Source organism: Rhizobium sp. L51/94 (assembly GCF_019355555.1).
GTDB classification, from domain to species: domain Bacteria; phylum Pseudomonadota; class Alphaproteobacteria; order Rhizobiales; family Rhizobiaceae; genus Rhizobium; species Rhizobium rhododendri.
The window spans coordinates 173,015-230,685 of sequence record NZ_CP072145.1 but is presented as its reverse complement, the minus strand read 5'-3'; the positions used below and the strand labels follow the sequence as shown (position 1 = coordinate 230,685).

Below are 57,671 nucleotides of genomic sequence, written 5' to 3'. Positions count from 1 at the left end.
ACTACCAATGAAAGGACATCTAATGCTGACACATCCAACACTGGACCAGATGAGTGCGCTTGGTCTTGCCGGAATGGCAACCGCCTATCGCGAACTTATCGAGCAAGTTCATGGAAATGATCTTAGCTTTGACGAACGGCTTGGCCTGATGCTCGACCGCGAGATCGCACTACGAACCGACCGACGGCTGACCAATCGGCTCGCCACAGCAAAGCTTCGATTTGCCAATGCCTCGATCGAAGACATCGATTTTAGATCTCACCGCGGCCTTGATCGTCGCAATGTCTTGTCCTTGGCGCAGGGCGCATGGCTGAAGGCAAACGAGAACCTGATCCTGACAGGCCAAACGGGCACTGGAAAAACTTGGATCGCCTGCGTCTTTGCGAGACAGGCGGCCCGCCTCGACTACTCTGTCCTCTACGTTCGTATGCCGCGGCTCTTCGAGGATCTCGCACTTGCCAGGCTCGATGGACGCTTTCCGCGCCTCATCGACAAGCTGGCACGTGTTCAGTTGCTGGTGTTGGATGACTGGGGAACCCATACCCTGAATGACCGACAGCGCCTCGATTTGCTCGAAATCTTCGAGGAGCGATATCGAAGGAAATCGACCCTGATCACAGCTCAGCTTCCGGTGGCCGCCTGGCACGAAATGATTGGAGAAGCCACTTTGGCCGATGCGATTTTGGATCGCATTGTTCACAACGCCCACCGCATCACTCTCGAAGGCGACAGCATGCGCAAACGAAAAACGCCGACGCTCTTGACCGGCGACGAAATAACCGAACACAATCACGCGTAACAGCAACAAGGCAACCGGGATTCGATCGCATCCGTTGTCCGCGACTTAGCGAAACGCTTGTCCGCGACTTGCTGAAACCGCTGTCCCGATTTAGCGAAATCCGCAAGAACCGTTTTTTTGAAGTTCGTTCGCGGATAAAGTCCTCAATGTCCATGAGGTGAAGCGACCGGACCGGGACGGACGAATGCGAGACAGTTGGATGCGGATCGAAGACCGCGTTTAATACACTGCATCGGCACCCTGGATATGAAGCGAAAAGCCCCGGATAGTGGTGGCGGAAATGGATAGACCGCACACCGAAGAGAACCATGGGACGCTTGTTATACTTCAACCGGATTGGATAAAGACAAAGCGAACAAAAAAACTTGACGCAGCAGCCAAATGTAGAGAACCAACGAGCGCGATGTGTGACTCTGTTGGGGTTCCCAAAAGTCGACGAATCTGACTCGATGGCGCAAACAGGAGGTTTGCAATGGGTTCAGCGCTTTCGTTGCGGCGGGATTTCGATGGTACGGGTCTGCGTCTACTGGCGCGGCAGACGAAGGATGCCAATCAGGCACGACGCCTATTGTCGCTGGCCTCGATCTATGATGGCGGCTCGCGCGCGGATGCGGCCCGGCTTGGCAGCGTGACGGTCCAAATCGTGCGCGACTGGGTGGTGCGTTTCAATGCCCGCGGCCCCGATGGGCTGATCAACGGCAAGGCTCCAGGTGGGCGGGCGAAACTGAATGATACCCAGCGGCAGGCATTAGCAAAGATCGTGGAACGGGGACCGATTCCGGCCGTCGATGGCGTCGTGCGATGGCGGCGCAGAGATCTGGCGCAGTGGATCTTCGAAGAATTCCGTGTCTCCATGGACGATACGACGGTCGGACGAGAGTTGAAGGCTCTGGGCTTTGCCAAGATCTCTGCTCGTCCCCGCCATTATGCGCAGAATGAGCTGGAGGGCGACGCTTTTAAAAAGACTTTGCAGCCGCGCTTGCAGAGATCCGGGCCAAATGCCCGCCCGGCACGGATCTCGAAATCTGGTGGGCCGATGAAGCTCGCATAGGACAGAAAAACAAGATCACGCGCCGTTGGGCACGTCGGGGAACCCGACCTTCTGCACCGCACGATCAGCGCACCATGTGGGCGTATATCTTCGGCGCAATCTGCCTCAAGAAAGGCAAGGGGGCAGGTCTCGTTCTTCCCTATTGCGACACAGACGCCATGCAGCAGCATCTCGACGAAATCAGCCTTGCCGTCGATAATGGAGCACATGCAGTTCTGATTCTCGACCAGGCGGGTTGGCATACGACGCCGAAGCTAAAGATCCCTGATAACATCACCTTGATGTTTCTACCGCCGAGATCGCCTGAATTGAACCCGGTAGAGAACATCTGGCAGTACATGAAAGGCGGGCTTTGGTTCCGGCGCGGTCGTCTTGTCATGGTATCTCCTGTTCCTAGCACTACTTTGGCAGAATTGAATTTTTGCTTTGGAAGTGCTGTTGACAGTGCGGACATCGTATCTGTGCTGTCGGTGCAGCAAGCGCATTGATCACGGCTCGACGGACGGCTGGCAAGGTCGGTTCAGGCGGCCCACGGCGAACTCGTAGCTTCTTTTTTTTCCCGCTTTGCAGTTTGCAATCTCTGGTGCTGGAGAAAAGCATAAGCGATCATCGTCATCAGAGCGTGCCGATGTAGGCCTTGCCACGATCGGCCCTCGAAGTGATCGAGACCGAGCTCCTCTTTCATCTGCTGATGCGCCTGTTCGCAGACCCATCTCGCCTTGATCGCGGCCGCCAGTACTTTCAATGTCGCATCGACCGGCAAGTTGGACAGATAGTATTTGCGCTCGTCGTTTGATCGCCATTCGCCAACTAGCCAGGCCGCTTCGCCCGGCATGTGCTGCTGTCCCTTGTCATAGATGCGCTGCGGCATGCCATCGGCGATCCGGATGCGCAATGCTGCAAACCGTGCGGTCAGGCGACCTTTTGTGCCGCGGCGCCAACTGACCTTCTTCCAGCTTGCAGATGCCAACATCGTTTCGGCGGCAGCTGAAAGGGTGTCGGGGATCGAATGCTTGCGAGGGCGGCCATGACCGGAGACGGGAAAGATCAATTCGACATCGTCGGGATAGACCTTCTGATGCTTGGGGATACCGACCGCCCAGGTGAGGCCACGTTCACTTAAGCCCTTTCGGAACGCAGCCGACAGGCCGTAACCTGCGTCAGCCAGCACTGTTCCAAACCGGACACCGGTCACGATCAACCGATCGATCTCGGCAAGAGCAATCTCCGGCTTCGTGCGCGGGGTCCGCATGTCGTCTGGGACCCCAGCCTTCGCCATGCGCTCCTGATCACCGATCCAGCTATCCGGCAGGAACAGACGCAGGCCAACCGGGACCGGCACCTCATCTCGCGCAAGCGTCACCGACACCAGCGTCTGGCAATTTGCTCTCTTGCCCAGCATCGAGGCATATTGCGGCGCGACTCCGACCGAATGATCACCCTTCTTCGGCAGGCCGGTGTCATCAATCACCAGAAACGCATCGGATGCGCCAACGATCCTGTCCGCCTGCAGCGCGAGCTCGGCCTCAAGAGGAACAGCATCCCAAAGGCCGTCGGAAATGAAATGGTGGAGGCGGTCGTACTGGCCTGGAGCGAACCGTTCCGCCATCGGCTCAATACTCTTGCGGTCTCCGGGACCGATAAGTCCCGACACATAAAGTGGACACATCTGTCGCCGTTTCTTGTGTCCAAGCTTCTCCAGAAATGGCTGCAAAAATGCTGAAAGCTCCGTATCCCAATCCGCCATATCGCGCCCCAAAAGTGAGAGCGCAAATCATCTCAAACCAAGCTTACCCGAATCTGCCAAAGTAGTGCTAGCATTACAGTTGCAATTTTGATTTCAGGTGAGCGCGTTGGGCGGCAGCTTGATGCGCTCGTCTCCAACATGACCATGCGATGATGTGGGCGGGCTTTATACGCCGCTGGGCAAGCTTATTCGCAATGCGTCGGACCTCTTGGATGGACCAGCGGATCAGATCGTGATGGTCGGCATCCTCGGTCTTTTTTGGGGTGCCGCATTATTGGCGCGATATCGGATCACAGCCATCATTGCGAAGGCGAGCATGACGAGCGAGACATGGCGATGCCAGCCATGCCACGAGCGGGTCTCGTTATGATCGAGGCCGAGTTCGTTCTTGGCTGTCTCGAAGCTATCCTCGATTGCCCAACGGTGACCTTCTACGGATACGAGCGTCTGAATGCCTGTTCCGGCCGGGCACCAAGTCGTGAAGAATGCGAGGTCGCCATCGCTGATATTGCGCCGGATCAACAAGCCACGCGTCCAAAGCCCGGTTTGCGTATCACTGTATTCGTCGGCATCGATATCGGCCAGTTCGCAGTAGGCCCAGTCATGAAGCCGCGCGCCTTTTGTGCCATCGCCAGCGGAAAGGCGATGCCATGCAGCCGGATCGAGATCACGGGCAATCTCAAGAGCGGTTCCTGCGACGAAAGGCTTACCAGACCAAGCGCCAAAATGATGGTCGGATTTAACCCCAAGAACGTAACCTTTGCAGGCTCGGCGCAGCGCTCCTTCGACGTCTCCGACGCCATACACCGCATCTGCTGCCACCCATGAAAACGGCACTTTGGCTGTCAGCGCCCGCCGAATCATATCGACAGCGAGGGCAGGCTTGGTAGCGAAGGCTACAGCTTCAGGAACATGAGCGGCGGCAAGCCTTGCCGGATCGCTGGTCCAACTCTTTGGCAAGTACAAGGCTCGATCGATAAAGGCATGACCACGATCGGAAACATAGGCGGTGAACACACCGATTTGGCAGTTCGTTACCTTGCCCGCTGACCCTGTATATTGACGTGAAACACCGCAAGATGTCTTGCCCTGCTTGAGGAAGCCGGTCTCATCAATGACCAGGACCGCATCATCTGTGGCAAGGTGCTCCACAACATACTCGCGCACAATGTCGCGAAGTCCGTCTGCGTCCCAGCGTCCACGACCCAAGATGGCTTGCTGTCGCCACGGACCAGGATCGCCAGCCGCCTCAGCGCGCATCCAACCTGTCTTACGGCGCTCATCACCTAACAAGCCGTCCAGGAAAAGGTTTGCAGATGCTGCAACGCGCTCCTGCGTAAACAATCCGCGCATACGCGCCTTAACTTCACGCAGCGACGATGCCCAAAGTTCCAACGTTGTCTCGATCGATGCACCCATCATCCATGACCTCCGAATCATGGAGGCCTATAGATTCAGAACTTGTAAAAATACGCAACTGTAATGCTAGGCCACGGACTCATTAGTTGAGGCGATCCATATCCTCGTCGCGACGAGCTTGAGGGCGGCCATGTAATTATCAGCGCGCCGGTCGTATCGCGTCGCGAGGCCTCGCATCTGCTTGATACGGTTGAAGAACCGTTCCACGAGATTGCGTTGACGGTAGACCCAGCGGTTGAAGCTGAATGTCTGCTTTCGATTGGCCTTTGCAGGGATATTCGCCCAACACTTGCGTTGCTTGGCAAAGTTACGAATTGCATCGGTATCATATGCCTTGTCGGCGAGGATCGTCGCGCCGGGCCGCAGGTCGCTCAACAGCTTTTCAGCCATCGGTGCATCGCCGGCTTGGCCGGCGGTGAGTTCGAGCCGAACCGGTCTGCCATCTGCATCGACAAGAGCGTGGATCTTTGTCGTCAGGCCGCCGCGCGAACGTCCCATGCAAGGATCGGCAGATCCCCCTTTTTAGCGTTGGCACCATGCTGGTGAACGCGAACACAAGAACTGTCGATCATCACGATGTCTCCATCGTAACGCTTTGAAACGGCGTCCAGAAGACGATCCCAGACGCCCGCCTTGCGCCATCGGGAGAACCGATTGTAAAGCGTCGTGCGCGGGCCATAACGCTCCGGCACATCTCGCCAAGACGAACCAGTCCTGAAACGCCAGAGGATGCCGTTGATCACCCGGCGGTCATCGACACGTTCAATTCCACGGCTATTGTTCGGCAACAGAGGTGCAATGATAGCCCATTCTTCGTCGCTCAATTCGTGACGGCGCATAGCAATCTCCTTTCAAGGAGATTGAATCATACACCGTCAATAAGATGAACCCCGTTTATGGGGACACTGCCTAGCATTACAGTTGCGTATTTTTACAAGTTCTGAATCTATAGGCCTCCATGATTCGGAGGTCATGGATGATGGGTGCATCGATCGAGACAACGTTGGAACTTTGGGCATCGTCGCTGCGTGAAGTTAAGGCGCGTATGCGCGGATTGTTTACGCAGGAGCGCGTTGCAGCATCTGCAAACCTTTTCCTGGACGGCTTGTTAGGTGATGAGCGCCGTAAGACAGGTTGGATGCGCGCTGAGGCGGCTGGCGATCCTGGTCCGTGGCGACAGCAAGCCATCTTGGGTCGTGGACGCTGGGACGCAGACGGACTTCGCGACATTGTGCGCGAGTATGTTGTGGAGCACCTTGCCACAGATGATGCGGTCCTGGTCATTGATGAGACCGGCTTCCTCAAGCAGGGCAAGACATCTTGCGGTGTTTCACGTCAATATACAGGGTCAGCGGGCAAGGTAACGAACTGCCAAATCGGTGTGTTCACCGCCTATGTTTCCGATCGTGGTCATGCCTTTATCGATCGAGCCTTGTACTTGCCAAAGAGTTGGACCAGCGATCCGGCAAGGCTTGCCGCCGCTCATGTTCCTGAAGCTGTAGCCTTCGCTACCAAGCCTGCCCTCGCTGTCGATATGATTCGGCGGGCGCTGACAGCCAAAGTGCCGTTTTCATGGGTGGCAGCAGATGCGGTGTATGGCGTCGGAGACGTCGAAGGAGCGCTGCGCCGAGCCTGCAAAGGTTACGTTCTTGGGGTTAAATCCGACCATCATTTTGGCGCTTGGTCTGGTAAGCCTTTCGTCGCAGGAACCGCTCTTGAGATTGCCCGTGATCTCGATCCGGCTGCATGGCATCGCCTTTCCGCTGGCGATGGCACAAAAGGCGCGCGGCTTCATGACTGGGCCTACTGCGAACTGGCCGATATCGATGCCGACGAATACAGTGATACGCAAACCGGGCTTTGGACGCGTGGCTTGTTGATCCGGCGCAATATCAGCGATGGCGACCTCGCATTCTTCACGACTTGGTGCCCGGCCGGAACAGGCATTCAGACGCTCGTATCCGTAGAAGGTCACCGTTGGGCAATCGAGGATAGCTTCGAGACAGCCAAGAACGAACTCGGCCTCGATCATAACGAGACCCGCTCGTGGCATGGCTGGCATCGCCATGTCTCGCTCGTCATGCTCGCCTTCGCAATGATGGCTGTGATCCGATATCGCGCCAATAATGCGGCACCCCAAAAAAGACCGAGGATGCCGACCATCACGATCTGATCCGCTGGTCCATCCAAGAGGTCCGACGCATTGCGAATAAGCTTGCCCAGCGGCGTATAAAGCCCGCCCACATCATCGCATGGTCATGTTGGAGACGAGCGCATCAAGCTGCCGCCCAACGCGCTCACCTGAAATCAAAATTGCAACTGTAATGCTAGCATCGAATCCAAAGTTAGGCAGAAAATCCACTTCGTATCCCCGCTGTGCAGATTTCCCGAGCCACCTCTGATGCACGGATGCACGGATGCACGGATGCACGGATGCACGGATGCACGGATGCACGGATGCACGGATGCACGGATGCACGGATGCACGGATGCACGGATGCACGGATGCACGGATGCACGGATGCACGGATGCACGGATGCACGGATGCACGGATGCACGGATGCACGGATGCACGGATGCACGGATGCACGGATGCACGGATGCACGGATGCACGGATGCGACATTCCAATATATCCTGTCAACCAAACAATTCTCAACACCGCGATGTTGAAGAAAAAACAAACAGTCCGCGACATCGACGACATGTGTCGATTTGGAGTTGGATAAGAATTTACGACGCGCACGATATCTATGAAACGTGGGTCCGCACGTTTTAATGCTCGAGAGCCAACTTAGTGTTCGTCGGGAAAAAGTGGAATCCGGTTTTCGGATCAAACCAAAAGATGTTTTCGGATTTCAGATAGCACCTTTAAGGAGGAATACGAGAATTAATCTTTATTTAATAAAAAACTGAAATACATATTTCATCCTCATGGAATTACATTATTTTTTCCAGAGGATTTTCCCGTAATCCGGGATCCGTATTTTTGACAAGCAAGCCCTACGTACAAAAATCCCTCCCCCCAAAGTTTAGGGTAGAGGCTGAGATAAACCAGAACTGCGAATGTGATGGCGAATTTTATGTTCGAAAAGCCAACGAACAACGCCTCTCTGGTGATAATCCAATAAATCAAATTGACGACCATCAAGAGGGTGCTCGGAAATGTTGGCCCAGCAGTGATGGTGAACAGGCGCAAAAGATCTTCAAGGCTTTGGGATGGACCCCAAACATCAACCGCAGTTCTGATGGTCAAGGGACCAAAATAAGCAATCGCAACAAGGCCGGCGTAGGGATCGACTGGAAAGGCTGATGTGCAAATCATACTGCCAATGGCAATGACCGCAATTAAAATTGAAAACTTGCCGGCGAAATTCCTTTGGACGGCTTCTTTTGTCTCTGTATGAGCAATCCAATGCAGACCTTTTGCCACATCCTCATGATCCTGCTTATAATAACTCGTCTGCGCTCCGAATCGGTTTCCGAGTTGGTAAATCTCAAACTCGGCATAGATGAGAGCGTTGGAACGTGACAGACTAACTTGACATTCAACAATCTCTGACTTTTCGAGGCTCGACAGCCTCAACGCCCTTAAACGCTTGGAATAATATAAATCGTACAGATTTTTCCAGTTGTGCATCAGGACTTGCCAGAGGATGCAGATAACTGCTTTCCAGGATATATTGCTCACACCTTTGAAAGCTGTCCGTCGGAAACCTGAATCTGCCAGGGCGGAAATACCGAACAAAATCGTTGGAAGAATACCAAGGAAGCGCTGCAGGATGATGAAGCGCGCAAGCCTTTCATCCGCCCAGGGAAAATCCAATATCGCGATTGCCATGAGCTGATTTTGCAATCTGATCGGTCCCGAACGGAACACAGCAATGACTGCTCCGAGGAAAACGGAAACAGTATCGGGGACGATAACACCGAGTTGCATCACCAGCATCCAAATCCAGAAGATTATTCTCTCCCAGATTCCCATTTGGACGCCTTCACGCCAACGCATTTCCTGTCTTTTTATACAGGAAATATTGGCATTCAGATAAGTCGCAGCGACATTCGGCAGGTAGGGCAGCTTCGTGATGCGATCCAGAACCGTGTCGCGCTCTACCCGGTTCCAGGCAACCAACATGGCGCGTTGCGGGGGCGACATATTGTTCAGAATGGATTTCCACTCATCCATCACCTTCCGGTTTTGTCCCGTTTCCTGCACCTTAAGGTCACTGCTACCAGCTTCAGGATCTACACGGTCAACCAATCTGACCACGGTTTTTTCGGGAGGATACGTCTTGGTGAGGATGTCGATTGCATCTTTCAGATTGCTCGGAAATTCATCAGCCGCCCCCCCTATCACAGAAGCAAGCACGCTTTTCCGGCTTGGCTCATCGCCTGCCAAACTGTAGCCATTGATGACCTCTAGTTCTTGGCCAGGATCAGCTTCTACGGTTATGTATGAATAGCTTCCGCCGCACATCCATGACTTTGTCAGTCTCTGAACCCAGGGCTTATGCAGCAGACTGGCTTGCTTTCCCAGGAGTACTTGATCAGCGAGAGCACTCTCAGAGGCATTCGTCCTGCAAAAAAACTGACTTCAATGTCGAATAGCAGTGATATGAAGCGATTTTTCAATATTAAATTATACTTACATATTTCCGAGGATGTCAGAGAAGAGAAGCTTTGCACAGCTTGTTTAGTTATCAAAAAAATATGACAATGGGCACATATAAAAACAATCGAATCGATCCAGATCTTAATGCGGTAGAGTTTGAAAATAAGACCAGACCTCTTAAATTCAACGAGTATCACTTCGTTTGGCCCACAAAACGCGTGCGTGGTTAAAGTCTTCATCGACTTTTGCACGTAATGCCAAACCGCCCAGCAACCGTACCTAATTCCAAATCCATTGGCTCTCTGAAGTCAAAATGGGCGGGCGAAATTGATGACCGGACGGCGTGACAGATATGAGCTGTATCACTGTAACCGCACCAATCATCACAATCACAAACCCCACATGTTGAAAATTGGAACTGAGCAAACTTTTAGGTGGGGCTCCCCATGATACTAATTTCCTATGACAGACGCTAAAAGTCAGATGTTATCGCAAAATTTGTCTTTCTCTGTGTGAACTCAAGAAATTAATGAGCCGCTGTTTCTGTCATGTCCGGGACTGGCTACGCGCCAACCACTACGCAAAGCGGCTCAAAGCGCTACGTTTCAAAACACCGTCCGAGTCATCCGCCAACTCAACGATAAAAGCCAGGAATCTTCATTCAAAACCTAAGCTGTGAAATGTTGGGACTAAACACATAGAGGACCCAATCAGTGTAGCCTCTAGCTCAATCTGACAATTGGATTAGACTCATTTTTCAACCCACGTTGATGCAGTTTGATTTATCTAAAAATGCCAATGGCCTAAATGATGTCGAGTGCCAGCTTCATGGTGAAGACGTATTATGGAGAATCATATGGGAGATGAATAATTTAAAATTTCAACTATATAACATATATGGGAACAGTAACGTAATATTATTCGACATAATATTTTTACAACATTCTATAAAGAAAGACAAAGTTGACATATATTAAATTGAGACAGACACTTTTCATTTAAAATTTCAACGGAAATATGGTTATCAACCATTTATTTAGCATAACACACGTAAGAGCGTCGCACGTCATCCGGACCGTTGATTAAGCAGAACGCGGACATGAGCCCCAGGCAATGATCGGATAACTGACTAGGTCACCCAACCGAAACTCCCGGTCCTGGACTTCTTCATCTTCATCTTCATCTTCATCTTCATCCTCTCCTCCGTCGGTGTAGTTGCCACCTCTCGCAAAGAAGTCGTAAGATACGCCATTTATCTCATCAGCCCCAGGGCGTACAAATATGTTGCTTCGCATGATGGCGAGGAAAAAAGCGTTTTTATGTGGGCCCTCATAGTAATTGACCAGGCCCCCTTGGTCAGTACCCTCTTGCAGCAGGCGGTTCAACCGCCGCGGATCTAACAGCCACGGGGGTATGGCCGTTGCCGCAGCGCCGAAGTTGCTTGAACTAGAGGGTAGAAGGCGGTTCATAGCGCATCTTTGAGCAGTCGCTTGATCAGCATACACGTAAGTCAAAGATTGATCGGTCATTATGTATTCATCGTCAGATTGACCGGGAGTACGTATCGAAGCGTTGAAGTAGCAGACTGATCCTACAGTGGTCCGGAAATCGTTACGGGCCTGCTCCAAGCGAAGTGAGAGTTCCTGAGCATTCAGAATTTGAGTCAGGTCACGAACCGCCCATCTAGGTACCGCCATAGTAAGGTACTAAATGCCTTGAGATAGCACTACGGTTGATGCTCGAATTTATAGAAGCGCTGACGCCCTTGTTGGCAATTCGTAAAGATAACGGAGCCGTATATCTTTCCTATGGTACTATAGCAATCATCTCCCTATTTTCACGCATCGCCGCCTTAATTGACAATGGCTCAGCGGACTTTAGATTCTTGTGGGACCAGGTGTCATCGATGATTTGTCAATTTTCGGTGACAGAGCCGGTAGTGTGTCGGGTTTTATTGAAAGCGTCAGCACCGCCCTTTGACAAAAGGTTTAAATCAAACTTGCCACGATGTGAACAGATTCGGCCGCCCCTAGTAAAGTCACAAATGTGCCGCGATTACTCCAATCAGCGAAAATCAAGGAGTGATTGGGACTATTCAAAGGAATGACAAACAATTTCAATAATTGCGGACACGATTATTAATATATATATTCATAACGAGAGCTATGTGACTTAAGGCGGTCATTAATATTACCATTCCTGAAGTGCGATGGCGAATTATATCGGAAAAGATCTGTCGAGCTACGATCTGATCAGCGCCACGGAGCCTCTTGGTGGGTTGGGGTCATGGTGAAAAGGAAATAATGTTTGAAATGACGGTCCGCTACGATCTGAATCATAATTTTTTATGACCACTAATTTAGATTTCCAAAATATCGATCTATGCTTAGCTAAGACTCTTTAAAAATTAAAAAAATTTTTATTTGAATATTTCAATGATATTCACAACCTAACGTTATAATATCAGTTTTATGGGCCTGTATTATTATATCCCATTTATTAACCTACTTTAGTAGATTTATATTATTTATGTTAAACATAAATCGAATTTTAAATTATTGATATGAAAGGAATTAGGTAACCCGAATATTTTATTAAATAGAATTATTGATACAAAATGCCCTCACGGAATAGTTCAAAAAGAACGTTACATGCTCGTATTGAAATAACATATTACTATGACGAGTAACTTCATTGGGGTAAAGTTCCAAAAGCCACGATTGGGTAATCCACGGCTGGGCCAGAGCGGCTCCACTTCACGAATTCACCCTCCACAGGTACGAACAAGTCGCTTTTGTATATTGCCGCGTAGTGCGTGAAGCCATTTGCTCTTGCGAACCCTGCCGGCAGTTGATCGGGATAAGTCTCAGAAAGGCCGACCAGTTCCTCGTTCTTTATCACCAAAGTGCCGTTGTGCTCGTTGAGATCATTCTGGAGCGTTCTCGGGCCATAGATGAAATATAACGAACCAGAGTGGATGATTGTCTCACCCCCCCATAGGACAGTGGAACCATAAGTCTCCATCACCAGAATAGCCTGCTGCCTGAGCATATCTTGAATTTTATTTTTCGCATAACCGCGCAGATCTACCCAAAGAAACGACATTTGTTCTCGTGCTGAACCCAATGCGAAAAGGGACTTAAATAGCTTCAAAGGTGGTTCGAGTTGGAAGAGGATTTACCGACTCTTCTTAAATTATTAAATTTATTGTCCACCGTCCGATCAAACAAAGCATTTTGCTAGCCTAAATACGTAAGCACTTACGTAAGACAAAAAATATAGATCAAATATTCGAGATACATATTTAATCAACAAGAGAAATCCACGAAATAAAATAGCTTATCGCCTTAGTAATGATAGTTTATAATTCGTTTGTCAGGGGGTATCACCGCCAATTAAGCCGCCAGCATCTCTAACGTCGCCATAGCGGCATTACATACAGTCTTAATAGTGCCCCTCCACGCATCCAACAGAACGGGCCAGACCTCTTAAATTCAACGAGTGTCACTTCGTTTGGCCCACAAAACGCGTGCGTGGTTAAAGTCTTCATCGACTTTTGCACGTAATGCCAAACCGCCCAGCAACCGTACCTAATTCCAAATCCATTGGCTCTCTGAAGTCAAAATGGGCGGGCGAAATTGGTGACCGGACGGCGTGACAGATATGAGCTGTATCACTGTAACCGCACCAATCATCACAATCACAGACCCCACATGTTGAAAATTGGAACTGAGCCGACTTTTAGGTGGGGCTCCCCATGATACTAATTTCCTATGACAGACGCTAAAAGTCAGATGTTATCGCAAATTTATCTTTCTTCGTGTGAACTTAAGAAATTAAGGAGCCGCCGTTTTTGACTTTTGCGATCCGCTAGGGACTAGAGCTCCTGTGGCGCTTCTATAAATTGGGCAAAAGCCTGCAACAACTTTATAAAATCCTAAATCTCTTCTTTCATCTATCATTTCCCAGATCAAAATGAGTATCCTCATCATCGGCTCTGGCAACGTTGGCAACGCACTTGCCGCTGACCTAAGTTACCGACGCAAATCGGTCTCGATATGGGCTGCCCCCTCCCACCTCGGATATAGTACCCAGATTGCCGAACATGGGTTGAAAGCAATGGGGGAAATCGAGGGCACCTATCGTCCTGTCGTGAAGAGAGAGCTTGCATATGCAGTTTCAACAGCAAAATACATCATGGTCACCATCCCGTCACTTAACGGTGCTCGTGAAGAACTGATCGAACAACTGAAGGTCCTTGACCTTAAACAGAAGATTTTGATCTGGATCCCCGGAAATGCTGCCAGTTTGAGCCTGGAAAAGCTTGAGACTCTTGCCAGTCTAGAAACAACCACGTCGCCCTACGGATGCAGAATGGTGGATGATGCAATCTACGTGAAGGCCATCAAGAAGCAGTTGGAGATCACCTTCACCACTCCCCATCCCGAACCCTCCCTGGCCAAAGAAATAGGTGATCTCTTCCCTAATAATCTCGTTTGGCTTGCCAACGGATTGGAAGTGGCCCTCAACTGCACAAACTGTATCTGCCACACTCCCGCAGTGATTTTTAATGCCGCCAAGATAGACATTGAGGAGGACTTCTATTTCTACAAGGAGGGAATGACACCAATTGTCACAGAGGCTATGAAGGGTCTCGACCAAGAGCGCATAGAACTTTTGAAGAAGTTAGATTTCAAACCCCGCACTGTTCTCGATCTTCTCAATGGCTGGTACGGAAAGGATGCCACAACAATCCATGATTTCGTATCGAAATCCGTTTCCCATAATGCCACCAAGGGAGCACCCAAGAACTTCAAACATCGTTACATCATGGAGGATGGTCGGATGTTGATCCTCTTCAGGGACCTTGGCAAGAAGTTTGATATCAACGTCAAGAAACTCGAATGGGCTGTTGAGTCACTGAACATACTGGGGGAGATTGACCTTGAGAAAATCGGCATCACCCTGGCGAGTGCTGGCATGGAGGAAATATCGGCCGACGACATTGTTACCAAGTGGGGCAACAGCAAAGCCGAGGAATGAGGAGTCATTTGGTCTATGAAGCCGATTCAATTATGTTTCTTATTATTATGTACTTCCTGATGTAACCTATGCTTGAGGCGTTGATCTAAATATCATGCCAATATAATATTAAATAAATCGAATATTTTATAAATTTGCAGCTGTCCCTTTCACCATTTTAATAATATAAATTCATAAATCAATTAAACTATACGTATATATGAACGAACTATAAAGCAAATAAATTGCGTAATCATGAAATACATTAAGACTTTGGGATATATTCTGATGTAAAAAGCAAAATTATCTGCGCTCATTGCTCTGCATTTGCCGAGCCCGTTAGGGATCGGCAAAGGCGAAAGAGCTGTGAGCGCAGATAATTTTGTTTTTTACATCAGAATATATCCTGCCATGCCATGGCTCAATGCCTTGGCGACACTTTCCATTGCTGCTCACGCAGACGAGGAACGAGCAGGACGCGACCTATAAGTGGTGATGGCGCGCTACGCGTATAACCCTAGGGAATACATAAAGCAAAAAAACGACTTTGACACTTATGCGACAAGGATAATATTCCAGTTACAAAAGAAATAAGGAGCGGAACAAATGTTTAAAAAAAGACGGATCGAGTTGATAGGTTTATTCACAGCTTCCATGCTCGCTGGGTGTGGTTATACTGGCGTCGCAAATTCTGCCACTTTGAAGGTTGGCATGGCAGCCGCCGATATTGCCACACTTGATCCCACTAGAGCGACGACCACCCAGGACTTGGCCGTGGTTTCTTGGATTTTCAACGGACTTGTTCGATTTTCCCCTGGGAGTGCCGACCCAACCAAAATTGAACCCGACCTTGCCGAAAGCTGGACGACCTCGCCGGACGGCTTGGTTTGGACTTTCAAACTTCGCAATGATGTCTCATTTCATGGTGACTATGGCAAGTTGACAGCGGAGGACGTGGTGTTCTCTCTTCAACGGGCAAAAAACCCGGACACGTCCTCTTATTCAAGCGACTATGCCGCTTTTACGACAATTGAAGCCATTGACCCCTTGACGGTCCGCATCACTTTGAGCGAGCCTGTTGCTGGATTTCTCGGGCTCGTTGCCAATTATCACGGCGGCAACATTGTGAGTAAGAAAGCGGTGGATAAGCTCGGGGCAAATTTCAAAACGCAGCCTATTGGTACCGGTCCTTTCGTGTTCGAAAAAGCTGTCACCCAGCAGGCCGTATATCTAAACGCATTTCCAACATACTTCAGAGGCAAGCCGAAAATCGATGACATCAGGGTCGACCTTATCCCGTCAGACTCAAGTCGTGAGCTGGCCTTCCGATCCGGAGAGCTTGATCTGATCTATGGCAAAAGGGAGCAGCGTTGGGTCGACCAGGCGAAAGGCTGGGAGGGCTCGATTGTCGACATTTTCGCTCCCGGCGAATATCGGACTTTATTTATCAATTCGACGCGCAAACCTTTGAATAACGTCAAGGTACGCCAGGCCATTTCCAAAGCGATCAATGTGGACCAAATCGTTCAGTTCGTCGGTGAAAGTGTAGCTCCCAAAGGCTGTTCTGTGGTTCCCAGCGGCTATCTCGGCGAAGATTGCACCTGGGCTTATAAATACGATCCCGAGGGTGCGAAGGCGCTTCTTGCAGAAACCGGTTACAAGGACGGCCTGACGTTGTCGGCAGTGGTCTCGTCCAGTTCTGCGCAGCAGCCTATCATGGAAGTCATTCAAGCCCAATTGGCAGAAGTCGGGATCGATATGCAGATGCAGGTGGTCGATCACCCGACATATCACGAACAGATCCGAAAGGATTTGAGTGATCTCGTGTTCTACGGTGCGGCACGTTACCCTGTTGCAGACAGCTATCTGAGCCAGTTCTACGAATCCAGCGCCTCTATCGGCAAGCCAACAGCCGTTACGAATTTTTCCCATTGCGATGCAGCCGATGCCGACATCATGGCTGCTCGCAAGGCAACGACGGACACCGAGCGGAATAAATTCTGGTCGTCTGCCCAGAAGAAGATTCTCGATCAGGTATGCGGTGTTCCGCTGTTCAGCCTGATGCAGGTTTGGGCTCGCAGCAAAGCTCTGGACTATGGGTATGAGCTCACCGGATCCTTAAATCTGGCACCGCCGATTACGGAAAAAACAAGCCTTAATCAATAAAACGTTTTTCGCGCCGGGAGTTTGACAGGAAAACGTTGTCATCGGCTTTTCTAATCAGAAACAGCTGAAAAAAAATGAGAGGCCGTCTGGTTCAATATGGACGTGACGGGCTCTCGAATTGAACGAAGGTAAGATGAATTTTTCCGGTCGGCTTTTTCAAGGGATTAGCCTTGGCGTCCGCGCCGCAGCATGAATCTCCTCGATGAAGTCTGCAACGAGACTGCTGTTTCTTGCCCGTGTCGGACGGATGATACTATAGCCGAAATCAATGGTGGGGCGAAAAGGCCGGGTGATGATCCGGTCCGCCACAAACTCAATTGCCAAGGGGTCGGCCACCGTCGCGCCCAATCCGGCCGCCACGAGTTCGGCAACGTTCGGCGCTGTGGTCGCCTCGATGACGATCCGGGGCGTGATTGAGAACTGTTCAAACGCTGCATCGACCTTGGTACGCATCGTTCCCGTCGGCGCGAAGGCAATAAACGGTTCGTCCTTGAGGTCATCGGGACAAAGCTCCGCCTTTTTAGCGAGCTTATGACCGAGAGGCAGGGCTGCCACGGCAGCAGAGCAATGCATCCGCTCGACTACCATAGAGGGATGTTCCAGGCCGCTGATAACCAGTGCCAAATCAAGACGACGAAGCAAGACCGCTTCTGTCAAAAACCGGGAGCTACGTGCTTCGATGGAAACGAATACATCTGGATGCCGTATTTTAAAACTCGAAATGACCCGGGTTATGAACGATCCTGACAATGCGGGCATTGCGCCTATGAGCAAATGTCCATGTTCGTCACGCCGAATGGCCTCGACCGCACGGGCGAGTTGGTGGACACCGCCGAAGATACGCTCGACTTCTTCGTATAAGCGCATGCCCCGTCCAGTCGGCACCAGACGTCCGCTTTTGCGCTCGAACAGCTTGAGGCCCGTATCAGCCTCCAGATCCTGGATCAGCTTACTCGCCGCGGGTTGTGAAATCCGCAGTATAGCGGCGGCAACACTCACAGTTCCCGATTCAATAACAGCCATCAGCGCCTCCAGTTGGCGCAAGCTTGGATTTCGCATTCGTCATAACCCTTATGAATATGGACGGGAAAAGAAGACGTTCAAAGTTTTACCTTTCATCACAAGCATGAGCAATAACCAACGGAGATCAAAGTGAGCGCGGATGTTCTAGTTATCGGTGCCGGTATCGTCGGCGCGGCGCTTGGCTATGGGCTCGCCCAGACAGGACAACGGGTTGTTGTTCTGGACGGGGAGGACAGGGACATGCGTGCGGCCCGCGCTAATTTCGGGCTGGTCTGGGTGCAAGGAAAGGGCGCGAGCGCGCCAGCCTATCATCATCTCGGACGGCGGAGTGCGGATCTCTGGCCCAACTTTTTGAAAGAATTGACCGGAAACGTCGGGATGAAAGTCGACTATTCGCGCCGGGGTGGATTGATATACTGCCTGGGGCAGAATGAATACGAGGAGCGGGACGCCCTCAACAAGCGTATGCACAATCAGACCGTTCAGGCCGATACCAGAATGATAGATCGCGCCGAGCTTGAGCGGATGATGCCCGCCGTCGATTTCGGTCCCGAGGTGGTGGGTGCGAGCTATTGTGAGGCGGACGGGCACGTCAATCCATTGCAACTTCTTGCCGCCTTACATCGCGGAATCGTTAACCTCGGTGGAACGATCCATTATCGCCGGCGGGCTGAGACAGTTACGCCAAAACAGGACGGTTTTATTGTCAAGGCCGGGTCTACAAGCTTTGCAGCGCCGCGCGTTGTCGTGGCCGCAGGCTTAGCAACGCCCTCCCTTACCGATCCGCTTGGGCTCACCATTCCCTTGAGATCCGAACGTGGCCAACTGCTGGTGACCGAACGGCTTGCGCCGCTCCTCCCCTACCCCGGAAGTGGCCTGCGACAAACAGCGGACGGCACCATCATGATCGGTGCAACCAAGGAGGAAACCGATGATCATGGCGTCAGCGTTTCTTCGGCAACAAGACTGGCTCTTCGGGCAACACGGACAATACCCGCTCTCGCATCTGCAAAGATCGTGCGTCAATGGAGCGGTTTTCGGATTATTCCACCCGATGGCTTGCCGATCTACGCTGAATCCAGCGAGCACCCAGGCCTGTTTGCGGCCGTGTGCCATTCCGGTGTGACGTTGGCCGCCGTTCATGCCGCAATCATTGCGCCCGCTATGCTTGCGGGACGACTGTCCGATGACATGTCAGCGTTTTCAAATGGAAGATTCGATGTTCAAAAGTGTGCTTGAGCGCCTGGGAAAACCCAGTGATATGACCGTGCTGGTGAATGGCCAGGCCGTACCCGCATGGGAAGGAGAGACCGTTGCCAGCCTATTGCTGCGAGTGCCGGGCGCAGGGCGGAACTCATCCGTCAGCGGAGAACCGAGATTACCGTATTGCCAGATGGGCGTGTGCTTCGAGTGCCTGGCAATTGTTGACGGCGTGGCCTCGACGCAAGGGTGTCTGGTACCCGTTAAAGCAGGCATGAAGATCGACAGCCAACACGGACACCGGGGGATTTCCCGATGAGTTACGATGTAGCAATTGTCGGCGCGGGACCTTCAGGCATGGCTGCCGCAGTAACTTTGCGCCAACTCGGAGCATCGGTTGTAGTGATTGACGAACAGCCGTCTCCTGGCGGGCAGATTTTCAGAGGAATCGAGCGTAATCTCAGCAGTCCGGTTTTCCCGGCGCTGGGCAAGGATTATCAAAAAGGTCGAGCCCTCGTGGAAGCATTCCGTGCATCAGGTGCCGATTATTTCGCATCAACACAGGTCTGGCAGATCGAAGACGGTTGGTCGCTGTTCGTAACATCGCAAGGCAAAGCTTCACGTCTTTCAGCCCGGGCTGTGCTTCTGGCAAACGGCGCGCAGGAAAGGCCTGTTCCATTTCCAGGCTGGACCCTGCCTGGCGTGATGACGGTTGGCGCGGCACAGATTCTGCTGAAATCCGGCGGCATGTTACCCCAGGGAAAGCTATGGATCGCCGGGGCTGGACCGTTGCCACTTCTCTACGCTACTCAGGTTCTGAGCCTTCAAGGCCACATTGCTGGTTATCTTGATACGTCGAGATCGCCAAGTCTTTCTGCGTTGGTGCAGCTTCCAAAAGCTTGGCGTGATTTTGGAAGCCTGCTGAAAGGATTGCAGTGGCTTCACAAAATCAGACGCAGCGGAATATTGGTCAAAGGTTTCACGGATCTGGAGGCTGAGGGAAATCAGCGTCTCGAGCATCTTTCCTGGAAGAGACACGGACAATCTCACCGGGTGGAAGCGGATATATTGCTGGTGCACGAAGGTGTCGTTCCCCGCATTCACGAAACTTTGGCACTGGGTTGTGTACACACATGGAACGATGCTCAAGGCTACCTCGCACCAAAGCTGAACCGTTGGGGAGAGACAAGCCGGGAGGGACTTTTTGTAGCGGGTGATGCCTGCGGTATCGGTGGTTGGCTGGTGGCAACTCTGTCTGGTGAAACCGCCGCTTTAGGATTAGCCAGGCGCCTTGAGATTTCGTCCAACACGGAAGAACTGCGTCGACGAACAGGTCTCGATCAAAGGCGCAGACGCGCGCTTGCCTTGCGACCCTTTCTTGATGTCGCTTACGCCCCGCCGAGACCACGTCTGGCCGATAATCTGATCGTCTGTCGCTGTGAGGAAGTCACAGCTGGGGCCGTCCGCGCGGTAGCAAGCAACAGCCCGGCCGATCCAGGAGCGATCAAGGCAGCTACGCGATGTGGCATGGGCCCCTGTCAGGGACGTCAGTGTGGATATACGGTGCAGGCACTTGTCGCCGAGGCGCACAACATCCCGATAAAAGACGTCAGCTTCTTCAATATTCGTCCGCCGTTGAAACCGGTCACGCTTGGTGAACTGGCGAGCCTCGAGAGCGGGGAGAACGCCGCATGAAAACGGACGTTCTTTTCATTGGCGCAAGATTGTACGGTCTTCGCGCTGCCTTAGAAGCAGTGATAAGGGGCCTTTTTTTCGGCAAGCTTTCTCAGCGCCATTTCTTCGGCCAGGACGCTTCGGACACCACCATTACCGATGTCAGCATACCGGGGCGGCAATCAGCCAGTGTTAATATCTCAATACCGACAGCCTCAATTGACGTCGCTGTAACTGTTGTTGCCGAACTCAAGCACTTCAAAGTGATGGAGAGTCTGGTCAGGCATGGAAGCAGTGATTTCGGATCACCTTGCCGGCATTGGCTTCTCTCATAAAGTCAAAGGGCCCAATGACGTCTCTGCCGTTTCCGGAGCCACATTCCAACTTGTTTCCTTTGTTGGACACATCCTCGCGGACCTGATGTCCGACAGTCAAACCAATCATAACCTGGACGCCTTCCTTGCAAGCCGCGTCTCAAAAGAAAGGATTGCCGCATGATCGGTTATGCGATCCGAAAACTCCTTCTTGCAATTCCGACATTGATCGCCATGCTGACAATGGTGTTCGTGCTGGTGCGTCTGGTACCGGGTGACGCTGCTGTTGCCATGCTTGGCGATGGGGCAAGTGACGCAGCTCTCCAAGACTTGCGCGCGCAGCTCGGCCTCGATCAGCCGATCGGCGTACAGTATCTACATTTTCTCTCCGATATGATCACAGGAAATTTCGGCCGTTCTATGGTCAGCGGCCGTACTGTGTTTGAAGAAGTCGCTCTGGTTCTGCCTTACACACTGGAACTGGCGGTCGCCGCCATGCTGATCGGTGCGATGTTTGGAATTCCCCTGGGAATCATTGCCGCCGTTCGCCGCAACCAGTGGCCGGACTATGTGAGCCGCTTTTTGTCACTGCTCGGCCTGTCGTTTCCCGGTTTCGTTTCGGCAATACTATTGCTGCTTGCTTTTGCCGTATGGTTGCAGTGGCTGCCCGTTATGAGCCGGGCCTCCTCTGATCCGATCAGCCATCTGCGCAATCTACTGCTGCCAGCTATCAACCTTGGGTTGATTATGACGGCATATATCGCGCGCGTCACCCGTTCATCGATGCTGGATGTCATGGGCGAGGACTACATCCGCACCGCACGCGCCAAAGGTGTCCATCCGCGAACGCTCATCCTGCGGCATGCGCTCGGCAACGCGCTCATCCCGATTGTTACGGTGGTTGGTCTGTATTTCGGCACCCTGATCGGAAACTCGGTGTTGACTGAAATCGTCTTCACACGCCCCGGCCTTGGCAAGCTGATCCTCGGTGCGCTGCAATCTCGCGACTATACGATGCTCCAGGCACTCATGGTGGTCTTTGCTACCTTCGTCATCCTGGTGAACACCATCACCGATCTCATTTACGCCTACGTTGATCCAAGAGTGAGTCTCGCCCAATGACCGAAGCCGCCCTTTCTTCCATTTCGCCGCAGCGACAACCGAATGTGGTTTTTGCGGCTTTCCGTCGCAACAGTTATTCATGGATCGGTATAGGCCTGCTCACGTCGATCATTCTCCTTGCTGTTTTGGCTCCTGCCATCGCGCCATATGATCCGTTGAAGCAGAATATTCTTCACCGCCTCAGCGCACCTTCCGCACAATTCTGGATGGGAACGGACAGCTACGGCCGGGATGTTCTCAGCCGGCTATTGTATGGGGCGAGAATTTCGCTCTCGATCGGCTTTCTGTCGGTGATGATCGCCATGGTCGTCGGTTCGATCATCGGTATATTGGCAGGCTATATTGGCGGTATCTTCGACCAGATCATCATGGGGATTGTCGATGTGATGCTCTCCTTTCCGACCCTGCTGCTGGGTCTGATGGTTGCCGCAATGTTAGGTGCCAGTTTCGAGAATCTCATCATCGCCATTGCGATTACGGAAACAGCGCCTTTTGCCAGAGTAGCCCGTGCGCCAACAATCGCGGTCAAACGCCGCGAATTCGTCGAAGCTGGCAAATCGCTCGGTTTTTCGCCAATTCGCATTATGGGCGTTCATATTCTGCCGAACATCCTTTCCGACATCGTCGTTGTAGCATCGCTTTGGATGGCATCGGCCATTCGAACCGAAGCATCCCTGGCGTTCATCGGTCTTGGGGTGCGGCCTCCAACCGCGACATGGGGGGGTATGATACGGGAAGGTTTCGAGAATATTCTTAGCGCCTGGTGGCTCGTACTGTTTCCGTCCCTTGCGATACTCCTGACCGTACTCGCATTGAATATTCTGGGGGACGCGTTGCGCGACGCGATCGATCCGAAAACAAGGAGCGCGCAATGACGATGGCTTTTCAAAACACGCCGGAATCTTCACCAGTCACGCCCGTCGTTTCTGTACAAAACCTGACGACCTCATTTAAGGTCAACGACCAGTGGAAGTCGGTTATCCGAAATATCTCATTCGACATTGCACCGCGCGAAACGGTGGCGATTGTTGGAGAATCCGGATCGGGCAAATCTGTGACGTCGCTTTCTATCATGCGTCTTCTGGCTGCTCAATCGAGCCGAATAGAGGGTACGGTGAGATTGGGCGGCAGAGATCTGCTCTCACTACCTGAAGACGAGATGCGACGAGTACGCGGCAATGAGATTTCCATGATATTTCAGGAACCCATGACATCGCTCAATCCGATTATCCCCATCGGCAAACAAATTGGCGAAGCGTTGAGTGTCCATAAGCAGATCTCCAAGGCTGAAAGCAAGGCTGAGGTTATCAGACTACTGGAGAGGGTGCGTATACCGAATGCCACTGGCCGTTATGACGAATATCCTCATCAGTTTTCGGGTGGCATGCGGCAGCGCGTCATGATTGCCATGGCACTTGCGTCCAGGCCTAAGCTGCTGATTGCCGACGAGCCGACGACAGCGCTCGATGTCACCGTTCAAGGACAGATCCTCGATCTCATCAAGACGCTTCAGGAAGAGGAAGGCACCTCAGTTCTCTTCATTACGCATGATATGGGTGTCGTCGCGGAAGTGGCAGACCGAACCCTCGTCATGTTTCGCGGACACGCGGTGGAAGTCGGGGAGACCGCAGACATATTCCACCGGGGACAACATCCTTACACACGCGCCCTTCTATCAGCCGTACCGCGGCTAGGGTCAATGAACAATCGAGAGTTGCCACTCCGTTTTCCTGTGATCAATCCGGTGAGCGGCGAACAGCAACCTTCTCGCGATGTCGAGGATACAGTTCGCAGAGACAGCAAGCCCATTTTAGAGGTCCAAGACCTCACGATGCGTTTCGATATTCGCCCCGGGCTGTTGGGACGCAAATCTGGAGCTGTCCACGCAGTGGAGAAGGTCTCTTTTGACCTTTTTGAAGGCGAAACTCTCTCACTGGTGGGAGAATCCGGCTGTGGCAAGTCAACCACAGGGCGCTCGATTACAAGGCTTGTTACACCCACAAAAGGCAAGATTTTCGTCGATGGCCATAACGTATTGCAAATGAACAGTAGCTCATTGAGAAAAATGCGCCGCTCGATCCAGATGATTTTTCAGGACCCATACGCCTCTCTCAATCCACGCATGAGCATAGGCTCGGCGATTGTCGAGCCGTATATTCAACATCGTTACGGAACCCATGCGCAGGCACGAGACAAGGCGGCCTCTCTCATGGAAAAGGTGGGGCTTTCTCCCGACATGATGCAACGCTTTCCGCACCAGTTCTCGGGCGGCCAGCGCCAGCGTGTCGCAATTGCCCGCGCCTTGATGCTCGACCCTAAAATCATCGTTGCCGACGAAGCCGTTTCAGCGCTTGACGTATCGATCAAAGCACAGGTCTGCAATCTCTTGCTCGATTTGCAACAGAGCCTCAATCTGGCCTTTCTGTTTATTTCCCACGACATGGCGGTTGTCGAGCGGGTGAGCCATCGTGTGGCTGTGATGTACCTCGGAGAGATTGTAGAGATCGGGCCGCGAAGGGCTGTTTTCGAAAACCCCCAACATCCCTACACGAAGAAGCTTATGTCGGCAGTGCCGATACCGGACCCTTCACGCCGCAGAATGCATCGCGGGATAGTCGCCGACGATCTAAAAAGCCCGGTCCGGCCGATGGGGTATGAGCCTCCAATTCGGGAATATCGCGAGGTTTCCAAAGGTCATCTGATCCGGGTCGAACAATTTGACTAGGGCATTTCCAGGAACAATGGATGCCGGTTTTGCGTAAATGCGTGAAAACAGAGACCAGGGTGCTTCACTGTCCTTAAAGAAACGCGACATGCGACCAAAAGGACCAAGGGCTAACTGCCCGCAAATAATGACCTATCATAAAATTTCACCGGACACAGCCAAAGATGGCTAGTCTCCGGGCTTCTGAGGTATCGCAACATGAATGTAGCAATTGCCGGAGCTGGCGCAATCGCGATCGGGTACGCAGCACTCCTTCACCAAAACGGCCACCATGCGAGAATATGGTCTCCATCTGGCCGACGAACTGAAGCACTCAATCAAGACACGCCGATGCAGGTGAGCGGGGCCTTGTCTGCCAAGTTCAATCCAGGGGTCTGCCAGCGCGCAGAAGAACTTACGGAATGTGATGTCGTCGTGCTGGCCCTCCCCGCTTACGGCCACCGATTTGTTCTCGACAGTCTCGTGCCACATCTCACGTCGAGACACACCGTCATTATCAGCGCCCACCTTTCGTTCGCCGGCTTTTATCTCGCCCAAAAATTGGCGCAACGTGAAATCGAAATTCCCATCGTAGTTTGGAACACCACCGTTCTGACCGGCAAGGCTCAGTCTGGGCACGACATCAAAATTGGTGCGATACGCGGCAAGGTTGATATGGCTTTGGTTCATGCAGCGGACGCGCATAAAGCCCATGAGCTTTGCACAGATCTGTTTGGCGACCGGTTCGATGTGAAAGACGATATCGTCACCATAACGCTCAGCAATATAAACCCGGAAAGTCACCTGGGCACGGCACTTTGCAACCTCACACGCATCGAGCTCGGCGAGACCTGGGGACAAAGAGTCACGATGACCCCTGCCGTTAGCAGATTTATCGAAGCATTGGATTGTGAGCGTCTCGCCATAGCAGGTGCTTTTGGGAAAACAGTGCCCTCCATCCTCGATCATTTCAGCAAATCTTTCGGAATAACGGCCACGAGCCTGGCCGCACTATCCCAAATTCTTGTCGCCAAAGGTAACGATCCGGCTGGACCGCGAGACATCAACACGCGATATGTTCTGGAAGACGTGCCCTTTGGTCTCATACCGATTCTCGAGCTTGCAGCACTTGCGAATGTGGATGCACCTCTGCATCGAAGTGGAGTTGAAATCCTGAGTGCCTGCTATGGCCGGAATTTCGCGACAGACAATGATATATTACCTCAGTTACAGCTTTCCACGCTGGTTCAACCGATGACCCTTAAGTGAGCTTCGATACCGACGCATAAGTCTCGATAAATTCGCTTACCGTGATCGCATGCCAGAGGATTTCCAGGAAAAGTGAGTAGCTGTTTTCCGTCACGAAATGCGTAAAGACACAGAAAACAGATGGCTATTTGTCGAACGGCCCAGAGTACACGACCTACTGAAAAAAGGACCCTGCCCACCCTCCGCCTAGCGGGGAAGAGTTTTTATAGCGAAACGTTTGCGTCGTGTACCGTGCGAACGGCGGTAACATCGAAGGACGGGGCAACCAACTTGTCTGCCAATCAGTAACAAACATTCGTAAGCGTTCGGCGAACGCATTTTTGAGTGAAGGCGGCGGGTAGTTTAGGCTTGGTGGATGGCGCCTTGCTGGGTTTCTACCGGCGTCCAGTTCCATGGCAGCAATTCCTCAAGGCGATCCTTGGGGTGATCCTGGATCCGGGTGTGGACGTCGGTCAGATAGATCTCGGGATTGTGGCCATGGAGCTTGACCGTTTCGATAATCGTGAGGATATTGGCGATGCGCTCGCCGCCCTTATCCGAGCCGGCGAATAACCAATTTTTCCTGCCAATTCCAAGCGGACGCATGGCGCGCTCAGCTATATTGTTGTCGATCTCAACGCGACCATCATCGATGTAGACGCGCAATGCAGCCCACCGTGACAGCGCGTATCGCATCGCTTCAGCCAGCTTCTGTTTCTGCGGTATCGTCGAGAGCGTAGCCTCGATCCAAAGCTTCAGGTCATTCAGAATGGGGTTGGCATGTTCCTGGCGCAATGCGCGTCGCTCGTCAGGAGGCATGCCACGAATGCGATGCTCGATATCGTAGAGCGCGCCGATGCGCGACAGCGCCTCGTCGGCGATCGGTGAAGGTTTGAGCTTGATGACGTCGTGGAACTTGCGACGCACGTGCGCCATGCAGGCCGCCTCGATAATTTGTTTGCCGTAAAGCTTCTTGTAGCCACCATAGCCATCCGCATGCATAACGCCGCTGAAGGTGGCGAGATGGTCGGCCGGATGCGTGCCCTTACGGTCGGGGCTGTAGTAATAGGCGATTGCCCCAGGGTTCGGGTCTTGATAGCCGCGGCCATCGAAGACATAGACCCATACCCTGCCGGTTTTTGTCTTGCCTCGGCCAGGGTCGAGAACATCGACCGGAGTATCGTCCGAATGTATCCGGTCGACCGCGGCGACATGGGCTTTGATCAGTGAGATGAGAGGCGAAAGCAGAGCGGACACACGACCTACCCAGTCCGCCATGACGGATCGGGAGATGTCTATCCCCAGACGGTCATACATCTCGGATAGACGGTAAAGCGGAATATGATCGTCGAACTTGGCCACCATGATATGGGCGAGCAACCCCGGTCCGGGCTTACCTCGCTCAATCGGCAAGGTCGGCATAATACCTGCTACCGTCGTATCGCAGCCCTTGCAAATCATGCGCTTTTCGACGTGGCGAACAATCTTCACAGACGCCGGTACGTGCTCCATTACCTGGACCACCTTGTCGGCGGCCTTCAGGAACGATGTGCCACCACAGGTGGGGCAATTGCAGGGGGCCGGATAGACCAACTCTTCGGTTGGAAGGCCATCGGGTAGCGGTTTGCGCTTCGGCTTACTCGGTACCTCGTCCGAGACCGGTAAAGGCGTCTTCCCAGCGCGGGCCTCAGCCTCGGCGCGGGAGGCCTCGATCTCCTCCAACATCAGCTCGAATTGCTCGATCTTCCGATCAATCTTTTCCGAGGAAGCGCCATGCTGCCGGTGGCGGAGAAGCTCCAGCTGCGCCCGCAAAAGGCTAATGATGGAGTCGCGCTTGCCGACCTCAGCTTCGCGCTGCTCAAGTTTCGCCGCTTGCTCAGCGACGAGCGCGCGCAATGCAGACAACTCATCCTGACTGTTCAGCGGCATTGTTTCCATGCCCAGAAGCCTAGCCGATTTGGGCTTCAAGCGCCAGTATTTCGGCTAGATTTCTCTGCAAAATCAGTCGTTCAGCCCACCCGGCCGGGAGCGGAAGTCCATGCTGGTCGACGCCAGTCGATCCCTTCAACGAGCATCGACAACTGAGCCTGCGTCAGGTGCGCAACCCCCTCCTTTGCCGTTGGCCAGGGAAAATATCCGCGCTCCAAGACCTTGTACCTCACAACAGAATGCAGCCACTGCCAACGCAGATACGCAGTTAGTGCGGGTTACACATCCGTTTCATCCTTTATTCCCACGACAATTGCCGTGCGTCGGCAAGCGCTACAACCGGCATGGTGAACGCCTTTTGCTGCAGACCGAGGACGCCACTGTTTGGTCGGTTCCTCCGCAATGGACTGATCTTGTAAGCTTGGATCCTGAGGTCGTCATGAGCAACGGACGATCGCTCTTGCGGGTGGTCGACTTAATGGAGTTGGCCACTCTGGTGAAGCGCCTTTCGAGCAAATTGGGGCCGCGCTGACGTGCAGAAGTGTAAGGATAAATATGCCGCATTTGTAAAGTGGATTATGCCGCAAGAGGTCGCTTTTATGAGAGGATATGCCTGCAATTACGAGTCATTTCGTCAAATAGACCATACGCATCAGCTTGACGAGGTAGTAAAATGCGTCATAATTAGAATTACTCTAACGCCGCTTCGTGTCCTCGGAGCCATTGATGTCTGCGAAGTACGACAGCAAGCGCACAAAGACGGATGTCCTCATCGAAGAGGGCACGTTCAATCCCACCCCCGAGAAGGTGCGCGATCCAAAATTTCGGGGCAGCGAGTTCTTCGATCCGCACGACGCCGTGCAGGTCAAATACGAGATGCTGCGTCGCGTCTCCATCGACAAGGTTTCGGTGACGGAGGCCTCCGACGAGTACGGTGTTTCCAGGCCAACCTACTACCAGGCCAAGGTGAACTTCGACATGGCCGGGATTGCGGGATTGGTGCCGACAAAGCCGGGCCCCCGCCGTCCCCACAAGATCGACGACAAAGTCCTGGCATTTCTGCAGGCGCAGCTTGGCCCAGGAGAACCCGTTCGCGCCCGGGAACTGGCCAAGCTGCTCCGCCAGGAACTCGATATCGAGCTTCATCCCAGATCGATCGAGCGGGTTCTAAAAAAAAGCAGCAGGTAAACACTGCCGCGGCGGTGGCATGCCTGATCCAACCGTCGACCATCGCGTCCCAGTACGAGGTATTGCGCCAGGCTGCTTTCGGCGCAGCGCTGCCGCTTATGGCCCGTAGCGGTCTGATGCTCTTTCTGCGTCGGGGCATGTGGGGATGGGCTCAGGCGCTGACAGCAACAGCAAGCACCCCGCGAGAGCAGCTTTACCCATCGTCAATTGCTTGGCCGCTGCACGGCGGGCACAGCGCCGTTGTTCACGTCCTTGCGACAATCGCCATGAGCATCAACGATCGGAGATCACCATGAATGGACACCTCAAAGTCCAGCCTCATCACCTCGAACGCGGCGCCTACCTGTACATCCGCCAGTCTTCAATGCGGCAAGTCGTTGAGAACGTCGAGAGCGCCAGGCGGCAATATGCGCTTCGGGGACGCGCTGTCGCCCTCGGCTGGCGCGACGAGCAGGTTATCGTCATCGACAACGATCAAGGAGAGTCCGGTGCATCGGCGGCGTGGCGCGAAGGGTTTCAGCGGCTGGTCAGCGATGTCGGCATGGGGCATGCCGGGATCGTCATGGGCCTGGAAGTCTCCCGTCTGGCGCGCAACAATGCCGACTGGCAACGTCTGTTGGAGATCTGCGCCCTTGCCGACACCCTGATCCTCGACGAGGACGGCGTCTATGATCCGGCAAGTTTCAACGACCGGCTCCTGCTCGGCCTGAAGGGAACAATGAGTGAGGCCGAGCTGCATGTGATCAAAGCCCGGCTACGCGGCGGCATTCTCAATAAGGTGCGGCGCGGCGAGTTTCGTTGCCTCCTGCCGACCGGGCTGGTCTATGACCATTTCGGCAATGTGACTCTTGATCCAGACACGCAAGTCAGAGAAACGATCATTCATTTCTTTGAGATGTTCTCTCGCCTCGGGTCCGCCTCCCAGACCGTCAAGGTCTTTCGCAATGAGGGACTATTGTTTCCATCGCGCCTACACAACGGCGGCACGCTGTTTCGGCCGCTGACCGCATCGACGGCGATGCGTGTCCTGAACAATCCGCGCTACGCTGGCGCCTATACCTATGGCCGACGACAGTTTCGACGCACCATCGACGGCAAAAAGACTCTGCGTGCGCGCGACATTGATGACTGGCCGGCCTGCATTCCCGATGCTCATCCCGGCTATATCAGCTGGGAGCGACATCAGGAGAATCTGAAGATCCTCAAGGCGAATGGCCGTGGATTTGAAGCGGCACGAGCTTCAATCCCAAGGGAGGGACCGGCACTGCTGCAAGGCCGAGCCGTGTGTGGGCAGTGCGGCAGCCATCTTAGGGTTCGCTATGCGGCGCGGCGTGGCCGGCAGGAAGCCTGGTACATTTGCAATCGTGCCCGTATTTATCGTGGGGAGCCTATGTGTCAGTCGATCGCCGGGCCTCCCGTCGATGAAGCCATCGGTATGCTGATTGCCGAGCAGATGACGCCGGCGGCCGTCGAACTCGCTCTCGAAGTCCGCAAGGAGATCCAAGCCCGCCATGAAGAAGCAGACCGGCTGCGCTGTCGCGCAATCGAACGCGCCCAAACGGAAGCCGAGCTCGCTCAGCGCCGCTTCATGCTTGTCGATCCTAGTAACCGCCTCGTCGCCGACACGCTCGAAGGTGAATGGAACGAGAAGCTTCGCACGCTGGCCAGTGCCCGCGAAGAACGCGAACGTGGTCGAGAGCACGATCAATTCATCCTTGATAAAGCTGTCCACGAACGGTTGGTCGCGATGACGGCCGACTTCAACCAGCTCTGGAAGGATCCGGATACCCCATGCCGCGAACGCAAGCGATTGCTGGCCCACATCATTGAGGATGTTACTCTCCTAAAGTTGCCAGCGGAAGGAACCACCAAGCTTCACGTTCGCTTCAAGGGCGGCAAAATCCAGACGCTTACCACCATGAACCCAAAATCCTCTCCTCAGCAGATCAAGACAAAGTTCAGTATCATTGAGCTGGTCGATAGGCTTCTCGACGATTACATTTATCCCGAGATCGCCGAGATTCTAAACGAGCAGGGACATCGCCCAGGTGGAACCGCACGTCGCGGCTGCCAGGACGCCCGCTTTACACCCCTCAAAGTCACCTATCTCATCCACGAATATAAGCTGCGATCACGATATGATCGACTGCGACAGCGGGGAATGCTGACAAGGCAGGAAGCGGCAGCGCATCTCAATATCAGCGAGCAAACAGTCGCCAGATGGGCCAAATTTGGCCTCATCACCAGACATGCCTATAACGGGCACTATAGCCTGTACGAAATCGCCGATGGAGACCTGCCGCAAAAGCAATGCAGCCGATGGAATCCACTCGAAGATCGCGCTGCTGCGTATCAACAAACGCAAACAGAGCCAAGAACATCAACTGGCGAGGAAAGAGGTGTAGTATGAACGCCGATCGTTGTAGAATAGGCAAAACCCCTGGCCATCCCACCACAAAAGCTTGATCCGATCGGCACGCTTGCCGCGGAACCCGAAGATGGCACCGGACCCTGGTGCCTCCTTTATGACCGTCTCGGCTAGTGTCGACAGACCATCGATCCCACGGCGCATGTCGGTCACCCCGCACGCCAGATAGACCCGCACATTTCCGGACGGCCCGATCATGCCGCCTCCACGCAGACGATCAATGCCGACAGTAACCTTCCATCAAGGTCAGCGGAGACCTTCAAGCTCCGGCCATTTCGCAACAAGATCTCGACCGCGACCGACGCCGGGAACGTCACAGGTGCCTGCTCAGAGCGCATTTCCTCAACCATCTTCACCGGAAGGAACGTGGCGGGCGTGCTGACGTGGCCAAATGTCTGCCGCCACAGCCGGATCTGCGCCGGATAAATATCATGGCGGCGCGCCACATCGCCAATCCGGACGCCAGCCCCAGCCGCCTCTGCTAAAATCCTCTCCTTCGCCTCGCGCGACCATCGCCGCCGGCGCTCAACGCCGGAAATGACCTCAATCCGAGCCATGCTAACCTCTTTGATCTGGAATTAATGTCAGCATTAATGCTGGTTCTAATGCCAGATCATCGCCTGATCTGCTCAATCAGCAAAATCCGTCCGCCGGACGCTTACAAACATTCATCTCTTTTTCTTATCGAGTTTTCACCCCCTGCCACCCCGTTGCTGAAGAGAAATAATCTGGTTGAGGAGTTCGTGCTGGGCCACCAGGGCTGGAGCAGTCTCCGAAGGCTCCTTGGAGTTTGCGGTGTCCACGCTATTGTATCCCTCATCTACCCCGATCGAACCGGGGCGAACTTCTGTCTTCATCACCACGCTTTGCTCTGGATCAGCAACGGGTTTGCTTTGAGCGGCAACGACGTCCACACACTCGCTGTCTTCAATCTGCGCCGGGTTTCGCATTGGTGTATCGGCTGCGCTTTGATCAAGATTGTTGTCAAAGACATTTACGTCTTCCGGCAGCACCAACCATTCCGGCTCTGGAAGAGAACCCTGTTGGCTTTCGAAAATTCGCTTCAATATGAGATCCGAATAATACCTCACTTTTCTTAGTTTGAGAGGAGGCTGGCCTTTAATAAGAACAATTTCATAGTCGTCGTCGAGTAGACGGACTTGTTCGGCGCGCAGAAGTGGTGCCCCTTGTTCAGAGATTTGGATGTTATGATCAAACATGCGGGCTTGGGTGTACGAGGTTGAGCGAGCCTGAAACGTGTGATCGCCAATCGCCTTAGAAATATAGGTTGGGGTCTCGTCATCAGCAGTCGCCATGAATATCTGCACACCAGTATTACTGAGAAAATTTTGCTTACCAGCTTCATCATAGGTTCCAGTCAAAGCCGAGAGGCTCTGTATAATGAACATGAAGCGGCCCTTATAGCCGGCGATCGTCGTAATCGCCGTCTCCACGGCTTCGAGCTTGCCCAAATGCTTGAACTCATCGAGAAGAAACAAAACCTCGTGACGTTCATCATCATGGGGTAGCGATCTCTGCAGGATTGATACAACCTGCTGGAAGAGAAGCCGCATCAGCGGCGCGATGACTTCGAGATCGTTTGGGCTGACACAAAGGTAAATACAAGTCCTCTTCCGTCGCAAATCGTAGACGGAAAAATCCGAGCGACTTGTGGCTGCTTTTATAAGTGGATCGGCCCAAAGATTGAGTCCTCCGTCGCCGAGCACTGATGTGTATGACGTCAGTATTTTGGTGTCATTTCCCGCCATATTATCGAATATGCGCTGAGCTTCTTTGTTGTGCGTTTCCCCGGCAAGTTGCGCAAATAGTTTATATTTCTCACCCGGCTGAGCGAACAGATCATAAACGGCACCGATCGTTGGTGTTCCACGCTCAATACAACTCAATATACCTGCAACGAAGAGATCGCGAGCCCCATCGATGAAACCCTCCGCACCTTTACCTTTCGCTGTCAGGAGATTTGCAGCAAGGCGGCGTGTTTCAGTGAAGCGCCGTTCAGGCGGCAACGCGGCAATATCAAGCACGGGATTGTAACAGTGCGTTCGCCGCTCTTGATCTAAGGGCGAGAACTTGAAAACCGCGTCTCCGCTTGATTTACGCGCCCTCGATGTGAGTTCAAACAATTCGCCTTTTACGTCCAGAGCAATGACTGAGCCCTTGAAGGTCAGCAACGTCGGGATAACAATACCGACGCCCTTACCAGCACGAGTTGGCGCGACGACAAGACTGTGAGGTTGTTCTCCATTGCTTAGATAGCTACCAAACCAACGTGGTCCACATGTCTTGCCGAAGATCGGACCCGTGATATGCCTGTAGCGCTGGAGGTATCTCGCGTGCCGCATCTCGCCAGAGCCAGCCCAGCGAGCAGTGCCGTGGTGTTCGCGCTCGCGCATCGATGAAAATAGTTGGCATACCAGCACAAGCATCGACGTTACAACGATTATGATAAGTCCACGATAGAACGTAGCGCTTGCGTATCCTGAATAAAGCGGCGTCTCATGCAGGAATGCAAAAACGCTGAATGTCATCATCATTTCGCCCGTAAAGCCATGACGAAATGTGACGTATAAACTTGCCGCACAAAAACCAACGGCCAGTGAAAATACTATGCTTACAGTGAGGCGTAATGGCGTGTACTTGCCTGAATTCATCACGTCACCACGCTTTGTTCACTCTTGGAAAATCCGATTTGTTTACAGGCGGCTGAATCTACAGCCCATGACGCTCGCGTTGGCGCGATTCAAAAATCCTCGCACCACGTTGAGTGTCGAGGTCATTCACGCTCCGGCCCATGGACCGATCTGCTAACCTATGCGTTCTGCTTTCGGGCGCGACAGGTCCGGTCCGGCCAACATTCGTTTCCGATACGATAGTATGCAACCCAGCGTTCTGCTCGGAGGGAACTCTCCGTGAACGGGGTTCCGAGATTGCGTCGATCCGCGCCAGATCCTCATCGGTCAACTCAGGGAAATCATCTAAGTTCGTTTTTGATGGACCTGTGTCATGTCGCCCCCCCTCCTGTTGGACCCCAGCATGGATGGGCCACCCGCCAGGGGCAACGGCAACAGTCTCGGTTGCGGTAACGTCGTCCAAGCCGACCGCACAAGTCGTATTCGCTCCGTCCCGCCCCAAAGTCGAGCGCGGTTTGGAAAGTGCGTCGATCAACGCCAGATCCTCGTCAGTCAGCTCAGGGAAATCGTCGAATTTCGTTTCCGATTGGCCCGGGTTGTGCCGACCTCTTTCCTGTTGGGCCCCAGCATGGGTGGACCAACCGCCGGGGCCAATGCCAATAGTCTCGGTTGAAGTGGCATCGTTCAACCCGACCGCACAAGTCGTATTCGCAATATCCCGCTCCAAAGTCGAGCGGGGTTTGGAAAGCGCGTCTATCAACGCCAGATCCTCATCGTTTAACTCAGGGAAGTCGTCAAAGTGCTCCTCGGGTGAGATAAGCGATCCAACTGAACCTTCGTGGGCCAACACCAGATTTGTTTGGCTACCGATTACGCTACCGGTATTATCGCTCTCAGTTAGAATTTGGTGGTTTTCGATGCTGGCAGACCCAGCGTTAGTGCTTGAATTTACGCCGGCCATGCCTGTGGGATCCGCGGAAGCCCTGAGCGGTGAACCGCTTTCAGCGAGCAGATCGATTTCATCCAGCCCTGGCCAGGAGAAGCCTTGCGTCGACGCAAGACTGTTGACCCCGAGATCCCTGTTGTCTGCCAACCAATACCGTGCGCTTCCCAAGCTTTCTTCAGGCTGGCCCTCTCCAGCAATGTCCAGATCATGACTTGAATCAAAGGTTCTTGTATCAGTTGGCAGCGTTGCAGTTCCGTGCCGAGATTGCATATCACTTTCTGCCGTTTCGCCGACATTATCAGACCCTATGACCGGTTGGCGCACCCCTTGCGAAGCCGACATCGTGGCAAAGCGATCTCTCTCACCCAAAGACGCGGCAACAGGACCCACCTGCACTTTCGAGCTCATATTTCGCTTCGCCATCGGTTCACTTGCGTCACCGTTTTCCTCGTGTTGGCGCGGTCGTTTTAGTTCCAACTTGTAAGCACGTGACGAAGACGCCGCTTCACAGTCCGCGGTAGTAGTAGACCGTTGATTTTTGGCGGAAGTATCTGTAAGGTCGCGAACGCCATTCAAAACGAATGCTCCTACTCCAGTCGAGAGCTCTCTTCGGTTGTGCCGGACAGCGGCGGCTAAAGATGTGCCCGGGGTTGGTTCACGTCTGGCTATTTCGTTCACTTCATGGTTTGAATTCATCTTTGCAGGACGGCTGACGTCTCTACGGGGTTCTTCGTCCGCCATGATCGATCCCTTCTATCTTCTGCTTCTAAAGAGTCCTTAAGGTTCTGATTGGATCAGATATTCTTTCTATTCTGCTGATTTGATTTTCTTTGCGGACAACGGCTTCCAATTTTGGTGAGACTCTAATCCTCACGACTGCGCCCGTCCCTTGAACGCTTTCGAATACTTGGCTCCGCGTCCTCATAATAGGGACGCTTGGAATTTGGCACGTGTTGCCGACGACGATCTGCCCCCAGAGACAATTCATCTGTAGCGACGTCGGATGGTCCAGCGTCATGCAACGGATTTTCTTCAGTGGGCTGTATCGACGATGTAATCAGATCGTCCTGGGCAACTGACACGTCGGTGATTGTCGTACCCGCCCGAATTGCTTTTACTTTGGTCGGTTTTGAGGCTCTCTGGTCTTGCTCGCCACCACGGGGCCGTTTTCGATGAAGCCGTTGCCGAATGTCATCTTCGCCTGCTGTGTGCAAGATTGGTTCGATTGCCAAACGTTGAATGCTAGCAGCATCTTCAAGATACCGGCCGGAGGTATTCGATCCGATTGGTGCCCGGGAGCTCGCTTCAGACATCGGTCGAAGACTCTCGTTTTGTCGCGAATCTTCTGCCACGTTTCGAGGCGTCCCCCCGTACGAAGGATTGAAAGATTGATCCTGTTCTGGATCGTCTACTCCGGGCGAGACATGTTCGACATCAGGGTTCTCTAGACGAATTTGATTAGCTTGCTGCCGCTCAAGGCGGCGATACTGAGCAAAAGTCATGGGCCGTTCGGTGATGTTGCGCTCAACACGTCTGGTCGCCTCCAAGACGATTCCATGACGAAGCGAAATCTCGGCCATTTTAATGCGCAAGGCGTCGTAATTCAGTTGAGGATGCCGCCGGGATATTTTCAGCCAGCCATGTCCCAAAAGTTCGCGACGATTGATGACGGCATGCAGATGTGGGTGATCGCGATCGGTATGGAAGGCGGTAAGATAGTTGTATCTGCCTCCCCCTGCGCCTGATCCAAACATCTCGGCTACCCACTCCCGGCTGGCCGCATAAGCTGCGACATGGCTTGTACTGGCAGGGAAGCTTACAATAATGTGGGTGGTTAATTCCTGCTGCCTTTCCGAGTCGGACTGACTTTCGTCATAACTCCCGGTCTCTTGAACCCAACTACGGGCGAGATCGCGAATTTCAGCTGGAGGTACGAAAACATCGAGGTGCCGTGCAGAGCGCTGTAGCTCCAGCTTGCCCTTACGAGATAAGTACTCCAACTGATTGATGATCTGTTGGAGTGTCTTGGTCCCACCTCCAGGAACAATGCGGATTATGACTTGAGACCGAGCGGGCATCTGACAAATTCCGTTTTAAGAGCTACGCATGAGTCTGTCAGGTTCAGATTAAACCACACAGCATAACGGTTCTTTGGGTTGAGTTGGTCTTATCGGAAAACCAGGCTTCGCTATCCCCTTACAAACTCTAAAGAATGTTGCGTTTTATTGTCTTCAATGAAACGCATACCTATAGGCGACAGGCTTTAGTGTTGCGAGGCATCCGCCAGCATGGAGCAACCGTCGATCCTTCGCCGTGATACCGACAAAATGGACCGGAGCAAGCTGTCCAGATCAGCAAAAGATTTACCAAAAGCGTTGCGTTCCGCTTGAAGAGCACTCAAATCCGTTGTCGGATTTTCAGCGTAAGCGCATAATAGCACCGCAACATTGTTTGAGAGCGCTCCTATTGATTGGAGTATGGATTCCATTATCTGCCGGGTCTCTGCATCAATCTCGAGAAACCCGGCAATCCGGCGTACTGCAACTCTTATGGCCATGCTGTCAGACAGCCCCAACCGGCGGGCTTGGCGAGAAAAACTCTCATATTCGGCCGATCGCAATCGAGTGCTGACGATCTTGAAACCCTCGGTTTTCTGCTCTTTGCACCGGTCGATAATATCACCTGAGCGGGATTTTGCGCTTTGCGGCATCGCTTGCTCCATAGAAAGCGGAATGATCTAGATTTGTTCCGGAGTGGACATTTCCAGTCAAGAGAACAGAATTCTCTGCCTGACACGAATGTAAATCAATAATAATTCTGTTATTTCTTATTATATAAAGTTACATTTGCAATTAATTTATAATATATTTGAAATATATAATCATTGCACTATTATATTATTAGCTAATTTTATGAAATCTAATGCAAATTCACTAAATTCGAATACAACGAAAACTAGCAATTGATGGAAATTTGCGGCTCCATCAAAAATTCTCCTATTATTTTCCTTCGCGAATACCACTTTGGCACATTGCGATGCCGTCGGGAGGAGGCATCCACTCCCTCCGCCCTCAGTGAAACGTATGGCCCGCCTTGCTTGCAAGTTGCTTTTTGATTTCCTGCGCAGCTGCTTCAACGTATCTGGTCTTACGGTCAGGCCGTAGCCAAGATGGATATCCGCACGTCCAGAGCAAAGTTGAGTAAGCCTCCGGTGAAGGCCACAGGTCAGGCAGCTTGAGCCTGCAGAATGCCGGTGAAGGTCTTCAGGTGGCGCTCCGAATGCTCCTGTCGCCGGTCCCGCGATGCGTAATACAGCGCAGCCGGCGGTGAGAGCCCGCCGAATGTCGGTCGTCCCGGACATAGGTCCATATGCGACCGGTATCGGTCTTTCCCTTTGCCAGAACCGGCACTGTCGGGCGAGTAGGCCGGAGGAATTTCACCTCCAGCCTCTCTCAGAACCGGGCGTGAGGCTCTCACCACCCGGCTCCCATCAAGCGAGCTCCATGCCATTACCAAGTCGCCAGTGTACGAACAGCTTCCGGTTTTCACGCGCAATCTTTGCAACAAAGAGTATCCTCTCCCGCATCGAATTCAGCGATGATATGCTGACGGCCGGGGTAAATCCGCAGAACGTTTTCTGCGTAACTGGACCCCGGACGGATCGCGGACGAAAGCAATACCCGAGAAAGTCGAACTTGACGGTCTCGTGCCGACCCCTCCGTCGATCATCTTTGCAGTAGACGATTTTCGTTTTCGCGGGATGCATTTCCAAGCGACATTCCAAAAGACGAGCTGCAAGCGCTTCTCTGACGATCCGCGCTTCACTCTCGCTCCGGCAATGCATCAGTCCATCATCCGCGTAACGACACCATGGCAGGTCAGGGAACTGTCTGCCCATCCACACGTCGAATGCATAATGCAGGAAGAGGTTGGCAAGTATCGGGCTAACGACACCGCCTTGTGGCGTGCCGCAGTTTCGCTCGACGGTTGCCCCATCCTCCTTCCGCATTGGTGCTGTCAGCCATCTTTCGATGTAGAGCAGCGCCCAGGCACACGTTATGTGTTTGCGTACAGCCCGTAGCAGAAGGTCGTGGTCGATATTGTCAAACAGTCCTTTGATATCGAATTCCAGGACCCAATCATATTTCCAGCACCGCTTGCGCGTAACGCCGATGGCATCCAGCGCCGACTTTTCGGGCCGATAGCCATAGGAATCTGCCAGAAAGATTGCATCTAGATCCGGCTCAATCATCTGCTTGACCACACTTTGGGCCACGCGATCTGCCACTGTTGGCACCCCGAGGATCCGCTGGCCTCCACTCTTCTTAGGAATGGAAACGGCGCGAACTGGCGGAGGAAAGTAAGTGCCTGAGCTCATCCTGTTCCAGATCTTATAGAGATTCCCCTTCAGATCGGCCTCGAACTGCTCAATCGTTACTCCATCCACACCAGCTGCGCCTCCGTTGGATCGCACCTGCAGATAAGCTTCGTACACCTTCTGCTTACCGATATTGAACGGTTTGCCTTGCGTATCCATCAACGTCCTCCTGTTGCCAGTTGTGTTGATGATACGCCCACCTGATCCGACCTCTTCGCTCCAGCTCCATTACGAGCCTTCATCGCTACTACAGATCGGTCCGTCCCAGTGCTCCGCATCGGTACTCTCGCCTCACGGTTTTCTCCGCTTGTGCTTCTCCCTTTGCATCGGAGCGACTGGTTCCTGCAGTTCCGCGACAATGCCTGCATCCGCTTCACGCCCCCTCAACGCCGGTCGCCGCTTGCCCGGTCACCAGGCATCTGACAAGCTGATCCCAAAGAGACGACACACCTCTGGTTTTGACGACAGGTTCCACGTTACGACGCTTCATCGGAAGGTTCATTTTCATTCGTCTCTCGGATGCGTACCGGTCCAGGGTTTGCCCTAGACTTACCTTTAACGCTCACGACCACGTCTCTTAAACGCAGCCGCTTGGAGTGGTTTGAGCCCAGCTCCTGAAAGCCGAACCCGAGGGGCCAACCCTCATCATTATCGCAGCTTCAAGCACAAAGATTGTCAGGCCATATAGACCATCCTTTCCGAGTGCTCTGCAGCACACTGTCGTCGCCATGAAGTCGCTCAGCAGCCAGAGCATGTGCTTCGATCAACGAATGGATGGGCTTCAGCGCCGCGGCACATGCTCCGACTTGGTCGGCCAATGTCGATAAGCCAAGGTCGACGCCCTAAAGCGTGTCGCATTTAATCGCACTCATATCCTGCTGCCTTGAAGTAGTTTTTACATTCTGTGACGGAGAAGAGGTCACAGATTTCGCCAAGCGCGTTGGAGATGGCATCGAAGCTGCGGGCCGCCCGCTTTCGCAGCAGCGTCTTGAGTTTTGAGAAGGCCATCTCGATGGGATTGAGGTCGGGACTATAGGGTGGCAGGAACAGCAGCCAGGCTCCCTTTGCGCGGACCAGCTTTTCGGCCCGCTCGCTCTTGTGGAAGGCGACATTGTCTAGGATGACGACGTCTCCATGCGACAGGGTCGGCGCGAGTTGGGTCTCTATCCAAGCCTCGAAGCTGCGGCTATTCATCGGCCTATCGACAATCCAGGGGGCAACCATTCCATAGGATCGTAGCCCAGCGATGAACGTTTGGGATTTCCACGACCCGAAGGGGGCGTGCGTTCGATATCGCTGGCCTCGGGGAGACCAGCCCGTCCGCTTTGTCAGCTTTGTGTTCGTCGACGTCTCGTCAATAAAAACCAGTCGTGCCAATGCTTTGTTGAAGAAAGGCTTTCGCCGCCCGGTCCACAGTTCACGCGCCCGCGCGATCTCCAGGCGCTGCTGCTCGCTTGCCATCAGGCTTTTTTTATGGCTCAGCCCCAGCCTGTGAAGAAGCCGTCCGACACTGGAGCGATGGACGATGACGCCACGTCCGCAGAGTTCCACGCAAAGCTCGTCCAGTGTCAGTTCGCCATTCTGCATCATCCGCTCTTCAACCCACGCGTGATGCGCTGAAAGCTTGCCGCCGCCAACATGCCCCTGCCGGCGCGGGACAAGCGAATTTGTCTCGCGTTTGAGGATCACCAGATCGTTCACGAAACGTGGCGAGACCCGAAAATGCCGGGCCGCCTCGCGATGGCCATGGCCTTCCTCAACAAACCCTATCACACGCTCACGCAACGCAATCGGATGTGACTTACCCATGACGGCCTCCCTTCAAAGCGAAAGAGAATCACCGATAAGCTGATTTGAGAAGATTGAATCGTAAAAACGGCGACAGGCTTTAGCGGGCATAGCGTTCGCTCTGGCGATTGAGCGGCTGGTGCTGGGCGAACTTCTCAACAGGATCATCGCCGCGAACAAGCGCCCAACCATCTCATCGAGCGTCACATCCTTACGGTCATCGATCAACGCGATAACGAATTCCTCGTGGGCATCAACGGCCGATGGTCGTCGCCAGCCTTGTGGCCGAGGCCTTAACTCGCCCTGTCGCGCTCTCGCGATCCAGCGGATCGCGGTCGAAATCAACGCCGAAACGAGCCGCAGCCTGTCGGGCCGACATGCCCGACGCCGACGCTTTCAATACTCGTATTCGCAGATCATCGCTCAAGGCCTGTCCCATCATCCACCTCTCCGTTGCGGATGTTGAATCAGCTTAGGCCGGCGACGTCACATCACAATCGATTCATTGATCACAGCATGTGCTCTAATTCTTCAAGCCTTACTTATAGCTTATCACTTTCTCGAGACCCGTGGCAGCTTCCAAGAGGTATCGATCTTTCCCACATGCAGCATCAAAGCTTAACCCTACTGGGAGAGCGCCTTTAGGAGCAACCGGGATAGTAATCGACGGAAGCGCCGCGTTACTGGCGAGGTCGGTGTTTCTGATGCACTCAGCAAAGATGTCTGGGTGCGCGGCCTCAGAAACAAGCGGTACCGCTTGGGGGACCGTCGGATAAGCTAGCAGATCAATATCGTCCAAGTCAAAAAGCGCATTAATTTTCCGCCGCAATCGTCCGACATTGGAAATTGCCTCAGCATAATTCGCGGGCGTAATTAGCCCACCACCCAAGTGCGCATGAATTATACCGCGAACGTTCTCGTCGCGAATATCCTCGAAAACCTCAGAAATTTTTTCTTCCCAACCTAGCGAGACTAATGTCCTTGGGAAGTCCAAGAAGAATTCGTAGAGCGGGACCGTAAAGGTGATCGTCCGGCTCAGTTCAAGTATCGAGGTATCGTCTACCTCCAGGCATTGATGTTCGACAGACTTTAAGCTATCAATTGCTGCACGGCAAACCGACTTGACGTCGGCGTCGAGCCCGGTCCATAGTGAAGACGGCAGGCCTATTCGCAAAGGCGACTTATCAGGAGCCGTCATCGGTTCGTCCGATGAGAGATGGCTATAGACAAAAAGGGCATCTGCCGCACTTCGAGTCAGCAAACCGGGCGAATCTTTGGTTCTCGATACCGGAATGATGCCGGACGATGACCATCTCCCGCTTGTGGGCCTGAAACCGGTGATGCCGCAAAAAGATGCAGGTATCCTTACCGAACCACCAGTATCGGTACCAACTGCCAACAACACAATTCCTGCAGCCACAGCGGCGGCACCCCCACCACTGCTACCTCCAGCGCAATAGCCAGGCGCTGCCGGGTTTCCTACGGTTCCCCATTGGGCATTTACCGACGTGATACCAAAACTCAGCTCGTGCATGTTGTTCTTGCCGGAGACCACCGCTCCCAAGGCTTTCAGCTGCCTGACAATCTCAGCATCACGCGGAGCGATGCAGGCCGCCATTGCTGACGTCCCGACGGTGACCGGTTGCCCTTCAACACAGATGTTATCTTTGAAAGAGACCGGTATCCCAAAAAGTGGAGCGTCCACACAGGCCGCATCCGGCTTGGTAAAAGATTGCTCAATGCCACGTTCTTGGATGAAACAATTGAGCTGACTGTGTCGCAGCATCGCTGCTAATGTCGATTCTCTGATTTCCAACACCGAAGTTTCCCTGGCGTGTATTTGATGGCAAATCTTCTCGATATTAGACGTTGCAAACATTTAAGTAGCCTTATTTAAAGGAAGATAAATCTACCGGTTCTCAATATCGATAAGCGGAATCCATCTCATCAATAGGGTTCCCCTGTAAGAGTTGGCCGCCACAGCTGCGTATGACAGCACACGCGGCATTCAAGCCCGTTTGTACTGCGCCCTCAACCCAGCCACCGGTAAAGGAGCATCCACATCCTGCTAGATAAAGGCCCGTGTCTTCTTCCGGTCTTTTTGCGGTAGCAAATTGGAAAAATAGCCGCTGTGAAAAGATGTCTTCCCCAGGATAATTGAGCTTAAAAGCACCTACTGCATAGGGATCCATTAGCCAATCGTGCTGCAGGACGTGACGTTCATAGTCACCTTTCGCCGGAACTAAATGGCGGGCGAAATCACCGCAAACTGTGGCCAGATCATCGACTAGACGCTGGCACCTTTCTTTTTTGTCCAGGATGGAAAGCATTTTGTTTGCATCATCTTCCCATGTGTAGCTTAACAGGACCACGCCCTTACCATCAGGTTTATCTGGCTGATAGTCTAAGCAGTAGACCCCCCTAGCAAGGCCGTCAGACAGGATAGTTGTCGGCAAGCCCTCTTTTAACCAGAACTTGTTTTCCGTAAGCATAAACAGCTTGGAAGATCCGGTAAGGTGGGTCCGTCTGACCGCTCGCAAAACCTCATTGTTAAGAAATGTTTCATCCGTCGTAAGACGATGGGCCAGTTCCATGGTCCGATTGCTTGTGGTGACGATGACGCGGTCAAAGGGCTCGACCTGCCCTCCTGAGCATGTCACAAGTATCTGGCCACCCTGTTTGGAGATACCGCTGACATGACCGTTGCGCACACGCTGCCGCAAACTCAGACCGTGAAATTCCTGTTCAGCAAACCGTTTCACTAAAAGGGAAATCCCTCCAATAATCATGCGCTGGTCGTCCTCGTACCCGTTGATCACCAGACGCAGTATCTCGGTAAAGGCGGCTTGGTACACAGGTAAAAAGCCTCCAGATCCAATCCCCAGAGATCCGAAAAGCTCAAAGTCTTCTGGCCTTTTCCAGGGAACGCGCCCTGGCGGCCGCGGTCCGGTAAAGATGGCGACCAAGGCTGAATAAAAGGAGGCGTCGCGAAACGAATCCAGCCAAGCCTGCCAAGCCTCACGAGCCTCGTCAAAGCGGCGCGACCGAAGCAACTTTGTGATTTTAGCCGGCGCGAGCAGTTGAATACCTTCGTGCACGTAACCGTCGTTTATCAAAGCTTGCCATCCTTGATCAACGCGCCTGAACAAAGGCGGCGGAGGCCCGCCAGCCTGCCATAGGTAACGCTCACCTCGGTAATGTATCTCAGTATCCACGATGCCCGGATCGGGAAATGAAGCTGCGGTATCTATCCTGAATTTGTCCAGATAATAAAACAGACAGGTCGCGCTGGAAGGAAAGCGCATAGCACCCATCTCGGCAATGAGATTCGGTTCGAGCGGGTCGAAGATTTGTGACCAAGCCCTTCCACCCATGCGATCTCGCGCCTCAAACAGCACGAGATCTGTTACCCCGGCCCGCAAAAGTTCAGTCGCCGCCACCAAGCCACTGATGCCAGCGCCCACAATGCCGACTCGGGGACGGCGGCTGTTTTGGGCAACGCTCCCAATACGACCTTCACAATCCCTCAATCGCAAAAACGATCCATAATCATAGAGAAGATCGATACTCGGTAATGAAGCTACTGGGATGGTACTGTTCAGCATATTGCTCTCCGATGATGACAATGTTTTCTCGAAAGCCAGTTTCGCCTCGGAATGCCTGCCCCTTAAATCGGTACGCCGCGGTTACAGCTTAAAGGTGGCTGCTCATACGGCGTCACAATCAGCGACGTGTTTCCAGGAAGAAGCTTGCCCCCTTGCCTACTTAGCGATAGCGGATCTCGCTAACCGAAGTTGCCACAGCGCATGTATTGATCAGTCGCAATCGTAAACGTCGACGTATTCGAACTAGACAATAAAGTATATGTGGAATTAAATATAGCAATTTGTCTCTCAGACACCATCTCAGAGGGCGTACTGGATTGCAATACGAATAAACCTATTGATATTTATGCATCATTAATATAAGCTTATTTATTTTTATCCTTAATTCAAGAGATTTCCTTTTACAATTTTGTTTCATTTGACATCGGTTCGCCTGCCTGTCGGTCGAAGCGATCGGCAAGGCAGGCAGGCGAACCGATGTCAAAGTCGGACTCGAAAAGTCGTCTATGATCTCGATACCTTGCAAGTGTCTGGGTTATCAGGCGAATGCGGGCAATCAGAATCCATACCTCTGGGGATGCACGGATGCACGGATGCACGGATGCACGGATGCACGGATGCACGGATGCACGGATGCACGGATGCACGGATGCACGGATGCACGGATCTGACATCGGTATATATCCTGTCAAGTCAGGCATTTTGGGGAAATAGCAAATTGAGTTTGGTATCTCCTAATTTAAAAAACGTCGACCTTCTCATCTGTTTAAGCCGATACGGCAGTGCAGGATATGTAGTCTAACCAACCTTAAATGAGTAGGCGGTACTTCAGAACTTCAATTGTAACAATTCGGATTAACGCCGCCTGCAAGATCCGCGGGAGCACCTCGTCGACAGCTATTTTCAGAACCGTAGCGTGCCAAACGACAGAGCGGACGCCATAGTCTACTAAACGCTTAAACATGCATTCAAATGCGGATACCGTGTACAATAAAATAAATATTCTTGTCTCAAAATTAATTTGCAATTTATACAACATCCCCAAACATACTGAAAATCATCAAATAAAAATGATATAAAACCAGCCCAGACTTGGAAAAATGCATTTTATTCTAGGCTTCGATTTGAATTGTAGACATTTAGTTTTTAATTTTGGCTGTGATACGATCAATCACAAGACCGAGGAAATCACGATCGGCGAACGACGTCTTGACATAGGCGAACCAAATGAAAAATCTCGCAAGCTTATCAAGATCTCCAATGACAGGATAGCCGGGGTGAGTCTTTGAAATCATTATGCCTCTTTCTACGGCCTGAAGCAAAGCACCGTCATGATTGGATTCAAGCCCGAGGGCAATCCACCGGGCTATCGGCCAAGCAGTTTTTTGCTCATTGAAATGGTCCGCAAGATCTTGACCTTCACCGGAAAAATCAGCGATGTGGGATGACTTGATCCGCTTCGCTGCTTTGCGTGCTTCCTTATTCTCCTTCAACTTTTCCTTCAAACGCTCCCAGTTCACGGCGAACTTGATCTGCATAAACAGGCCATCAAAAATTAAATATTGAGAAGGAAAAAATAAAGATTTAAATATCGGTTGAATACGTTCTCGATGTTGTCAAAAATGAATGTAGTAGTTTCAGGACCGATCATTGCTACAATATCAACCGTGTCCGGCGATGAACTTGCGGAAGCCATGATAGTTTGGTTTTTATGATAAGAAGGTTGTACCGGTAAACTGAATTTATAGCGATGTTAGAACGTCTGTATCGTAAGCCTTTACGTCACGCGATAAGACTTGCTGGCAAATCTTATCTGCAAAGCTATATGGTATGGATGTAGGCGATTTAAAAACCCTCCAATTCAAACAACCAAGTCAAATGACTCCAAAAACATCCTGCGACTTAGCTGTACCACATGAATTAATGTTTCAATCAAACGCTATCGAGAACAGAAATTTTCAAAAATTGCTATACCTAAATTTCTCGCTGGGACCGTATGTCCAAGTCATAAAATGACGTAAGCGCATATGTAATCACGTAGAAAAGAGCACCCAGCTGTCTATAAAATGAGTTATTCACGTCTTATTTCTCATCAACTCCCATTATCCGGCCCCATATACAATCTTAAACACTCTTTGATATGGCGTCTCTTCTCACAAGCTGCTTGGGCATGGACTTGCCTGAGATTACGCAGAAGGCCAAGAAGGTGTTTTATTTTATCATTTCGAATTAAATTATGCTTATAGATACGTACTGACTTGGTGTTTTTGACAGCTGGCTTTTGCTCTTGATATCGATGGAACCATAACTCCACCCGGTGCAAATGTTGGCCAGAGAGCCCTTAGAGTTCTCGCAAGGATCCCCGATCAGACTTTTCTTATTACCGCGCAGGCTGAAGATTACGTTCAAAGGATTGGGGTAGGAGACCATCCCAATCTCGTGACCGAGAAGGGCATGATGATAAAGATCAACGACCGGGTCATTCATCGGGCATCTAGCCCTGCTGAAGTCCACAATTTCACCGAACAGATGGAAAGCCTTATCAGCAGCTTGAGTTATCCTTTTATCCTCAACAAAAAGACTGCTGGTTATGCCGTCGGCTGGAAAGAAGGTGTTGATGAAGCCGAAAATCAGCAGGTTCGTGAACTGATGGACAATCAGGTGTCGGAGAGCGGCCAAAAATTCATTGTGGACGCAACTGCTGCCTTCCTTGATCTCACTCTCAGGGATCTCAGCAAGGCCCAGGCGCTGAAAACTGTGATGGAGAGGGTCCAAGGCAGGACCTGGATCGCTTGTGGCGATAGTGCCAACACTGATGGTCCGATGCTTGTTCAGGCAGGTAGCGGTATCATGGTAGAGAAAAGCTTCCGACAATTTCCAGTCGCTGATGGATATGAAGACATCCTGGAGGTTCTGGAAATAGTTGCAGAAATGGTCGGAAAATGATGTCGCATATCTGCTCCTGTTGTGTGGTTTCGAGCTATGTCTTGTTGTTTTTCCTGTATTCCGATGTGATGTATTTCCCTTTCATATACCAGTCCTTTTATAAATAAAGCTCGATTTTATTGTTTAATATATGGCTTATTTCGTTTGGTCAATTATTCCATTCTTAAATATAATCAATAAATTAATCGATAACCACATAGAAATTTCATGTTTTAAAATTCAAAACAAAATTATATTACTTAAATATTTCCATCCATAAGAAAATAATCTTGTATACCGACATCAAAATTCAATGGCGGGCTCGGCAAATGCGGATCAGCAATGGTGGCAAACATATTTTACATATCAATATATCCTGCCAGCCAGTAGAAGCGATTGCTTCTACTGGGGGAAGCAATCGCTGCCAGTAGAAGCAATCGCTGGAGCCCGATGATAGGATGTAAGCGTTCGGCGAACGCATTTTTGAGTGAAGGCGGCGGGTAGTTTAGGCTTGGTGGATGGCGCCTTGCTGGGTTTCTACCGGCGTCCAGTTCCATGGCAGCAATTCCTCAAGGCGATCCTTGGGGTGATCCTCGATCCGGGTGAGGACGTCGGTCAGATAGATCTCGGGATTGTGGCCATGGAGCTTGACCGTTTCGATAATCGTGAGGATATTGGCGATGCGCTCGCCGCCCTTATCCGAGCCGGCGAATAACCAATTTTTCCTGCCAATTCCAAGCGGACGCATGGCGCGCTCAGCTATATTGTTGTCGATCTCAACGCGACCATCATCGATGTAGACGCGCAATGCAGCCCACCGTGACAGCGCGTATCGCATCGCTTCAGCCAGCTTCTGTTTCTGCGGTATCGTCGAGAGCGTAGCCTCGATCCAAAGCTTCAGGTCATTCAGAATGGGGTTGGCATGTTCCTGGCGCAATGCGCGTCGCTCGTCAGGAGGCATGCCACGAATGCGATGCTCGATATCGTAGAGCGCGCCGATGCGCGACAGCGCCTCGTCGGCGATCGGTGAAGGTTTGAGCTTGATGACGTCGTGGAACTTGCGACGCACGTGCGCCATGCAGGCCGCCTCCAAAATCCGTCCGCCGGACGCTTACGATAGGATCGATTTTTTCTGATCCAAACAGGTGCCAAATTCCATGTGCGTGTGCGTCTGCGTCTGCGTCTGCGTCTGCGTCTGCGTCTGCGTCTGCGACGATTATCACCCTGTCACGCTCATAGCGACGGTCTTTTCGCCAGCTGATTGACCGGTGAAGTCGGGCCGCACCGCCAGGTACTCGAACAGTCGGGCAACGGCCTCTGCTCCGGGATCGACATGACCTTCCAATTGCTTTGCATTGACATATGCAGCACGTCCCGCCTTTGCGTGGATAAGTGTTGCCGTTAGGTCAGCTCCTGCACGTGCTGCTTTAGCTGCGGGGGCGAAACCTTGTTCGAGTGCGTCGAGTGCGGGCAAGAGAGCATCGACCATTGTCCGGTCGCCAAGCCGCGCGCCACCAATCTCCTGCATTCTATAGAGGCCGGCCTTTAATGCATCGCGGATCGTCAGCCCACTTGATGCACCATCACCAGCGGCAGCAAAGAAAATCGCGAGGAGCACACCCGATGATCCGCCCATGGTCTGGCTGAGTTCCTGGCCCATGGCCCGGAAGAGTTGCGTATGATCGGATAGCGGGAGGCGATCGAGCGCACCGATCAGGGCGCGCGCAGCGCTGGACAATGTTGAGCCGGTGTCGCCGTCACCAGACTTGGCGTCCAGGGCATTCAGATCCTTTTCCGCCTCGATGAGAAGCGAGCAGCAATCATGGAGGAACTCACGGGTGGCTTTGTGCTGGGACGGAATAGGTGCGATTGGCGTCAAACCGTCGGGCAGAGCGAGGATAGAGACGGGTTTGACGGCCGCAAGCCCCGGCCATGCTGGAAGGTCCACCGGTGCCTGCAGAAGCGCCAGTTCTGCCGTTTCGGCAGGAAATACCGAGATCGAAAATCCCTGCATGTCGAGTGACGTCATCAACTGCGCCGGACCAATGATGTGAGTAATCTTGCTGCCGATCTTGGATTGGATCAGCTCATAAATCACTACCGACATCTCCAGGATCGAGGTGCCGCCAAGGTTGTTGACGAGGGCCACGTGAGGTTTATCTGACATCGACGCAGCGAGGCGATCGACCATTGCGGCCACAGCGCCCTTTGCACCTGAATATTCGATCTGCTCGACGCCGGCTTCGCCGTGAATCCCAAGACCGAGCTCGGCTTGCCCTTCGGGGATCCGATTCTCCTTGGGAGAGCCAGGGACTGTGCAGGTGTCGAGCGATATGCCGATCGAGCTCGTGTTCTGGATTACACGGCGTGCGGCCTTGATAACCGCGTCTAGATCCGCACCGCTTTCCGCCACGGCACCCGCGATCTTGTGGACGAGAAGTGTTCCTGCCACACCCCGAGCCTGAGGGAGTTCCGGCAGCGCGATGTCGTCGTCGACGATGACCATGCTGACGTTCAAGCCGTATGCGCGCGCGCGTTCGGCTGCAAGCCCGAAGTTAAGGCGGTCACCGGTATAGTTCTTTACGATGAGCAAGCAGCCCGCTGGTCCTGTGACAGCCAGGATACCGGCAAGGATCGCGTCAACGCTGGGCGATGCAAAAACATCACCGCAAACGGCGGCGGTCAGCATTCCCCTGCCAACGAAGCCGGCATGTGCGGGCTCATGGCCTGATCCACCGCCGGAGACGAGCGCCACCTTGCTCTTGTCCCAATCGGATCGGACGATGACACGGATGTGCGGATATCCGTCCAGACGGACGAGTGCACCGCCAGATGCCGCGAGCACTCCCTCCAGCGCTTCCGTGACCGCATTTTCCCTGCTGTTGAGGAACTGTGACATTATTGTCTCCCTTAAACTAAGCGCATGCCGTCCACATCGAAGTAGAGCGGCTTGTTTGGCTTGATCTTGATGGTTTCGCCGCCCTTGAGTTCGGTATGGGCGTCGGTGACGGTGATAAGGTTGTGCGTCTTGAACATGAGATGGAGGCGGGTCTGATCGCCCAGATGTTCGACGCGGGTTACTGTCGCATCCTGACCATCACACTGACCGATATGTTCCGGCCGCAAGCCAATGGATTTGGCCTTTGCCGGCGCACCGGGAAAGAGTTCCGCAGGGACGACATTAATGCGTGGCTGCCCGAGGCGGGTCGCCGCATACAGGCTGACGGGTTGTTCGTAGATCTCGCGTGGAGAGCCGAACTGGACAAGCTTGCCGTTCTGGAGGACGCCGACATGGGTTGCCATCGTCATCGCTTCGACCTGATCGTGGGTGACATAGAGCAAAGTCGCACCCGATTTGGCCTGGATGCTCTTGAGCTCGATGCGAAGATCGGATCGGAGCTTGGCGTCGAGCGAACTTAAAGGCTCATCCATCAGGTAGATTTGCGGGTTTCTGACCAACGCGCGTCCGATGGACACACGTTGCATTTCGCCACCCGAAAGGGCTGTCGCCTTGTTATCGAGCTTGTGTGAGATCTGCAGGATTTCTGCAATCGCCTTCACTTTCTCGTTTATGACATTTTGCGGTGTCTTCAGCAGCGGCGACTTCAATGGGAATTCCAGGTTCTGGCGCACCGAGAGATGCGGATAGAGGGAATACTGCTGGAAGACCATTGCGACATTGCGCTGCGCGGGCGTGAGACCGCGCATTGAGCGTCCGCCAATGATAACATCACCGCTGTCGGGCGTGTCCAGCCCGGAAACCATTCGCAATGTCGTTGTCTTGCCGGCACCTGTCGGGCCGAGAAGAACGACAAACGATCCATCCGGGACGACCATCGAAACGCCGTCGAGGGCGCGATGGCCGGCGAATGACTTGTTTATGCTTTTGAGGATGACTTCAGCCACGACGCAGCACTCCTTCATTGGCCTCGGAGATAAGGGCGTTTCCGCTTGCCGAGTCGAAGATGGTCAAGGTTTTGGTATCGAAATCGAGACCAATCAGTTCATCGACACGGGCGGACTGGTTCGAGCGGGTTCGAGCCTTGATTGCTCCGTGTGCGGTATCGATTGTGACGATCTGGGTCGTACCGAGATATTCGGTGGCGACCACACGGCCCCGAAACGATGAATCATCCCTGAACCTGACATGTTCGGGTCTCACACCAAGCGCGAGCTTCCCTTGGCGTTCGTCTCGGGAGGCTGGAACCTTCACGTCGTACCCGCAGAGGCTAACCTGATTACCACCGGCTGCCATTACGCCTTCAAATTCCAAGAAATTCATGGGTGGCGAGCCGATGAACTTGGCGACGAACTTCGTCGCCGGCCAGTCATAGATCTGTTGAGGTTTGCCGAATTGCTCGACGACCCCGTGGTTCATCACAACGATCTTGTCGCCCATCTGCATGGCTTCCAGCTGATCATGTGTCACGTAAACAGTGGTGGCGCCCATGCGATCATGCAGAGCGCGCAGCTCTTCCGCCATGTGCTCACGAAATTCAGCGTCGAGTGCGCCGAGCGGCTCGTCCATAAAGAATGCTTTCGGGTTGCGCACGATGGCACGGCCGAGTGCGACGCGCTGGCGATCGCCGCCGGATAGGCGGCCGACGGGTTTGTCGAGGATGCTCTCGATTTGCAGAATCTTCGCCACCTCGGCGACACGCTTGGTGACCTCCGCCTCGCGCATGCCCTGGCTGACCAGGGGATAGGAAATATTCCTGCGGACGTTCATATGGGGATAAAGAGCGAACATCTGGAAGACGAAGGCGATATCCCGCTCGCCTGCCCTTTTCATGCCGACCTCTTCGCCGCCGATGTAGATTTCGCCGCTGGTTGGAAGCTCAAGGCCGGCCATCATTCGCAAAGTGGTCGTCTTGCCGCATCCGGAAGGGCCGAGAAGCATGAAGAACTCTCCGTCCTCCACGGTGAAGGTGGAAGACTTTACCGCGTTGAATGCCCCAAAATCCTTGCGCACATTCTGAATTCTGATCTGTGCCATGGGTTCACTCCGGGAAATGGCTGACGATGATGAACATCACTGTGCCCACAAGCGTCACGATGAATGAGTAGGAGTAGAGCGATAGGGACAGTGGCTGCATCAACATGACGACGCCAAGCGCAATCAGGATGGATGCCAGCATTTCCCATGCGTCGCGCCGAAGACGAAACAGGCGATTGAGAAAGATCGTCATTTGCGAACCGCTCCGAAGGTGATGCCGCGCAAAAGATGTTTGCGAAGCAGGATGGTGAAGACCATGACCGGAACCAGGAAGATCGTTGCTCCGGCGGCCACTGCCGGCCAATCCTGGCCGCTGACGCCGATGATGGTCGGGATGAACGGCGGTGCTGTCTGCGCATTGCCTGAGGTCAGGAGAACGGCAAAGGCATATTCGTTCCATGCGAAGATCAGGCAGAAGATTGCGGTTGAGGCGATGCCGGTAACGGCCTGCGGCAGCACGACTTTGTAAAAGGCCTGGAAGCGCGTGTAGCCATCGATGAGGGCAGCTTCTTCGTATTCGATCGGGATCTCGTCGATGAAGCCCTTGAGCAGCCACACGGACAGGGACAGGTTGACCGCTGTATAGAGAAGGATCATGCCAGCATGCGTGTCGCTGAGGCCCATGGAGCGGAACATCAGGAAAATTGGGATGGCGACGGCGATCGGCGGCATCATGCGTGTCGAAAGAATGAAGAACAGCAGGTCGTCCTTAAACGGTACCTTGAACCGCGAGAAGGCATAGGCAGCGGCCGTGCCGAGAGCGATACAAAGTACGGTCGAACTAAACGCGATGATGACGGAGTTCGTGAACCGCTCGGCAAAACGGGACGCACCCGTAATGACCACACCTTCTTTACGAACCAGTTTGTCGTACCAGGTCGTCGGCTCTCCGAGCGCCTTGAGTTGCTCCTCAGGCACACGGGTACGCGTGGTGAAGAGGTTGACATATCCTTCGACCGTCGGTTCGAAGATCATTTTGGGGGGATAGGCGATCGCGTCTGCAGGCGATTTGAACCCCGTGCCGATGATCCACAAAAGCGGAAGGAGTGTGATTGCGGCGTAGAGGATAACCAGAATACCGGCGAACCACTTCTGACGCCCCGAAGGCTCGGTTACGGAATAGCTGCTCATCTCTGTTTCACCTTGTTCAGAGCTTTGACGTAGATCGACGCCAGGCCGAATACGGTAACGAATAAAATGACGGCATAGGCGGATGCATAGCCAGTTCGCCACTGCTCGAAAGCAGCGCGCTTCAGGTTGATCGAGGTCAGTTCGGTGATCGAACCGGGACCGCCGCCCGTCAACTGGACCACCAGATCGAACATCTTGAAATTTTCGATGCCGCGGAAGAGAACCGCCAGCATCAGGAACGGCAGCACCATTGGAATGGTGATCGTCCAGAACTGGCGCCACTTGCTCGCACGGTCGCATTCGGCCGCCTCATAGATGCTGCCCGGTATGGAACGCAGGCCGGCAAGGCAGATCAGCATCACGAAGGGCGTCCACATCCAGGTATCGACGATGACGATCGCCCAGGGCGCCAAAGACGTACTTGCAATCATCGAGAAGCTGGAGGGTTCGTTCCCTGTGAGGAAGCCAACCACGTAATTAAACAAGCCTATTTGCGGCTGATAAAGGAAAGTCCAGAAGTTGCCGACAACCGCGGGACTCAGCATCATCGGAAGCACGATGATCGTCGTCCAGAGGTCATTGCCGCGGAATTTCTTGTTGATCAGATAGGCAAGCGAAAAGCCGATCAGCACCTGCAGGACGATGGTCCAGATCAGGAAATGCGCGGTCGCCTGCATGCTCTGCCAGATATCGTTGTCCGTCAGAATGCTGATGTAATTGCGCAAGCCGACGAACTCGACAGGTGCGTTGGGCCGGTTGACCCTGATATTCGTGAAACTAAGCCTGATCGTCCAAATCAATGGAAAGATGTTGATGGCGAGTAGCAAGACGATCGAGGGCGCTACAAAAATCCAGGCTATGGCGCGATCAGAAAGACCTTTGACGCGTGCCGCGATTGCGGGCGGAGTCGCGCTGGCGACCCGGTCGATCGGTGAATGGAGCATGTCCGTCTCCTTGGCATAGATATGAGTGGTGGGCAGGACCGGCACGCTCCGCGTGGCCGGCCCTGCAGTGACGCTTACCGCTGGGAGGAAGCGTGTATAAGCGTCAGTATTTGCCTTCGTCCTCGAAGACGGCCTTCCAATCCTTGGCCAGGCCATCCAGGGCTTCCTTCGCGGTACCTTGGTTTGCAACCACATAGTCGTGGAAGCGCTTCTGCGATGCCTGGAGAAGAGAAGCGTAAGACGGTTCGGCCCAGAAATCCTTCACGATCGCCATCGAATCAAGGAACGGCTTTGCATAAGGCTGGCTGGAGGCGAAGCTGGGATCCTCAACCACCGCCTGCAGGGCGGAATAGCCGCCGAGCTTCCACCATGTCTGCTGGATGTGGGGCTGGCCGAACCACTTGATGTAATCGAGAGCTTCCTTCTGTTTTTCGGAGGCCGCGACGACAGAAATGCCCTGGCCGCCGAGCTGGGCAAACTGCGCGCCCTTCGGGCCGGCCGGGTTGGGGAAGTAGCCCGACTTGTCGCCGCCGACATTGGCGTCAGCGTTGATGCCCGGCCATGTAAAGGTGAAGTTCATCTGCAGCGCCACCTGACCGGACCGGTAGGCGTCGACGTCCTGGGTCATGTACGCGTCGGAGTGGCCCGGCGGCGTGCAGCAATCGTAGAGCTTTTTGTATTCTTCAAGGCCGGCAACCGCGTCCGGTGAGTTCACGAAGCCGTCGAGATCATAAGGCTTGTTCGGATTCTGATATTCGAAACCGTAGCTGTAAAGCGCGTTCATGGCGCCCATCGTAATACCTTCGGAACCACGTTCCGTGTAGATCGCTGCGCCATAGACCTTCTTACCGTCGATCTCACGGCCTTGGAAGAATGTCGCGATGTCGACCAAATCGTTCCAGTTCTTCGGAACCGCAAGATCGCGTCCATATCTCTGCTTGAAGTCGGCCTGGATGTCGGGGCGCTCGAACCAATCCTTGCGGTAGGTCCAGCCGACCACGTCACCGAACGCCGGCATTGCCCAATAGTTGGGTGAGTTCTTCGGCCATTCCGCGTAACCAACGACGGTCGCGGGGATGAAGTCCTCCATCTTGATTCCTTCCTTTTCGAAGAAATCATTGAGCTTGACGTATTGGCCATTCTCGGCCGCGCCGCCAATCCACTGGCTGTCGCCGATCAGGAGGTCACAGAGTTTTCCGCCGGAATTCAACTCGTTGAGCATACGGTCGGCAAAGTTGGGCCATGGCACGAATTCGAAGTGCATCTTGTTTCCGCTCTTCTCCTCGAAATCCTTACTGAGCTCCACCAGAGCGTTGGCGGGATCCCATGCCGCCCAACACAAAGTAAGATCAGCGGCCTGCGCGTCAGAAGCCGATGCCATAACCACAGCGGTATACATCCCGGCAGCAAGTGCCGAGCACGAGAAAAGGGACTTCATTGGTATCCTCCCGTTGACCTCTCGACCTCCATCGAGAGGAATAGAAACGTTACGACAAGGGCGCAGCGGTTTAAAAAGCGCTGTAGCCGAGTTAGTCGACTTTCCGTTCAGGTTTGGCCATTTGGGCCATCACGAAACCTTAATAACTGAGGTGCGCACCTCAGCGCAAGAAGATTTTGAGGTCCGCACATCAATTCTTGCATTTCTCGTCAATTCAGAGGAAATGGAAGTGATCAAATCGTTTTAGGAGTTGGCATGCGGCCGACAGCAAAAGACCTCGCAGAGGCTGCGGGCGTCAGCCTCGCGACGGTCGACCGCGTATTGAACGGTCGGCCTAACGTGAGCAAGAAAGCCGTAAGGCAAGTCAACGAAGCCATCCATCGGATTGGCTTTGTTCCTAACCCCGCAGCCGTGAGCCTCGCACGCAATAAAAGCTATCGATTTCGTTTTGTCCTGCCAAACTCGGGCGATCTGTACCTCCGAGAGCTTATAAGGCGCGTAGAGGAATTGAAATCAGCGCTACAGGGCGATCTCACTTACCTCGATTACATCCAAATCGCGACTGACGACGCACATGGCGTTGCGAAGTATCTTAGCAGAGCCGAGGAAGAAGATATTGACGGCTTAGCACTGATGGCGCCGGAGTCGCCCCAGGTCCGCGATGCGGTCGCTCGTCTCCTTAAGCGTAACATCAAGGTCATTCAGTTCCTATCCGGGCAAGAGAAACTCGCCACGGCCGATTTTGTCGGTGTGGACAACTTTGCAGCGGGAGCCACGGCCGGAAAATTGATTGGCAGGCTTTCCTTTCACAGGCAGGGCAAGGTGATGGTTGTCGCTGAGAGGATGCAATCTCTGGACAGCATCCAGCGGCGCCACGGCTTCGACAGCGTCATAAATCAGCATTTCCCCGATATCAGAGCTCTTCCGTCCATCGAAACGCACGCCGATGAACGTCGCGCAAACCAGATCATCGAGCGCGTCCTCGAGAACAACAAGGACATTATCGCGGTCTACGTATTGAGTGCTGAGGCCCGGGTGCCGCTTTCGGCGATCGCCGCACATTCAGATCTTTCTAACCTCACGGTAGTGGTCCACGAACGCACGATCTTCACTGAAGAGGCACTGCGCGACGACCGCATTGACGCGGTCATCGCGCAGGATCCGGGCCACGCAGTTCGCAGCGCAGTACGCATCATGCGAGCACGCGCCGATGCCAAGGAGCC

Annotated in this window: 44 protein-coding genes and 6 pseudogenes (2 of these 50 running past the window's edge); 19 read left to right on the top strand and 31 right to left on the bottom strand. The window is 53.1% G+C overall.

Annotated elements, in window-relative coordinates; translation table 11 throughout:
- From J5274_RS28420 to J5274_RS29235, 3 genes and pseudogenes are all read left to right on the top strand, one after another.
- Window positions 1-11: pseudogene (locus tag J5274_RS28420) on the top strand (IS21 family transposase) (its annotated part extends 937 nt beyond the left edge of the window); the annotation flags it as partial.
- Between the two features lie 11 nt (window positions 12-22).
- The gene (istB, locus tag J5274_RS28415; protein ID WP_219276190.1) at window positions 23-799 is read left to right on the top strand and encodes an IS21-like element helper ATPase IstB; all 777 of its coding nucleotides are present in this window, start codon (window positions 23-25) and stop codon (window positions 797-799) included.
- A 472-nt stretch (window positions 800-1,271) separates the two neighbouring features.
- Window positions 1,272-2,194 (top strand): annotated as a pseudogene (locus tag J5274_RS29235) (IS630 family transposase); the annotation flags it as partial.
- A 176-nt stretch (window positions 2,195-2,370) separates the two neighbouring features.
- Here the strand turns inward: J5274_RS29235 and J5274_RS28400 are convergent.
- The 3 genes from J5274_RS28400 to J5274_RS28390 form a co-directional block, all read right to left on the bottom strand.
- Window positions 2,371-3,597: an IS701 family transposase gene (locus tag J5274_RS28400; RefSeq protein ID WP_219276186.1), complete on the bottom strand. Its 1,227-nt coding sequence runs from the start codon at window positions 3,595-3,597 to the stop codon at window positions 2,371-2,373.
- Between the two features lie 225 nt (window positions 3,598-3,822).
- Window positions 3,823-5,037: an IS701 family transposase gene (locus tag J5274_RS28395; protein WP_142832624.1), complete on the bottom strand. Its 1,215-nt coding sequence runs from the start codon at window positions 5,035-5,037 to the stop codon at window positions 3,823-3,825.
- 45 nt (window positions 5,038-5,082) lie between these two features.
- Window positions 5,083-5,861, bottom strand: a protein-coding gene (locus tag J5274_RS28390; RefSeq protein WP_374108320.1) for an IS5 family transposase whose coding sequence is annotated in 2 segments (ribosomal slippage) — window positions 5,083-5,519 and window positions 5,519-5,861 — 780 coding nt in all. Because the reading frame shifts where the segments join, the coding sequence is not laid out codon by codon here.
- A 113-nt stretch (window positions 5,862-5,974) separates the two neighbouring features.
- Between J5274_RS28390 and J5274_RS28385 the strand changes: the two genes are divergently transcribed.
- Entirely contained in the window at window positions 5,975-7,189 is a 1,215-nt protein-coding gene (locus J5274_RS28385; protein WP_142832624.1) for an IS701 family transposase, read from the top strand.
- A 759-nt stretch (window positions 7,190-7,948) separates the two neighbouring features.
- On the opposite strand, the gene J5274_RS28380 is transcribed toward J5274_RS28385, so the two are convergent.
- From J5274_RS28380 to J5274_RS28370, 3 genes are all read right to left on the bottom strand, one after another.
- On the bottom strand, window positions 7,949-9,493 hold the full coding sequence (locus tag J5274_RS28380) for a hypothetical protein (protein WP_219276184.1): 1,545 nt from the start codon (window positions 9,491-9,493) through the stop codon (window positions 7,949-7,951).
- 1,217 nt (window positions 9,494-10,710) lie between these two features.
- Window positions 10,711-11,325, bottom strand: coding sequence for a RolB family protein (locus tag J5274_RS28375; RefSeq protein WP_219276182.1), 615 nt, complete (start codon window positions 11,323-11,325; stop codon window positions 10,711-10,713).
- Between the two features lie 994 nt (window positions 11,326-12,319).
- Window positions 12,320-12,733, bottom strand: coding sequence for a hypothetical protein (locus tag J5274_RS28370; RefSeq protein ID WP_219276180.1), 414 nt, complete (start codon window positions 12,731-12,733; stop codon window positions 12,320-12,322).
- Between the two features lie 870 nt (window positions 12,734-13,603).
- Between J5274_RS28370 and J5274_RS28365 the strand changes: the two genes are divergently transcribed.
- Window positions 13,604-14,671, top strand: a complete 1,068-nt coding sequence (locus tag J5274_RS28365; RefSeq protein WP_219276178.1) for an NAD/NADP octopine/nopaline dehydrogenase family protein — start codon at window positions 13,604-13,606, stop codon at window positions 14,669-14,671.
- Between the two features lie 585 nt (window positions 14,672-15,256).
- Window positions 15,257-16,816, top strand: coding sequence for an ABC transporter substrate-binding protein (locus tag J5274_RS28360; protein WP_219276176.1), 1,560 nt, complete (start codon window positions 15,257-15,259; stop codon window positions 16,814-16,816).
- A 156-nt stretch (window positions 16,817-16,972) separates the two neighbouring features.
- Here J5274_RS28360 and J5274_RS28355 read toward each other — a convergent pair whose 3' ends face one another.
- A complete protein-coding gene (locus J5274_RS28355; RefSeq protein ID WP_257625770.1) occupies window positions 16,973-17,839 on the bottom strand; it encodes a LysR substrate-binding domain-containing protein in 867 nt (288 codons plus the stop codon).
- Window positions 17,840-17,968: 129 nt separating this feature from the next.
- Between J5274_RS28355 and J5274_RS28350 the strand changes: the two genes are divergently transcribed.
- The 8 genes from J5274_RS28350 to J5274_RS28315 all read left to right on the top strand — a co-directional run bounded on the left by J5274_RS28350 (window position 17,969) and on the right by J5274_RS28315 (window position 26,122).
- On the top strand, window positions 17,969-19,078 hold the full coding sequence (locus tag J5274_RS28350; protein WP_219276172.1) for an FAD-binding oxidoreductase: 1,110 nt from the start codon (window positions 17,969-17,971) through the stop codon (window positions 19,076-19,078).
- Window positions 18,981-19,358 carry a (2Fe-2S)-binding protein gene (locus J5274_RS28345; RefSeq protein WP_307877656.1) on the top strand — a complete coding sequence of 126 codons (378 nt, stop codon included), beginning with the start codon at window positions 18,981-18,983 and terminating at the stop codon, window positions 19,356-19,358. The genes J5274_RS28350 and J5274_RS28345 overlap by 98 nt, the downstream gene beginning before the upstream one ends.
- A complete protein-coding gene (locus J5274_RS28340; RefSeq protein WP_219276170.1) occupies window positions 19,355-20,734 on the top strand; it encodes an FAD/NAD(P)-binding oxidoreductase in 1,380 nt (459 codons plus the stop codon). Before J5274_RS28345 ends, J5274_RS28340 begins: the two co-directional genes overlap by 4 nt.
- Entirely contained in the window at window positions 20,731-21,048 is a 318-nt protein-coding gene (locus J5274_RS28335) for a hypothetical protein (RefSeq protein ID WP_219276168.1), read from the top strand. Before J5274_RS28340 ends, J5274_RS28335 begins: the two co-directional genes overlap by 4 nt.
- A gap of 159 nt (window positions 21,049-21,207) precedes the next feature.
- Window positions 21,208-22,149 (top strand): ABC transporter permease, encoded by a 942-nt coding sequence (locus J5274_RS28330; RefSeq protein ID WP_219276166.1) that lies wholly within the window; start codon window positions 21,208-21,210, stop codon window positions 22,147-22,149.
- The gene (locus J5274_RS28325) at window positions 22,146-23,024 is read left to right on the top strand and encodes an ABC transporter permease (protein WP_142832444.1); all 879 of its coding nucleotides are present in this window, start codon (window positions 22,146-22,148) and stop codon (window positions 23,022-23,024) included. The genes J5274_RS28330 and J5274_RS28325 overlap by 4 nt, the downstream gene beginning before the upstream one ends.
- Window positions 23,021-24,874 carry an ABC transporter ATP-binding protein gene (locus J5274_RS28320; RefSeq protein ID WP_142832443.1) on the top strand — a complete coding sequence of 618 codons (1,854 nt, stop codon included), beginning with the start codon at window positions 23,021-23,023 and terminating at the stop codon, window positions 24,872-24,874. Before J5274_RS28325 ends, J5274_RS28320 begins: the two co-directional genes overlap by 4 nt.
- A gap of 198 nt (window positions 24,875-25,072) precedes the next feature.
- Window positions 25,073-26,122, top strand: coding sequence for an NAD/NADP-dependent octopine/nopaline dehydrogenase family protein (locus J5274_RS28315; RefSeq protein WP_219276164.1), 1,050 nt, complete (start codon window positions 25,073-25,075; stop codon window positions 26,120-26,122).
- A gap of 342 nt (window positions 26,123-26,464) precedes the next feature.
- Here the strand turns inward: J5274_RS28315 and J5274_RS28310 are convergent, their stop codons facing one another.
- Together J5274_RS28310 and tnpB (J5274_RS28305) are read right to left on the bottom strand one after the other, a co-directional pair.
- On the bottom strand, window positions 26,465-28,039 hold the full coding sequence (locus tag J5274_RS28310; RefSeq protein ID WP_219276162.1) for an IS66 family transposase: 1,575 nt from the start codon (window positions 28,037-28,039) through the stop codon (window positions 26,465-26,467).
- A gap of 71 nt (window positions 28,040-28,110) precedes the next feature.
- Window positions 28,111-28,263, bottom strand: a complete 153-nt coding sequence (gene tnpB / locus J5274_RS28305; RefSeq protein WP_374113789.1) for an IS66 family insertion sequence element accessory protein TnpB — start codon at window positions 28,261-28,263, stop codon at window positions 28,111-28,113.
- A gap of 38 nt (window positions 28,264-28,301) precedes the next feature.
- On the opposite strand from tnpB (J5274_RS28305), the gene J5274_RS29500 reads away from it, so the two are divergent.
- The 3 genes from J5274_RS29500 (at window position 28,302) to J5274_RS28295 (ending at window position 31,628) form a co-directional block, all read left to right on the top strand.
- Window positions 28,302-28,562 carry a DUF5372 family protein gene (locus tag J5274_RS29500; protein ID WP_161959378.1) on the top strand — a complete coding sequence of 87 codons (261 nt, stop codon included), beginning with the start codon at window positions 28,302-28,304 and terminating at the stop codon, window positions 28,560-28,562.
- A gap of 194 nt (window positions 28,563-28,756) precedes the next feature.
- Window positions 28,757-29,218 (top strand): helix-turn-helix domain-containing protein, encoded by a 462-nt coding sequence (locus J5274_RS28300; RefSeq protein WP_111222197.1) that lies wholly within the window; start codon window positions 28,757-28,759, stop codon window positions 29,216-29,218.
- Window positions 29,219-29,510: 292 nt separating this feature from the next.
- The gene (locus tag J5274_RS28295) at window positions 29,511-31,628 is read left to right on the top strand and encodes a recombinase family protein (protein WP_219276160.1); all 2,118 of its coding nucleotides are present in this window, start codon (window positions 29,511-29,513) and stop codon (window positions 31,626-31,628) included.
- Here J5274_RS28295 and tnpB (J5274_RS28290) read toward each other — a convergent pair.
- The 14 genes and pseudogenes from tnpB (J5274_RS28290) to J5274_RS28225 form a co-directional block, all read right to left on the bottom strand.
- Complete coding sequence (tnpB, locus tag J5274_RS28290; protein WP_219276158.1) at window positions 31,599-31,844, bottom strand: IS66 family insertion sequence element accessory protein TnpB; 246 nt, start codon at window positions 31,842-31,844, stop codon at window positions 31,599-31,601. The two genes, J5274_RS28295 and tnpB (J5274_RS28290), sit on opposite strands and share 30 nt — an antisense overlap.
- Entirely contained in the window at window positions 31,841-32,203 is a 363-nt protein-coding gene (locus J5274_RS28285) for a transposase (RefSeq protein ID WP_219276156.1), read from the bottom strand. The genes tnpB (J5274_RS28290) and J5274_RS28285 overlap by 4 nt, the downstream gene beginning before the upstream one ends.
- Before the next feature lie 135 nt (window positions 32,204-32,338).
- Window positions 32,339-34,318, bottom strand: a complete 1,980-nt coding sequence (gene virD4, locus J5274_RS28280; RefSeq protein WP_219276154.1) for a type IV secretion system ATPase VirD4 — start codon at window positions 34,316-34,318, stop codon at window positions 32,339-32,341.
- 58 nt (window positions 34,319-34,376) lie between these two features.
- Window positions 34,377-35,651: a hypothetical protein gene (locus tag J5274_RS28275; RefSeq protein WP_219276152.1), complete on the bottom strand. Its 1,275-nt coding sequence runs from the start codon at window positions 35,649-35,651 to the stop codon at window positions 34,377-34,379.
- A 455-nt stretch (window positions 35,652-36,106) separates the two neighbouring features.
- Window positions 36,107-37,321 (bottom strand): relaxase/mobilization nuclease domain-containing protein, encoded by a 1,215-nt coding sequence (locus tag J5274_RS28270; protein ID WP_219276150.1) that lies wholly within the window; start codon window positions 37,319-37,321, stop codon window positions 36,107-36,109.
- 185 nt (window positions 37,322-37,506) lie between these two features.
- Window positions 37,507-37,953, bottom strand: a complete 447-nt coding sequence (gene virD1, locus J5274_RS28265; RefSeq protein WP_142832438.1) for a T-DNA border endonuclease subunit VirD1 — start codon at window positions 37,951-37,953, stop codon at window positions 37,507-37,509.
- 521 nt (window positions 37,954-38,474) lie between these two features.
- A pseudogene (locus J5274_RS28260) lies at window positions 38,475-38,656 on the bottom strand (transposase); the annotation flags it as partial.
- A gap of 77 nt (window positions 38,657-38,733) precedes the next feature.
- Window positions 38,734-39,780, bottom strand: a complete 1,047-nt coding sequence (gene ltrA, locus J5274_RS28255) for a group II intron reverse transcriptase/maturase (RefSeq protein ID WP_219276148.1) — start codon at window positions 39,778-39,780, stop codon at window positions 38,734-38,736.
- A gap of 533 nt (window positions 39,781-40,313) precedes the next feature.
- Window positions 40,314-40,463 (bottom strand): annotated as a pseudogene (locus tag J5274_RS28250) (transposase); the annotation flags it as partial.
- A gap of 16 nt (window positions 40,464-40,479) precedes the next feature.
- Window positions 40,480-41,430, bottom strand: a complete 951-nt coding sequence (locus J5274_RS28245; protein WP_219276146.1) for an IS630 family transposase — start codon at window positions 41,428-41,430, stop codon at window positions 40,480-40,482.
- A gap of 156 nt (window positions 41,431-41,586) precedes the next feature.
- Window positions 41,587-41,848: pseudogene (locus tag J5274_RS28240) on the bottom strand (helix-turn-helix domain-containing protein); the annotation flags it as partial.
- A 99-nt stretch (window positions 41,849-41,947) separates the two neighbouring features.
- Window positions 41,948-43,288 (bottom strand): amidase family protein, encoded by a 1,341-nt coding sequence (locus J5274_RS28235; protein WP_142832576.1) that lies wholly within the window; start codon window positions 43,286-43,288, stop codon window positions 41,948-41,950.
- Between the two features lie 40 nt (window positions 43,289-43,328).
- Complete coding sequence (locus J5274_RS28230) at window positions 43,329-45,014, bottom strand: NAD(P)/FAD-dependent oxidoreductase (protein ID WP_142832575.1); 1,686 nt, start codon at window positions 45,012-45,014, stop codon at window positions 43,329-43,331.
- Between the two features lie 1,139 nt (window positions 45,015-46,153).
- Window positions 46,154-46,552: a hypothetical protein gene (locus J5274_RS28225; RefSeq protein ID WP_219276144.1), complete on the bottom strand. Its 399-nt coding sequence runs from the start codon at window positions 46,550-46,552 to the stop codon at window positions 46,154-46,156.
- Between the two features lie 901 nt (window positions 46,553-47,453).
- On the opposite strand from J5274_RS28225, the gene J5274_RS28220 reads away from it, so the two are divergent.
- Window positions 47,454-47,960: an HAD hydrolase family protein gene (locus J5274_RS28220; RefSeq protein ID WP_219276142.1), complete on the top strand. Its 507-nt coding sequence runs from the start codon at window positions 47,454-47,456 to the stop codon at window positions 47,958-47,960.
- A 484-nt stretch (window positions 47,961-48,444) separates the two neighbouring features.
- Here J5274_RS28220 and J5274_RS28215 read toward each other — a convergent pair.
- From J5274_RS28215 to J5274_RS28180, 8 genes and pseudogenes are all read right to left on the bottom strand, one after another.
- Window positions 48,445-49,044: pseudogene (locus J5274_RS28215) on the bottom strand (IS66 family transposase); the annotation flags it as partial.
- A 114-nt stretch (window positions 49,045-49,158) separates the two neighbouring features.
- On the bottom strand, window positions 49,159-50,838 hold the full coding sequence (locus J5274_RS28210) for a dihydroxyacetone kinase subunit DhaK (protein ID WP_219276140.1): 1,680 nt from the start codon (window positions 50,836-50,838) through the stop codon (window positions 49,159-49,161).
- An 11-nt stretch (window positions 50,839-50,849) separates the two neighbouring features.
- The gene (locus J5274_RS28205) at window positions 50,850-51,845 is read right to left on the bottom strand and encodes an ABC transporter ATP-binding protein (RefSeq protein WP_142832492.1); all 996 of its coding nucleotides are present in this window, start codon (window positions 51,843-51,845) and stop codon (window positions 50,850-50,852) included.
- The gene (locus J5274_RS28200; RefSeq protein WP_142832491.1) at window positions 51,838-52,935 is read right to left on the bottom strand and encodes an ABC transporter ATP-binding protein; all 1,098 of its coding nucleotides are present in this window, start codon (window positions 52,933-52,935) and stop codon (window positions 51,838-51,840) included. Before J5274_RS28200 ends, J5274_RS28205 begins: the two co-directional genes overlap by 8 nt.
- Before the next feature lie 4 nt (window positions 52,936-52,939).
- Window positions 52,940-53,128 carry a hypothetical protein gene (locus J5274_RS28195; protein ID WP_142832490.1) on the bottom strand — a complete coding sequence of 63 codons (189 nt, stop codon included), beginning with the start codon at window positions 53,126-53,128 and terminating at the stop codon, window positions 52,940-52,942.
- On the bottom strand, window positions 53,125-54,066 hold the full coding sequence (locus J5274_RS28190; RefSeq protein WP_219276138.1) for a carbohydrate ABC transporter permease: 942 nt from the start codon (window positions 54,064-54,066) through the stop codon (window positions 53,125-53,127). The genes J5274_RS28195 and J5274_RS28190 overlap by 4 nt, the downstream gene beginning before the upstream one ends.
- A complete protein-coding gene (locus J5274_RS28185; protein WP_219276137.1) occupies window positions 54,063-55,010 on the bottom strand; it encodes a carbohydrate ABC transporter permease in 948 nt (315 codons plus the stop codon). Before J5274_RS28185 ends, J5274_RS28190 begins: the two co-directional genes overlap by 4 nt.
- A 103-nt stretch (window positions 55,011-55,113) precedes the next feature.
- Window positions 55,114-56,409 carry an ABC transporter substrate-binding protein gene (locus tag J5274_RS28180; RefSeq protein ID WP_374113798.1) on the bottom strand — a complete coding sequence of 432 codons (1,296 nt, stop codon included), beginning with the start codon at window positions 56,407-56,409 and terminating at the stop codon, window positions 55,114-55,116.
- A gap of 294 nt (window positions 56,410-56,703) precedes the next feature.
- Between J5274_RS28180 and J5274_RS28175 the strand changes: the two genes are divergently transcribed.
- Window positions 56,704-57,671, top strand: partial view of a LacI family DNA-binding transcriptional regulator gene (locus J5274_RS28175; protein WP_142832487.1) — the 5' portion only. 55 nt of this gene lie beyond the right edge of the window; only the first 968 of its 1,023 coding nucleotides appear in the window; it begins with the start codon at window positions 56,704-56,706; the stop codon falls past the right edge of the window.

Coding starts and splice junctions, on each gene's coding strand:
- J5274_RS28245 (WP_219276146.1), bottom strand. CDS start 41,430: ATGGGTAAGTCACATCCGATTGCGTTGCGTGAGCGTGTGATAGGGTTT.
- J5274_RS28315 (WP_219276164.1), top strand. CDS start 25,073: ATGAATGTAGCAATTGCCGGAGCTGGCGCAATCGCGATCGGGTACGCA.
- J5274_RS28340 (WP_219276170.1), top strand. CDS start 19,355: ATGAGTTACGATGTAGCAATTGTCGGCGCGGGACCTTCAGGCATGGCT.
- J5274_RS28275 (WP_219276152.1), bottom strand. CDS start 35,651: ATGAGCTCGAAAGTGCAGGTGGGTCCTGTTGCCGCGTCTTTGGGTGAG.
- J5274_RS28380 (WP_219276184.1), bottom strand. CDS start 9,493: ATGTGCGGCGGAAGCTATTCATACATAACCGTAGAAGCTGATCCTGGC.
- J5274_RS28225 (WP_219276144.1), bottom strand. CDS start 46,552: ATGCAGATCAAGTTCGCCGTGAACTGGGAGCGTTTGAAGGAAAAGTTG.
- J5274_RS28295 (WP_219276160.1), top strand. CDS start 29,511: ATGAATGGACACCTCAAAGTCCAGCCTCATCACCTCGAACGCGGCGCC.
- J5274_RS28360 (WP_219276176.1), top strand. CDS start 15,257: ATGTTTAAAAAAAGACGGATCGAGTTGATAGGTTTATTCACAGCTTCC.
- J5274_RS28345 (WP_307877656.1), top strand. CDS start 18,981: ATGCCGCAATCATTGCGCCCGCTATGCTTGCGGGACGACTGTCCGATG.
- virD1 (WP_142832438.1), bottom strand. CDS start 37,953: ATGCCGCAAAGCGCAAAATCCCGCTCAGGTGATATTATCGACCGGTGC.
- virD4 (WP_219276154.1), bottom strand. CDS start 34,318: ATGAATTCAGGCAAGTACACGCCATTACGCCTCACTGTAAGCATAGTA.
- J5274_RS28195 (WP_142832490.1), bottom strand. CDS start 53,128: ATGACGATCTTTCTCAATCGCCTGTTTCGTCTTCGGCGCGACGCATGG.
- J5274_RS28385 (WP_142832624.1), top strand. CDS start 5,975: ATGATTCGGAGGTCATGGATGATGGGTGCATCGATCGAGACAACGTTG.
- J5274_RS28310 (WP_219276162.1), bottom strand. CDS start 28,039: ATGGAAACAATGCCGCTGAACAGTCAGGATGAGTTGTCTGCATTGCGC.
- ltrA (WP_219276148.1), bottom strand. CDS start 39,780: ATGGATACGCAAGGCAAACCGTTCAATATCGGTAAGCAGAAGGTGTAC.
- J5274_RS28400 (WP_219276186.1), bottom strand. CDS start 3,597: ATGGCGGATTGGGATACGGAGCTTTCAGCATTTTTGCAGCCATTTCTG.
- J5274_RS28365 (WP_219276178.1), top strand. CDS start 13,604: ATGAGTATCCTCATCATCGGCTCTGGCAACGTTGGCAACGCACTTGCC.
- J5274_RS28185 (WP_219276137.1), bottom strand. CDS start 55,010: ATGCTCCATTCACCGATCGACCGGGTCGCCAGCGCGACTCCGCCCGCA.
- J5274_RS28320 (WP_142832443.1), top strand. CDS start 23,021: ATGACGATGGCTTTTCAAAACACGCCGGAATCTTCACCAGTCACGCCC.
- J5274_RS28375 (WP_219276182.1), bottom strand. CDS start 11,325: ATGGCGGTACCTAGATGGGCGGTTCGTGACCTGACTCAAATTCTGAAT.
- J5274_RS28180 (WP_374113798.1), bottom strand. CDS start 56,409: ATGTATACCGCTGTGGTTATGGCATCGGCTTCTGACGCGCAGGCCGCT.
- J5274_RS28335 (WP_219276168.1), top strand. CDS start 20,731: ATGAAAACGGACGTTCTTTTCATTGGCGCAAGATTGTACGGTCTTCGC.
- J5274_RS28325 (WP_142832444.1), top strand. CDS start 22,146: ATGACCGAAGCCGCCCTTTCTTCCATTTCGCCGCAGCGACAACCGAAT.
- J5274_RS28230 (WP_142832575.1), bottom strand. CDS start 45,014: ATGCTGAACAGTACCATCCCAGTAGCTTCATTACCGAGTATCGATCTT.
- J5274_RS28285 (WP_219276156.1), bottom strand. CDS start 32,203: ATGGCTCGGATTGAGGTCATTTCCGGCGTTGAGCGCCGGCGGCGATGG.
- tnpB (WP_219276158.1), bottom strand. CDS start 31,844: ATGATCGGGCCGTCCGGAAATGTGCGGGTCTATCTGGCGTGCGGGGTG.
- J5274_RS28210 (WP_219276140.1), bottom strand. CDS start 50,838: ATGTCACAGTTCCTCAACAGCAGGGAAAATGCGGTCACGGAAGCGCTG.
- istB (WP_219276190.1), top strand. CDS start 23: ATGCTGACACATCCAACACTGGACCAGATGAGTGCGCTTGGTCTTGCC.
- J5274_RS28300 (WP_111222197.1), top strand. CDS start 28,757: ATGTCTGCGAAGTACGACAGCAAGCGCACAAAGACGGATGTCCTCATC.
- J5274_RS28270 (WP_219276150.1), bottom strand. CDS start 37,321: ATGCCCGCTCGGTCTCAAGTCATAATCCGCATTGTTCCTGGAGGTGGG.
- J5274_RS28330 (WP_219276166.1), top strand. CDS start 21,208: ATGATCGGTTATGCGATCCGAAAACTCCTTCTTGCAATTCCGACATTG.
- J5274_RS28370 (WP_219276180.1), bottom strand. CDS start 12,733: ATGTCGTTTCTTTGGGTAGATCTGCGCGGTTATGCGAAAAATAAAATT.
- J5274_RS28395 (WP_142832624.1), bottom strand. CDS start 5,037: ATGATTCGGAGGTCATGGATGATGGGTGCATCGATCGAGACAACGTTG.
- J5274_RS28200 (WP_142832491.1), bottom strand. CDS start 52,935: ATGGCACAGATCAGAATTCAGAATGTGCGCAAGGATTTTGGGGCATTC.
- J5274_RS28235 (WP_142832576.1), bottom strand. CDS start 43,288: ATGTTTGCAACGTCTAATATCGAGAAGATTTGCCATCAAATACACGCC.
- J5274_RS28190 (WP_219276138.1), bottom strand. CDS start 54,066: ATGAGCAGCTATTCCGTAACCGAGCCTTCGGGGCGTCAGAAGTGGTTC.
- J5274_RS28355 (WP_257625770.1), bottom strand. CDS start 17,839: ATGGCTGTTATTGAATCGGGAACTGTGAGTGTTGCCGCCGCTATACTG.